We start from the raw sequence: 57,671 nt of genomic DNA on the forward strand, positions 1-57,671 counted from the left end.
TCCGACCTATCCAATTATTGATGAAGGTTTGGTAAGTGAAATATCAGATAAAGTAATTGTTCTTAAAAATAAAATTTGGGAGCCTTATCAACTGGCTTCCATTTTTTCAAAAAAGAGAACCAAGAAAATCAGTTCCGGAATTTTTCCACATCAAAAAAAGCAAACTTTTTTAGATAAGACTTTTCTTTGGGTTCGTGGTAATCTTTTTATTCCGGATGCCCGTGTATTTTGGGTGAAGCCTTCTGTATCTTACCTTGAGAAATATATTAAAGAAAACAATATAGATACAATTGTTACATCTGGACCGCCTCACAGTTTGCATTTAATTGGTCTGGAATTACAAGAAAAATTAAACGTAAAATGGTTTGCTGATTTTCGTGATCCCTGGACTACAATTGGATATCACAAAGCATTGCGTTTGTCTAGTTACGCGGCTAAAAAACATAAAAGATTAGAGCATAAAGTTCTAAATAGTGCTGATACTATTATTGTAACCAGTAAAACGACCAAAACTGAGTTTCAGGCTATTACCAATAGACCAATTTCAGTAATTACTAATGGTTACGATATTGAAAATGTTGAGAAACAAACTTTAGATGCTAAATTTACTTTAGCACATATCGGTTCTTTTTTATCAGACAGAAATCCAAAGTTTTTATGGGAGTGTCTGGTAGAATTACTTCAGGAAATACCGGATTTTAAATCACATTTAGAAATCAAATTAATTGGAGCAGTAAGCCAGGAAGTTCTTGATTCTATTAAGGAATTTGATTTGAATCCTTATTTAAATCTTCTAGGTTATGTTTCGCATCACGAAGCAATTGCACATCAAAAGAAATCGCAGGTTTTACTTTTAATCGAAATTAATTCGGAAGACACTAAAAGTATTATTCCGGGTAAATTATTCGAATATATGGTGTCAAATCGTCCAATAATTGCTATTGGTCCACAAGGTTCTGATTTTGCAGATATTATAAAAGAAACCAATACAGGAGTATTTTTTGATTATTCTGAAAAAGCGAAGTTAAAAAGTGTAATTTTGGACTTTTATAATCAATTTTTGGAAGGGAAATTACAAGCTAATGGCATTGGATTACAACAATATTCCAGAAAAAACCTTACCAAACAATTAGCACAATTGATTAATAATTAATCATATTTTGCAAAAATCTAAAATCTAAATTCAGAAATCCAAAAATGGGTATTGTTTTAAATCAGTCTTTCAAAAATACAATTATTACTTATATAGGCTTTGGAATTGGAGCTATCAATACACTTTATTTATACCCTATTTATTTAGGAGCAACCTATTATGCTCTTACTAATTACATATTGTCTGCGGCAAATGTGATCATGCCGTTGTTTGCTATTGGAATGCAAAACACTCTGGTCAAATTTTATTCGCAATATAAAACCGAAGAAGAACGAGAACAGTTTTTGTCATTTACTGCATTATTTCCTATCTTGATGTGTATTCCTCTAGGTATAATTGGTATTTTTTTCTTTGATGATATTACTGCTTTTGTTTCTAAGGAAAATCCAGTGGTTAAAGAGTTTATGCTTTTAATTCCATTTGTTGGAATATGTATGGCTTACTTTGAAATCTTTTATGCCTGGGCGAGAGTTCACATGCATTCTGTTTTTGGAAATTTTGTAAAGGAGGTTGGTTTACGCTTAGTATCTACCTTTGCGTTGATAGGTTTATATTTTAATTGGATGACTTTAATTCAATTTGTTTATTTTACGGCCGGAATTTATTTTATTGCATTTTTGATTACAATGTTTTACGCTTTTTATATCAAAAAGCCTAATTTTCAGATTACGATACCAAGTAATGTAAAAAGTGTTATGGAGTATACTTTCTATATTATTTTATCAGGAAGTGTGGCGAATTTGCTTTTAGACGGTGATAAATTGATATTGAATCAGTATATGCAAATCGAAAATATTGCATATTATTCGGTAGCGACCTATATTGCTTTGGTTATTTCAGTTCCAAGTCGTGCAATGCACCAAATTGTATACCCAATCACGGCTAAATTAATGCATGAAAATAAACATGATGAACTTAATAGTTTGTATAAAAAAACATCTATAAATCTTCAAATCGTAGGCGGATTTGTAATGTTATGCATATTCGTTAACATCAATCAATTGTATGAAATTGTTCCTGAAGATTATAGAGGAGGTATTCCTGTAGTTTTTATGATTGGTTTGTCAAAATATTTTGATCTGATTTTAGGGAATAATAATGCGATTATTTTCAATACAAAATATTACCGAACGGTGTTGTTTTTAGGATTAGGACTGGTTGTTTTGACTTTTGTTTTAAATGTCATTTTTATACCAATTTTTGGTATTATGGGTTCTGCATTTGCTACGCTATTATCTATAACTTGCTATAGTTTGGCTAAATTGCTTTTCGTCGTAAAAAAGCTTGATTTGTATCCTTTTACAAAACAAAACTTATATTCTCTGGTAATAACGACGTTTCTTTTTTTGATTTTTTACTTTTGGGAATTTCCACTTTATCCTTTAGTTGGAATTGCATTAAAATCTATTTTGGTAACAATTGTTTATGTTTATCTAAATTATAAGTTTAATATCTCTCCAGACATTAATCAGGTGCTTAATAATTTACTGAAAAAGGCAAAAATTAGAATTTAACACGATTTTATTGAGAAAGTAAGGAGTAATTAAATTTCGAAGCTATTTTGTTTTTATATTTGTTAGAAAGGATAATCAATTTATTTCTAGCATTATATGAAAAAGAAATTACTTTGTTTTTTACTATTGTTTTTTATTTTATTTTCTCCAGTAGTCTCTGCTCAAAAAGACACTTTAAAAACTGGGCAAACCACCATTCCTGATTTGAAATTAAAAGGATACCCAATAGTTCCTTTTAAAGACACACTTTTTTATGTTTATAATAAAGTGGGTTCTTTTTCTGCAGAAAACAGAGCAAATGCTATTACCGAAAAAATCAGGAAACTCTATCATGATTCTTTTTTTGAAAGTGATTCCATTGTTGTTGTTCCTTCAGATATTTCTCAGGATATCACGTATAAGGGAGACTTCATCATCATGTCTGTTTTAGATATTGATGCCAAAGTCGAAAATGAAACTGCTGCTTTTATTGCAAAACGAAATTTAACTTTAATAAAAAATGCAGTTGTTTATCAAAATGCAAATTATTCCCAACTTCCGAAGCGCCTTGGTTACACGGCTTTATTGATTTTAATAATTGGTTTGGTTTTATACTTTGTTGGTAAAATTTTTAATTGGATAAAATACCGAATTTTAAAAAAGAGCGATAAATATTTTAAAGGTTTCAATTATAATAATATCAATATCTTGTCTCCTCATAAACAGCAGTTTGTATTGATGCGATTATTTGGGGTTATTAAAATTATTACCCTTATTTTTATTGTTTATCTCTCATTACCAGTTTTATTTAGCATATTTCCGGCGACAGAGGCTTATACAACGACTTTATTACGTTGGATATTGACTCCTGCAAAATTGGCTATAATGGGCTTTGTAGACTTTTTGCCTAGTCTGATCACGATTATTGTTATTATTGTCATTTTTAGATATAGTATAAAAATTATCAAATTCTTCTTTGATGAGATAAAGAAAGAAAACATAAAAATTGATGGGTTTTATAACGATTGGGCAATGCCAACATTTAACATCATTAGATTATTAATGTACGCTTTTATGCTGGTAATTATTTTTCCCTATTTACCAGGTTCTGATTCTCCTATTTTTAAAGGGGTTTCCGTATTTGTAGGGGTTTTATTTTCACTAGGTTCCTCAAATGCCATTGCTAATATGGTAGCGGGTTTGGTAATTACGTATATGCGTCCGTTTAAAATTGGTGATTTTATTAAGATTGGCGATGTAAGTGGAGAAGTAATCGAAAAAACAGCATTGGTTACACGTATCAGGACACCTAAGTTTGAAGATATTACTATTCCGAATGCGACAGTTTTATCAAGTACTTCTACTAACTTTTCGGCCAATACAAAACATGCAACAAACGGATTATTAATTCATACTACCGTTACTATTGGTTATGATGTGCCATGGAAAGATATACATAAAGCACTAATTGATGCCGCTTTAAAGACAGACATGACAGAGAAAACACCTGAGCCTTTTGTCTTGCAAACAAGCCTGGATGATTTTTACGTGTCTTATCAAATAAATGTTTATACGAAAGAACCTACGAAACAACCAAGGATTTATTCGTCATTACATCAAAATATTCAGGACTCGTTTAATGCTGCCGGAATTGAAATCATGTCGCCGCATTATAATGCGCTACGTGACGGAAATACTACAACTATACCCGAAAACTATTTAAAACCTGACTATGAAGCCCCTTCGTTTGGTTTTAAAAAAAATGATTAATAAAATGATAAAATATTGATTTTGTGTTGTTAATGTGTTAAAATTTAACAGTTGTTCGTTTTGTAGTTTAATTTATTAAAATTAACTTTATGTTGAATTTTTGACAGCGGTTTATTTGATTACATATAAAATATCTTATAAAATGCAATAAAAATAGAATTATAAAGTTTTTATCTGAATTGTTTACCTACTAGAATTGTTAAAGTTAAAGAAGTGTTTATTAATTTTAAAAAGGAGGGCTATGAAAAAGAATCAACTGAGTCAGGAACAAAGTTTGCAAGTATTTTCTAATATGATATCCAGTAAGGTTCACAAGGGATTTACGCTAGAAGAAAGAAATGACAAATTACTTTTTGCAGTTCTTTCTAAAGGAGGAAAGGTTGTTAATCATGGTTTAAATTTTACCATTTTTTGCTTAACCTTAGGATTATGGTCATTTGCCTGGTTATATCTCACCGTACACGCATCTAAAAAGAAAAAAATATTGGTAGCTATCGATGAAGATGGTTATCCTTTTGAAGAGAAATGTTTAGTTGCTTAATAATTTAAATCACAAAATATAAATTCCAAATTCCAATAGCGATTATCCTATTGGAATTTGGAATTTTTAATTTGGATTTTTTTACTTAAAGTTTATCCTTTAAATAAATTCCGGTAACAGATTTTTTTACTTTTACAATATCTTCAGGTGTTCCAACTGCTAATAAGTGTCCTCCGTTTTCTCCGCCTTCAGGGCCAAGATCAATAATCCAGTCAGCACACTTTATTAAATCGAGATTGTGTTCTATTACAATTATTGAATGCCCTTTTTCTATTAAAGCATCAAATGAAGCTAGTAATTTTTTAATATCATGAAAATGCAATCCCGTTGTTGGTTCATCAAAAACGAATAATGCTTTATCTTTTGTAGCGCCTTTTACTAAAAAAGAAGCTAATTTAATACGTTGCGCTTCACCACCTGATAATGTTGAAGAAGATTGTCCTAATTGTACATATCCTAAACCAACATCTTGCAATGGTTGTAATTTCTGAGTGATTTTGGTTTGCTTATTTTTTTCAAAGAAAGCAATGGCATCATCAATAGTCATAGTTAGAATATCATTGATGTTTTTTTCGTCAAAATTGATCTCTAAAATCTCTTTTTTGAAACGTTTTCCTCCACAAGTTTCACAGGGTAAAGAAACATCGGCCATAAATACCATTTCGACGTTTATCGAACCTTCTCCTTTACAGGTTTCGCATCGGCCTCCATCAACATTAAAAGAAAAATGTTTGGCCTGATAACCTCTTATTTTTGATAGTTTTTCTTTTGCATACAAATCACGAATATCATCATATGCTTTGATATATGTTACCGGATTCGACCTTGAACTTCTTCCAATTGGGTTTTGATCCACATATTCAATATGTTTAATCTGTGAGAAAGAACCTTTTATTTCGGTAAACTGACCCGCTTTTTCAGCAGCATTTTCCAATTTTTTCTGCATAGCAGGAAATAAAATTTTCTTTATTAAGGTGCTTTTCCCGCTTCCTGAAACTCCGGTAACAACCGTTAAAACATCTAAAGGAAACGTGACATCTATATTTTTTAAGTTATTTTCCCTTGCACCAACAATATCAATATGGTTTTTGAATTTTCGTCTTTTCTTCGGTACAGAAATTTCTAAATCTCCATTTAAATATTTGGCAGTAAGTGATTCTGATTTCAGGATTTCGTCATAAGTTCCCTGAGCTACTAAATTCCCTCCAAAAGTTCCTGCTTCGGGACCAATGTCGATAATCATATCGGCAGCTTTCATAATATCTTCATCGTGTTCAACCACAATAACAGTATTTCCTAAGTCACGAAGAGAAAGCAATACTTTGATCAATCGTTCAGAATCTTTTGGATGCAGACCAATACTTGGTTCGTCTAAAATATACATCGAACCAACTAGACTGCTTCCAAGTGAAGTAGCTAGATTAATACGCTGTGATTCTCCTCCTGAAAGTGTTGAAGAGTTTCGGTTTAGTGTAAGATAATCCAAACCAACTTCGGTCAAAAACGATAAGCGATTGTTGATTTCAACCATCAAACGTTTTGCGATTTGCTGTTCGTATTTGTTTAATTCAAGATCTTTGAAAAACGTAACCAAATGTTTAATTGGAAGATCTACCAAATCTGAAACTGTTTTTCCGCCAATTTTTACGTAGGAAGCTTCTTCGCGTAAACGTTTTCCGCGACAAGCATGGCATTTTGTTTTTCCGCGATAGCGAGATAACATTACGCGATTTTGAATTTTGTAATTTTTCTCCTCTAATTCTCTAAAGAAATCATTTAGCCCTTGAAAATATTGATTTCCTTTCCAAATCAAATCTTTTTGATCTTCTGTTAATTGGAAATAAGGTTTATGAATAGGGAAATCGAATTTATATGCATGTTTCACCAATTCGTCTTTATACCAGCTCATGCTATCACCTCTCCAGGGATAAATAGCACTTTCAAAAACAGATAAAGAGGTATTCGGGACAACTAAATCAGCATCAATACCAATTATATTTCCATAGCCTTCACAAACCGGGCATGCACCATAGGGATTATTGAAACTGAATAAGTGAACATTTGGTTCTAAGAAAGTAATTCCGTCCAATTCAAAATTATTTGAATACGTAAATCTTTTATCTGAATTTAATTCTTGTAAGTAACAAATTCCTTTTCCTTCAAAAAAAGCAGTTTGTACGGCATCGGCTAAACGATTATAGAATTCTTCTTCCTCCTTAACAACAATTCTGTCAATAATCAAGAGAATGTCTTTATTATCTAATTTATGGATTTCTGTTGGTGTAAATTCATCTAGACGAACCATTTCGTTGTCAACTAAAATACGTGCAAAACCTTGCTGTAAAAGTACTTTTAATTTGTCTTCAAGCTGTCTTCCTTCTTCTAAATGAATAGGAGAAAGTAAAAGCCATTTGCTGTCTAATTCTAATGTTTTTACATCAGAAACAACATCGGTGACCGTATTCTTTTTAACTTCCTGTCCTGAAATTGGTGAATAAGTACGACCAATTCTGGCGAATAAAAGTTTGACATAATCGTAGATTTCAGTTGAAGTTCCAACAGTCGAACGCGCATTGGTGGTATTGACTTTTTGTTCAATAGCAATGGCAGGTGCAATACCTTTTATGTATTCTACTTTTGGTTTGTCTAAACGACCTAAAAACTGACGTGCATAGGATGATAAACTTTCAACATAACGACGCTGTCCTTCGGCATACAAAGTATCAAATGCTAAACTTGATTTCCCTGATCCTGAAAGACCTGTGATAACAACAAGTTTATTTCGGGGAATAGCGACATCTACATTTTTTAAATTATGTACCTGCGCTCCTTTAATGATAATATTATGTTTTGGGTCGAGTTTTGAAAGATCAATTTGCATAAAAAAAGTCAATTTTTACAAAAGTAATCAATTTTGAATTGAGTTTTGTTAATGAGATTGTTCCAAATTTTAACTAAATCTCTCAAGGATAGTGAGATTTTAATATTGATGCTTTTTTTGCCAAAAACTTGCTGGTTCAATATAAAATAAACTATTTTAGAACTGTTTTTATACTAAATTAATACCAATCGTAATTTTGAAAACAAAACTATCTACACTATTATTTCTGATGAGTCTTTTCCTGTTTTCGCAGGAGTTTCCGCCAATAGTAAAATATTCTTCTTCTGTTTACGGTGCAGGAAATCAAAGTTGGATGATTTCACAGGATGATCAAAACTATTTGTATTTCGCCAATAATGACGGTCTTCTGGAATATAATGGAACTACCTGGCAATTATATCCGGCTCCAAATGAGACTATCATTCGCTCCGTTAAAGTCATCGGAACAAAAATCTATACGGGTTGTTATATGAATTTTGGTTACTGGACCAGACACACTAATGGGAAATTGAAATATACGTCGCTTAGTGATACTATTAAGAATAAAATATTAGACGACGAACAGTTTTGGAATATCCTAAAGTATGATCAATGGATTTTGTTTCAGTCCTTGAATAGAATCTATATTTATGATACTAAAACGGGAAAGTTCAAAATCATTGCGCCAAAAAATGGCGTTATAAAATCGTTTGCACCAAAAAATGCAATCTATTTTCAGACAATAAAAGAAGGGTTGTTTGAAATTGAAAGTGGAAAAGCGAAATTAGTTTCAGATCATCCAATTCTTAAGAAATTTACGATTGTCAATATTTTTACTACAGATGATGGATTGCTGATTCAAACACAATTGGATGGTATTTACAAATTAGTTGGAAATACGTTAACGCGTTTTGTTACAGATGTTGATACCGAATTAAAGTCAAGTTTTGTATATAGTAGTCAATTTCTACAGGACGGAAGTTTTGCGTTAGGAACAGTTTCAAATGGAATTTTTGTTTTATCGAATAATGGGAAATTAAAATATCATATTTCACAGAGAAAAGGGTTAAGTAATAATACAGCTCTCTCACTTTTTGAAGATAAGGATCAGAATTTATGGGCCGGATTAGATAATGGAATCAATTGTATAAATATTAATTCTCCAGTACACAGTTTTACAGATGATTCTGGTGTTTTAGGGACCGTTTATGCATCAGCAACTTTTAATGGTATGTTGTATGTAGGAACGAATCAGGGATTATTTTGTAAACCAAATCAGAGCAATACTGAATTTAAATTTATAAATGGTACAAAAGGACAAGTCTGGTCGCTTTTTGTGTATGATAATACACTTTTTTGCGGACATGATTCCGGAACTTTTATCATTACAAATGAATCTGCCAGAAGTATATTTGCGGCTTCGGGAACCTGGAAGTTTGAAACTGTCCCAAAGAATAAGAATCAATTGCTTCAGGGAAATTATTATGGAATTTCTGTTTTGGAAAAAATAAACAATCAATGGGTTTTTAAAAATAAAATTGAAGGTTTTGATTATTCGTCAAGATATTTTGAACTTACAAACAATTTTGATGTTTATGTAAGTCATGAATACAAAGGAATCTTTAGATTGAAACTAGATAAGTCATTATTAAAAACACGTGGTTTTTATACTTATAAATCTCCTCAGAAAGGTAAAAATGCAAGTTTGACTAAATTCAATAATCAAATTTATTATGCATACAAGGGTGGGATTTTTAAACTAAATCCGAATACAAAACTATTTGAGAAAGACAATCTCTTAAGTTCTATCTTCGAAAAAGATGAATATACTTCAGGTAAATTAATTGTCGATAATTCGAATAAAATCTGGTTGTTTTCTAAAAATTATATCCATTATTTCTCTGCCAGCAAGTTGAGCAATCAGTTAAAGCAAAATGTCATTCCGATTCCGTCTTCTTTGACTAATTCAATGTTGGGATTTGAAAACATTACGCAAATTTCAAAATCAATTTATTTAATTGGTACGACAGATGGTTATTATACTTTAAACATAGAAGATCTGAGTTTTAAAAATTATACTGTTTATATAACTGATATCACGATTAACAAACAAAATGAAACTCTGAAAAATGTGGCAATTCAAAATCAGGGTAGTTTTCATTCTAATGCAAATAATGTCACTTTAAATTACACGGTTCCGGAGTACAATAAATATATTAATTCAGAATATCAATATTTGCTAGAAGGTTTTCAAAATGAATGGAGTGAGTGGAGTACCAAAGCTACAGTAAATTTCAAGAATTTATCTCCGGGGAAATATACCTTTAAAGTAAGAGCGCGATATGCAAATACTATTTTGCAAAATACGGCTACATATACCTTTATCGTTTTAAAACCATGGTATTTGACTAATCTGGCCTGGTTTATTTATTTTCTATTGTTTTTGGTATTAGCCTATTTTATTAATAAGGCTTATATAAATTATTACCATAAACAAAAAGAGAAATTAATTGAAGAAAATAATCTTTTGCTTGAGATTAAAGAATTAGAAAATGAACGACAATTAATGAAAGTAAGAAATGAGCAACTTTCTCAGGATGTCGATAGTAAAAATCGGGAATTGGCTGTTTCTACCATGAGTTTAAATAGTAAAAATGAATTATTGGCTTTTATTAAAGAAGATTTAAAGAAAACGAGTCAGGATGATAATAAAAACATTAAATCTGTAATTAGTACAATTAATAAAAATATAACGGAAGAAGATTCCTGGAATGTTTTTAAAGAAGCATTTGATAATGCAGATAAAGATTTTCTGAAAAGAATCAAACAGCTTCACCCTTTGTTAACTCCTAATGATCTTAGACTTTGTGCTTATCTGCGACTGAATCTTTCGTCTAAAGAAATCGCGCCATTATTTAATATATCCGTTCGAAGCGTTGAGATAAAAAGATATCGTTTGCGTAAAAAAATGGAATTGCAGCATGAAATTGGGTTGGTCGAATATATTCTCGCTGTATAGGAAGTAAAAAATCATTTCAAAAAAACTATACATTACCTCAACATTAACCTTTTGTTAGGGTTTTGATGTGTTTATGTTAAAAAAATTAACATTCTGAAATTGTAGTTAAATAGCGGTATTTTTTATGATATATTAAATTTAGTAACATTTTTTTTATGATGTATGTTTTTTGTTGAGGTTAATTTTATCGTTTTCCTAATCGGATCAGATAAATTTATCTTTCAATAAAAACTAACTAATTATGAAATCAAAATTATTACTAACCGTACTATTACTGTTTACATCTTTTGCGTTTTCGCAATCTTTTGATGTTAACGGAACTGTACAAGATGGCGCTGGTTTATCATTACCAGGCGTAAATGTAAAAGTTAAAAATTCGTCAAAAAGTACAACCACAGACTTTGACGGATCTTTTAAACTTTCTGGTGTTTCAACCGGCACCACAATTGTTTTAAGTTACATTGGTTATCGAACGCAGGAAATTGTAGTTTCAGGTCCTAAAATTACAGTCAAAATGAGTGATGATGCCAAATCATTAGAAGAAGTTGTTGTAATTGGTTATGGTAGCCAAAAAAAGAGAGAAGTTACAGGAGCTGTTTCTGTACTTGACAGTAAAACACTTGATCTTATAAAGCCTGTTAAGGTAGAGCAAGCTCTACAGGGAACTATTTCTGGTGTAGTTGTAACGGCGCAATCTGGAGCTCCTGGTGCCGGATTGGATATCCGTATCCGTGGCGTTGGTACTAATGGGCAAAATAATCCTACTGCTATTATCGATGGATATGTTGGAGATTTATCATTATTAAATCCAAACGACATTGAGACAATTACTGTTTTAAAAGATGCACAAGCAGCTATTTACGGAACAATTGGAGCAAATGGAATTATTTTGGTAACTACCAAAATGGGTAAAAAGAATTCTAAAACAAAAGTAACCTTTAATAGTTATACAGGATTTCAGGAAGCATCCAGAAAAATTCCAATGTTAGATGCTACAGAATATGCTTTACTATTAAATGAAAGTTATGCAAATGGAGGAAAAACATTGCCATACCCAAATGCTGGTGGTTTAGGTAAAGGAACAAACTGGCAAAAGGAAGTTCTTAAAACAGGAGTTCCAATTATTAGCAATGATTTGTCAATTTCAGGAGGTTCAGATAAAATTACTTATGCAGTCAGTGGTTCACATTTAGATCAGGAAGGTATTGTTGGCGAGGATAAATCTGGTTTTTTAAGAAATACTGCCAGACTTGCATTATCTGCTGATTTAAGCGATAAATTTAAGTTGAAAACAAATGTTATTTACACTTTTACAAATCGAAGAACGATTAATGAAAATGGTTTAGGCTCTGTGTTGTTTAATGCATTAAATGTACCCGCGACTCTTACCCCTTACGATGCCAATGGAGAATTTACATTAGTGCCAAGTACTACAGGCTTAGGTACAGAAATTATCAATCCTTTAGCACAGCTTGCTAATACATATAACGATGGTAATTACAAAAAACTAAATGGAAATTTTGGCTTGGATTATAAGATTTTTAAAGGTTTTGTTTTGTCAAGTTCTATTGGTTTTAATACTGGTAATGGAGAAAGCAGGTCATTTGCCAAACAAATAAGTTATGGTGGAAAAGTTTTTGACGTACAGAGAAGTTCAGTAACAGAAGGTTCATCTAATGATAATAATTATTCATTTGATATTTACGCGACATATAATACAAAAATAGGAGAAAGTCATAATATAACAGGAACTCTTGGAAATACCATTTATAGAGAATGGGGAAATAATATTTCTGCAACTGGTTTCGATGTTCTTAATAATTCGTGGGAAAACGCAAGCTTAAAACTAGCGAGAGGCTTACCGACAGCGGTAAATGTTTTTTCAGGTAATTATGATGAAAGAAGGCTTTCTTATTTTGCAAGAGTACAATATGATTATCAGGGAAAATACCTTGTTTCTGCTATGTACAGACGTGATTCTTCTACAAAATTTGGCCCGGGAAACAAGACTGCATCCTTTCTTTCTTTTACAGGTGGGTGGGTTGTATCTGATGAAGATTTCTTCGGAAAATCAGAAGCATTTAATTTCTTGAAATTTAGAGCCAGTTATGGAAGCTTAGGAAATGATCAGATCAAAAATAATGGATACAGAAGTATTTTAGATGGTGAAGCTACCTATGTATTTGATGGCAACTTATCTAACGGAACTGCAACAGGGCAAATTCCTAACCCAGATTTAAAATGGGAAGAATCCAAAAAATTTGACGTTGGTTTTGATGCAAAATTATTCAATGACAGATTTTATATCGTTGCAGATTACTTTAGTGATACCAGAAAAGATTTGTTGGTACCAGGTATACCTGTTTCCGGAATTAATGGAACGGGTGCTCCAGGTGCGAGTTCTCCAACTATGAATGCCGGTTCTGTCAAAAATTCTGGTTTTGAATTTTCAATAGATTATAAAGAGAAATTTTCTGACTCGTTTACAATGTCTGTAGGTTACAATGTAACTTTTATTAAAAATGAAGTTACCGAGGTAAATAATGGAACAGGTATAATTGATCAGGGATCTTTTGGAGTTGGTCAGCCTACAGCAGCACGCATGGAGGCCGGTCATGCATTAGGATATTTCTATGGTTATAAAACTGATGGAATTTTTCAGAATCAGGCTGAAGTTGATGCACATCCCTCACAATTAGCTTTGGGAGCAAATGCAGCTCCTGGTGATATCCGATTTGTAGATGTAAACGGAGATAACGTAATTGATTCTAAAGATAAAACAGATATTGGAGATCCTATTCCAGATGTTACAATGGGATTCAATTTGCAGTTAAATTATAAAAATCTTGATTTTGCAGCATATACTTACGCTTCAATTGGAAACGATATGGTACGTAATTATGAAAGAGTGCTTTCTGATGCCAATCGTTTAGATTATGTTTTAGACAGATGGACAGGTGAAGGAACAAGCACTACCGTTCCGAGAGTTACTACAAGTGCTACCTCAAATAATGTTTTTTCAGAGTATTTCGTTGAAGATGCCTCTTATTTTAGAATTCAAAATGTTCAATTAGGTTATACTCTTAATCCTAAAGTATCTCTAAAAGCAGGAATTACAAGACTTCGTCTTTATATGGGTGTAAATAACTTATACACTTTCACAAAATACAAAGGATTTGACCCAAGCGCTTCATTTGGTCCTGGAAATCAGGACGGAGTTTCTCAATCTCCTATTGGTGCCGGAATCGATTACGGGTTTTATCCTGTTCCAAGAACCTATTTATTGGGCTTAAACATTAATTTTTAATTTCAATTAAAATGAAAAAATATTTATTTACAACCATTATAACACTAACTCTGTTCTCGACGATAAGTATTTCTTGTTCAGATGAGTTTGTTGATCCTACACCAAAATATTCTATTGATTCTGAAAATTATTTCAATTCTAAAGAAGATTATGATAATGCATTAATTGCAGCCTATGATTTGCTTCAGTCTTCGTACGTAAATGTTCTTTTGGGCGAAATTGCCTCAGATAATACTTTATGTGGAGGAGAAAGTCCAACAGACGTAATTGGTTTTCAGCAAATCGACGATATGATTCATACTCCGGTAAACAGTAATTTAAGAGATATTTGGAACTGGATGTTTGCAGGAGTTCAGAGAGCTAATTATATACTTGAATTCCAGAATAAAACAGATTTTGAAGGAAAAACCCAACTTATTGCGGAAACACGTTTTTTAAGAGCGTATTACCAATTTGAATTAGTAAAATGGTTTGGCGGAATCCCGATGAAAGGAGATGCTCGATTTAAAGTTGGAGATGAAAAAACAGTTCCACGTTCATCAGTTGAGGATGTTTATGCCTCAATTGAGGCCGATTTAACTTTTGCGGTGGCAAATTTATCTCCAACAGCATCTCAAAAAGGAAGAGCAACTAAGGGTGCAGCACAGGCATTATTAGGAAAAGCTTATTTGTATCAAGATAAATTTGCACTGGCAGCAACAGCTCTTGATGCTGTTATTACTTCTGGAAAATATTCATTACAAACAGATTATAATGCAATGTTTGAATTGGATGGAGAAAATGGAACAGAATCTGTTTTTGAAGTACAATATACAGACGTAGAAGGTGCCGGATTTGGATGTTTGCAATGCAGTGAAGGTAATGTAGCAGTTGGTTTTAGCGGAATCCGTAATTATTCAGGACCATTATTCTCATCTGGATTTAGTTTTAATATCCCAACAAAGGAAAGTGCTGATGCTTTTGAAGTTGGCGATAAACGTAAAGATGTTGCCATACTGGATATTGTAGCCTGGGCTGCTGCAAATTCATCATTTGATGGAGGGAAAGGCGTGAGCTATGGAAAAGGAAATGAAGACACAGGTTATTTCAATAGAAAATACCTTCCAAGAAAAAGAAGCGCTAATGCGGCTGGAGATTTAAATCTTACAAATCCAAATAATTACAGAGCAATTCGCTATGCGGATGTTTTGCTAATGGCAGCTGAAGCTTATAGCCGCTCCGGTAATAATGATGCAAAAGCCAGAGAATATTTGAATCAGGTGAGAAGACGTGCTTTTGGTGACAACAATCATAATATTACAGTTTCTGGAGCAGCGTTGACCGATTTTATATGGGCTGAAAGAAGAGTGGAACTTTTTGGAGAAGGACAACGTTTCTTTGACTTGGTTAGAACAGGAAAAGCAGTTGGGAAAATCCCAGGTTTTACTGCTAATAAAAATGAATTATTTCCGCTTCCTATTGAAGAAATTCAGTTCGCAAATGGAAATTGGCAACAAAACCCTGGATATTAAATAAAAACATTATTATGAAAAAAATACATTTTATTATAAGTCTTTTCGTTATAACAATTTTCAGTGGTTGTTCAAGCGATGAAAGCAGCAATATTGATTTAGATGGTGTGAGTGCACCAACTAATATATCTGCTTTGACCACCATAGCACAAGATAATTCAGGTAAAGTCACTTTTTTACCTAAAGGAGAAGGTGTTACGCAGTACAAAGTAAATTTTGGAGATGGAAGTTCAGAATCAGAATATATGGCGCCGGGAGTTACGGTTGATCATACCTATCCGGAAGGAGTTTATCAAGCCAAAATTAAGGCTATGGGAATTAATGGAAAAATAACAGAGGTAACTCAGGAAGTAACCGTTTCGTTTTTGGCACCAACTAACTTACAAGTGACTTTGGCACATGTTGTAGGAGACAATTTATCAGCATCAGTTACAGCAAAAGCAAACTTCGAAACTTTCTTTCAAGTGTATTTTGGTGAGATTCCTGATGAAACACCAGTAGATTTCATGGAAGGAGAAACCATTAAGCATACCTATGCTAATGTTGGAGAATACAATGTAAAAGTGGTAGCATTGAGCGGGGGAGTTGCAACCGCTACTTACGAAGAAACAATTACAATATCGAATCCGGTTTTATTACCAGTTGATTTTGAATCTACAACCCTGAATTACGCTTTTACTAATTTTGGAGGAGCAAACACAGTTGTAGCTAATAATCCAGGTGTAAACGAAGAAAATCCAAGCGCAAAAGTGGCTAAGTTAAATAAAAGTGCAGGTTCAGAAGTTTGGGCCGGTTCGTTTATAGAATTAGGTGCACCAATTGATTTTTCAACATTGAAAAAAATCAAACTTAAAGCGTGGTCACCAAAAGCGGGAATTGTAGTTAAGATGAAGTTAGAGAACTTAACAAATCCTGATATTAATACAGAAGTGGATGTAACTAACACTATAGCTAACGGTTGGGAAGAATTAACTTTTGATTTCTCAGCAGTTGATAATGCTAACAATTATCAAAGACTGGTAGTGTTCTTTGATTTTGGTAATAATGGTACAGGAGCTGATTATTATTTTGATGATATAGAATTGACTGCAGGTGTGGAGACTTTAAAATTACCATTAACTTTTGAATCTTCTGTATTGACTTATGGGTTTACCAGTTTTGGAGGAGCAAATTCGGTATTAGCTGATAATCCGGATAAAGCAGGAATTAATACATCTGCAACAGTAGGAGCTTTAACAAAAGCAAGTGGTTCTGAAACCTGGGCAGGATCGTTCATTGAATTGGCAAGTCCGCTTAATTTTTCTACTTTCAAAAAGATCAAAATGAAAGTATGGTCACCTCAGGCAGGAATTATTGTAAAAATGAAGTTTGAAAACATGTCAGATAGTTCAATTAATAAAGAAGTAGATGCAACTACAACTGTAGCGAACGGATGGGAAGAACTAACTTTTGATTTCAATGGAGCAACAACGGCCAATCAATTTCAGCGAGTAGTAGTATTCTTTGACTTTGGAGTTAACGGTACTGGAAAAACCTATTATTTTGATGACATTAAACAATCCAACTAAAAAAACGAAATCATGAGTAAAAAAATAATTATAAATATAATAGCATTACTGTCATTATTCCTGACAGTAAGTTGCCAGAAAGATGATTATGCATTTGGCGATTTGTCAGCACCATCAAATCTTAAAGTAACAGCTGAAATTATTGGGAAAACTGCCGATGCTCCCGATGGAGATGGTTCAGGAATGGTAAAGCTAATTGCAACCGCAGATAATGCAGTATCTTATAAATATGTATTTAGTGACGGAACTTCAGAGAATTCTCCAAGCGGTGTCTTTACTAAGCGTTTTACAAAAACAGGAGTGAACACTTACACTGTTACCGTAATTGCATCGGGTAAAGGCGGTATAGCTACGAACACGACATTGGATGTGACGGTACTTAGTAATTTTAATGATGAAGAAGCGGTGCAGTTTTTAACAGCCGGTACCTCTAAAAAATGGTATTGGTCAGCCTCAGAACCAGCGCATTTGGGAGTAGGTCAAAATGATGGAGATGCTACCAAAAATTACTATTCAAATTATTATTCAGCGGCACCTTTTGAAAAAGCAGGATCGCCAACAAGCAGCTGTTTATATGATAACGTATTGACATTCTCTCTTGTAGACGGACAATTGAAATATGAATTAGACAATGGAGGAGCAACCTTCTTTAATGCAGCATTCAAAAATGTAGCAGGAGGAAGTGGAGATGGAGACGACTGTTTGGCTTATGATGCATCTGGAGTTAAAACGGTTTCATTAAGTCCTTCTGAATCAGTTGTGACAAAAAATCCTGATCATGCAACACAAACAAGAGGAACAATGTTAAACTTTTCTGATGGTGGATTTATGGGGTACTACATTGGTCAGAGTTCTTACGAGATCTTATCTATTACAGAAAACAGAATGGTTGTTAGAGCGGTTATGGGTGGAAATTCAAGTTTGGCATGGTATCATATTTTTACTACTACAAAACCAACTCAGACTCCACCAGCAGATTTTACGGAACTAGTTTGGTCAGATGAGTTTAATACTGATGGAGCTCCCGATGCAACAAAATGGAACTATGATTTAGGAAGAGGTGACAATGGTTGGGGAAATAATGAAAAACAGAATTACACCAACTCAGCTACAAATGTAATTATACAAGGTGGAAACCTTAAAATTACAGCTAAAAAAGAAGCATCTGGCGGTGCTGAATATTCTTCGGCGAGATTAAAAACAGATGCTAAATTTGCTTTTACCTACGGAAAAGTGGAGGTTAGGGCTAAACTTCCAATTGGTGGAGGAACGTGGCCGGCAATCTGGATGCTGGGGCAGAATTATGCTACTAAGCCTTGGCCAGCCTGCGGAGAAATTGATATTATGGAACATGTTGGTAATAACCAAAATGTTATTTTGAGTACACTTCATTATCCTGGACATTCAGGAGGAGAAGGGAATACAGGTTCTAAAACAATTCCAAATGTTTCAACTGAATTTCATGTTTATAAGGCAATTTGGAGTCCGGCATCAGTTACAACATTTGTAGATGATGTGCAGATTCATTCTGTTCCTAATGATGGTTCTTTACCTTTTAATAGCGACTTTTTCTTAATTTTAAATGTAGCAATGGGAGGTAATTTGGGTGGTAATATTGATGCGGCTTTCACGCAGTCTTCTATGGAGATTGATTACGTTAGAGTATATCAATAGATTATAGATTAATTAGTAATAATGAAATGAGAAGGTCAGTTTTAGGCTGACCTTCTTAATTTTTGTAATTTTAAAATGATACTATGAAAAAAATAATGGTATTGCTATTGATTAGCAGTTTCTGTTTAGCACAAGAAGTAAAAAGAAAACTGGTGTGGGAAGAAAATTTCAATAATAAAGATTTAAACGAAAAAGACTGGAATTTCGAAATTGGCGATGGCTGCCCCAATCTTTGTGGTTTTGGTAATAACGAAAGACAAATTTATACCAAAACAAACCACGAATTTAAAGATGGAAATTTAGTAATAGAGGCTAAAAAAGAAGATAATAAATATACTTCTACCAAAATTACCACAAAAGGTAAAAAAGAGTTTCTGTACGGCCGAATTGAAGCAAGAGCAAAATTACCAGTTGGTCACGGTTTGTGGCCGGCATTCTGGATGTTGGGTGCTAATATAGATGAGGTTCATTGGCCAAAAACAGGTGAAATAGATATTTTGGAATATATTGGCAGAGATCCGGGCATGGTGTATACAACCTTGCATACACAAGACAGTCATGGAAATACAATTAATACCAAAAGAACTCCTTTTCCTAATATTGAAGAAGGATACCATGTATACGCAATCGAATGGTCAAAAGATAAAATTGATTTCTTTGTAGATAAAACTGTAGTCTATACTTTTAATCCTTCTGTGAAAAATGAAAATACCTGGCCTTTTGATAAGCCTTTTTATATCATCGTTAATTTAGCAATAGGAGGTAATTTTGGAGGTCCTGAAGTAGATGATAAAGTGTTACCGCAAAAGTTTTATGTAGATTATGTACGTGTATATCAGTAGCAAATAAAAGATGAAAAAGTTGGATATAAATAGCTTAAGTGTTTAATTGTAAGTTATTTATATCTATTTTTTTATAACGTCGCTATTTGTAAAAACTAATGTTTTAACGCACTTTATCGATAAAGTTTAACTTTTGTTTATTTTTTTTACTATATTTCTATTAATTATTCTCGCTTTTATTTGCTTTTTAAAATAATTATTTGTTAAATTTGGTCACGATATTAACATAAACTAAAAAAAGATCCGCCTATACAATAAAATTACTTTTTAGAAAAATTACTCCAAATTATAAAAACTAAAAAAGTAGTATTATGGCTGATCTGCATATTCCAGACGCTCTATTAGTAAAGAATTATATCGAAGGCAATGAAACTGCTCTTTCGATATTAATTAAAAGGCACGAGTCTAAAATATATGGATTTATATATTCAAAGATTGCTGATAGAGATATTTCAAATGATATTTTTCAAGACACTTTTATTAAGGTAATTAAAACCTTAAAAAGCAATTCATATAATGAAGAAGGTAAATTTTTGCCTTGGGTTATGCGTATTTCACACAATTTAATTGTAGACCACTTTCGTAAAACTAAAAAAATGCCAATGTACAGAGAAACTGAAGAGTTTTCTATTTTTTCTGTTATGTCTGACGATTCATTGACTATTGAAAGTAAAATGATTGTTGATCAGGTCGAAGTTGACTTGAAAAGATTAATCGAAGAACTTCCTGAAGATCAAAAGGAGGTTTTGGTAATGCGTATGTATCAGGACATGAGTTTTAAGGAAATCTCTGAACTTACAGATGTTAGTATCAATACAGCATTAGGAAGAATGCGGTATGCTTTAATGAATTTGAGAAAAATAATTGATAAACATCAAATTATTTTAACCAACTAATACTATTTTGAAAATTAGCTCGTTATACTTTATATAAACATATTTATAGTATGGCGAAAATTTACTCTAAGAAGGAATTAGCTTCTAAAAATCTAAAACCTAAGAAAGAAGTTGTTTCTTTCTTACTAAGCTATTCACAAGCATTGACAGTCGTGAAAGTTAAAGATAAAAGTTTTGAGATTATAGCTAATTAAACAGCCCACTATTTTAGTCGGATGTTTATTTTCAAAACCAACGAACTTTTGGTTGGAAAAACTCACTATTTGCAAATAAATGCGGATAGTGAGTTTTTTTGTTTTTATGTAAAATGAAAGTAAGATAATTAGTTCTTTTTTGTTTTAGATGATATAAAAACACCTCTTTTTGTCTGATTTTTCTCGTGCTTTAGTTAAAATGTTATATTTAGGTTAAAATTTATTTGTTTATTCGGTATTTAGTTTTATTTTAGTTAAAAAAGTTGCTTTTAATACGGCTTATTTAACTAATTGAAGAATTTTTCGTATTAAAACAATTAAATGATTGGATAATTAATAATGATGTCAAAAATAAATGTTTAACCAATAACCAATAATCTATGAAGAAAAATTACACTACATTATTTTGTTTGTTTGTTGTAAGCTTATAGTGTTTGTATAGAGAAAAATTGAGCATAATGAGCATAAAAAATTTACGCTGAACCTATTTTACCAAACATTTTGTTCTGCATAAATAGCTTAAATACACCGAAGCATCTAACAACCAAACCGAACCTAAATGAAAAAAAACCTACAGATATTATCATTTTTTTTATTGATAAATATTGGAGCATTTGCTCAACAAGACCAGATCAAAGAGGCACAGTCTCTGTATGATAAAGGAAAAAGCCAGGAAGCACTGGTAATTTTAAATAAGACCGAATATCTTATACTAAATGCATCTGATGAAGCAAAATCAGATTATTATTTTTTAAAGGGAAATGTATTAAAAGATTTAGCTGCAAAAAATATAGATGCAGCGAATAGCTTTACGTTGGCCTCTCAGGCATATCAGGATGTATTTTTGTACGAAAATGAATCCGGAAAATTCAAATTTACTATTAAAGCAAATGCTGCATTAAAAGAAATGAAATCGAGTCTTGTCAATGGTGCAATGGCCGATTTTAATAGTGGTAAATTCAAAGAAAGTGCAGAGAAAAGCTATAAAGTATATTTGTTTGATAAGAAAGATACTTTAAATCTTTGTAATGCCGCATCTTCGTCCATAAACGCAAAAGATTATGACTCGGCAATTAAGTATTATGAAACCTTAAAAAAAATTAACTATTCAGGAAAAGGAGTTTTGTATTACGCCACAAATAAGAAAACAAAAGAAGAAGATGTTTTTGTTTCGCCAAAAGCCAGAGAGTCAGCTATTCAACAAGGATTTTACGAAAAACCAAGAACAGAATCAGTTCCTTCAAAAAAAATCGAGATAAATAATAATCTGGCTTATGCTTATCTGGAGAAAAAAGATTACACTAAAGCAGAAATGATTTATAATTATGTTTTAGAGCTTGATCCAAATTATATTGATGCCTATATTAATATGGCTTATTTGAAGCTACAAGTAAAAAAAGACCTGGCTGATGAAATAGCGTCCTTAGGAACATCGGCAGCAGAAATGCAGCAATATGATAAGTTAAACGCTAAAAAGGATGATATAACGCGTAGTGCAATACCGTACCTTAAAAAAGCCCTTACTTTAGAGCCTAAAAATACAGATGCAACAAAATCACTTTTGGGTATTTACAGATCGCTAGATATGACAACTGAATACAATGCTTTAAAAGGAAGCATGTAATAAATAAAAGAAGCTGCTAAATTATTTTTTAGCAGCTTCTTCTATAACTGATTTTTTACCAACAGTTCTTGTAATAATATCTTTTTCCAAACTCCAGCCTCGAGCAGGCGAATATTCTCTCCCGTACCAAATAATCTGAAGATGTAAATCGTTCCATATTTCTCTCGGGAATAATCTTTTTGCGTCTTTCTCTGTCTGAACCACGTTTTTTCCATTCGAAAGATTCCAGCGATACATCAACCTGTGAATATGAGTGTCTACCGGAAAGGCAGGAACACCAAAAGCCTGAGACATTACAACACTGGCAGTTTTATGTCCAACAGCTGGCAGTTCTTCAAGGGCTTCAAAACTTTGCGGAACTTCTCCATTATGTTTGTCAATTAATATTTGTGATAAGCCATGAATTCCTTTCGATTTCATTGGAGATAAACCACAAGGACGAATAATTTCTTTAATTTCTTCAATCGTCATTTTAACCATATCATACGGATTATCAGCCTTCGCAAAAAGCAATGGCGTAATCTGATTTACGCGCACATCTGTACATTGAGCCGATAATAAAACTGCGATTAATAAAGTATAGGGATCTTTATGATCAAGTGGAACAGGGATAGTAGGGTAGAGTTCTTTTAACGTATTTATAACAAATTGTACGCGGGCTTCTTTATTCATTTCCGTATTTTTAATCTCGTAAAAATAGTATAATTTTAATGATGTGCCTAATCCAGCTTTCTGCTTCAACTCCTCATTGTGTTAGTAACATTTTTAAGCAATAAAAAGAGCTTCCGTTGGTCGCTTTTTTATCGCAAAAATGTAAACTACCACAACTCCGGGGTTTCCACGTCAATCTGGGGCAAAAAACATATAAAGTATAAGTTATGAATTATAAGTTAGTAGTAGAGATATTGAGCCAAATCCAAAAACTAAAATCTTTATTCTATACTCTATATTCTTTACTCTAAAAAAAAACTAAAATCAAAAATAGCAACATGATAACATTACAAAAAGGCGATAAAGCACCAGACTTTTCGGGAGTTGATCAGGACGGAAAAACCCATAAACTAGCAGATTATATCGGAAAAAAATTAGTTGTTTTCTTTTATCCAAAAGCAAGCACGCCTGGCTGTACAGCTGAAGCTTGCGATCTAAGAGATAATTTTGAGCGTTTTAAAGCTAATAATTATGAACTTCTTGGTGTTAGTGCAGATAGTCAAAAAGCACAATTAAAATTCAAAGACAAATACGAATTTCCTTTTCCATTATTGGCAGACGAAGGCAAATCAGTGATCAACGCTTTCGGTGTTTGGGGACCAAAGAAATTCATGGGAAGAGAATATGACGGAATCAACAGAACCACTTTCGTAATCGATGAAAAAGGAATTATCGAAGAAGTAATCGAAAAAGTAAAAACAAAAGAACATGCTTCGCAGATTTTGAAATAAAATTTTTGTTTCAGGTTTCAGGTTTCAGGTTTCAGGTTTCAGGTTTCAGGTTTCAGGTTTCAGGTTAAGATTGTTAAACCACCCAAGGGAAACTTGAAACTTGAAACCTGAAACTTGAAACAAAAAAACTTGAAACAAAAAAAATCCCCAAAAGAGAAACTTTTTTTTGGGGATTTTTTTTAAGTATTTTGTTCTAATTCCTTTTCCGGATGATATCCAAAAAGGTGATGCTCCTTTATAATTTCGGCAACTCCGGAAGGAAGCATTGGTTCCCAGCCCGTTTTTCCCTGACTGATCATTTTCAAAACTTCTCTCGAGAATACATTTAATATGTTTGGATCGTAATCTTTAATGTCAACTACTTTTCCGTTGAATTTAAAGAACTTATATAATTCTTTCATTCTCGGATGTACTTTTAGGTTATCAGAAGTAATAATTTCACCATTTTCTCCCAACATCGGATATAAGAATACTTTCATATCACGGTAGAATAATTTTCCGAAAGCTTCCAGTATCCCTCCACTTAAATGACGGTAGTATTTCTCATCAAAAATATCTACTAAGTTGTTTACACCCATTGCTAATCCCATTCTGGCTTTGGTATAGTTTGAGAAGTACTCGACAACTTTATAATATTCCTGGAAGTTCGAAATCATTACAGTTTGACCAAGTGAACAAAGTAATTCGGCCCTGTCCATGAAATCACGTTCATCAATTTCACCATCAGAACGTAAATTCGAAAGTGTAATTTCAAAAACAACTAAGGTATTATCTTTCTCAACCTTGTTTTCCTCCAGAAACATTGTTAATGATTTCTGATACATATCAAGATTTACATTCGTAACCGGACGGAAACTTCCTCTAAAGGCAAGAAGGTTTTTCTTGTATAAAACTGCGGCTGGTAGTACGTTTTTTCCATCAGGGTTAAACATTACGGCATCTGTCATTCCGTTTTTAACCAATTGTAAGCTCATTAAACGATTATCAACATCTGCAAAACGTGGTCCTGAGAAGTTAATAGTGTCGATTTCAAGCTGGTCTTTATCTAAGTGATCGTATAAATAACGAAGTAATCGTTTAGGATCGTTGTATTTGTAAAAAGCACCGTAAATTAAGTTAACTCCTAAAATTCCGAGTGTTTCTTGTTGTAGTCGGGCATCAGTTTCTTTAAAACGAATGTGAAGAATAATTTCGTTATAAGCTTCGTCTGGTTCGATTTGGTATCGGATTCCAACCCAGCCGTGACCTTTAAATTGTTTGGCGAAATCAATAGTAGCAACTGTATTGGCATAACTAAAGAAAAGTTTGTTTGGATGTTTTTCTCTACTTAAACGCTCTTCAATAAGTTCACCTTCAAAGGTTAGCATTTTTTTGAGTCGGTTTTCAGTAACATACCTTCCGTCGCCTTCAATTCCGTAAACGGCATCACTAAAATCTTTGTCATAGGCAGACATTGCTTTTGCAATAGTTCCCGATGAACCTCCGGATCTGAAAAAATGCCTCACAGTTTCCTGTCCCGCGCCAATCTCAGCAAATGTTCCGTAAATATTCTCGTTTAAATTAATGCGTAACGCTTTGTCTTTTATAGAAGGAATCTGTTCGATGACCTTGTCACCTTTGAGTTTTATTTCTGTACCCATTTTATTTTAAATAGATTTGTTACAAAGTTAGCAAATTAGGCTTCTAATGAAAGAGAAATAATCCTATTTTTGTAAAAAAAATAAGTTCAATTGAAGGTATATTTTTTAGGCACTGGTACTTCTCAAGGTATCCCGATTATTGGGGTTGATCATCCCGTTTGTAAAAGCACTGATGCTAAGGATAAAAGGCTTCGCGTTTCTATTTGGATAACGTGGAATGAGCACTCTTATGTCATTGATTGTGGCCCTGATTTCAGGCAGCAAATGCTTTCATGCGGCTGTCGAAAACTCGATGCTATTCTTTTTACGCACGAACATGCAGATCATACCGCCGGTTTAGATGACATTCGTCCGTTTAATTTCCGTCAGGGAGAAATCCCGGTTTACGGACACGAACGTGTAATTGACAATCTAAAACGTCGTTTTGACTATGTTTTCGAAACTGTAAACAAATATCCGGGAGCGCCAAGCGTTAAAACTATTGAAGTTGAAAACAATAAACCGTTTGCTGTTGGTGATAAAATGGCGATACCAGTAAACGTAATGCACGGTGATTTACAGGTTTTCGGCTATCGTATCGATGATTTCGCGTATTTAACCGATGTGAAAACAATCGAAGATGCTGAAATCGAAAAATTAAAAAATCTGAAAGTTTTGGTTGTGAATGCTTTGCGTGTAGAACCTCACGATACACATTTCAATTTGAAGGAAGCACTTGATTTTATAAATTTGGTCAAGCCGGAAAAAGCTTATTTAACGCACATTAGCCACGTTTTAGGATTTCACGAAGAAGTGCAAAAACAACTTCCTGAAAACGTCTTCCTGGCTTATGATAACTTAGAAATTACAATTTAATATAATACACAAAATGAAAAAATCCTTAATGCTTTACCTTTTTATCCTTGCGATATTAATGAATATTTTTACTTATATGTTCTACAGCCGAGAAGTAAAATTTGGACAAGAACGATATGATAAAACAACTAAGAAGCTTAGAGATAGTATAAATTTAGTGTCAGGAAAATTGGCCGAAGCAGATTATTTTTCTTTAGAACACAATGAAAATGCTCAGAATTATTTTGACAACAGTGCTTCTGGTGGAAAAGTAATTTTATATGAAAAATTAATTCCGGTTGTGACCGAAAAATTATTGGATCTAAATTCAAACCCAAATGGAAATCCTTATACAGGTCAGGATAAAATTGGTCCGAACAAATTTATCATCAATAAAATAAAGATTCTAAACCACAGATGGATTATTGCAGATTACAGTAATGGAGAATTATGGGGAGAAGTCTTGTTAAAATATTTTGTTGATAACGATGATAATATTACTTTTGAGGTTAATCAAAGCTGGTTGTATCAAAAATAGTATTTAGAATGCTATTTTTTACTACCACTTTTTAAAAAATAGGATTTATGAAAAAGATATTTTTATTTTCGATTATTGTTGGTCTTTCGTTTTCTTGTGCCAAAAAAGTTTCTGAAGAAAAGAAGCCTTCACAAGAAACTACAAAAGTTGTAAAAGAAGAAACTAACTCACCGGCTGTAGTTGGAGGTGATTCAGATTCTCATGGTTGTAAAGCTTCTGCGGGTTATACTTGGTCCGTTCTTAAAAAGGAATGCATTCGAATTTTCGAAAACAGCACTAAATTATCTCATGCGGAAGACGGAAAAACCTATACGACAGTTGCCTACGTAATCTTCGACGGAAATAAAGCCGAGCTTTTCTTAGATACTCAAAAAGAATCTATTATTCTGGAAAGAAAATCAGAAGGCGATTCCTGGATAAAAGATGATTATCAATTAATTCCCTGGAAAGGCTATATTTTGAAAAAAGGAAAGAAGATTCTTTATACAGGGGAGTAATGAGTTTTCAGTCACAGTTTTTTTGAATGTAATTTTCTATTCGTGATAAAATAAATTGATCTTGTTCAGATGGTTTAATGTTTTTATGAAATTGAATGAATTCAAATAATTTTCTTATTTCTACAAAATCCCATTCAAAATATTTATCGATTGTAAAATCTAAATTTTCAGCACTTACTTTTAATTCACAATCAAATCCTGCTCTTGAACTTGTGTTTTTAAGATGTACTTCAATTTTATCAATTGTGGTTTCAAGATATTTTTCTTCATTGAAATGTAAATATAGAATTTTTACATTTTGGGAATCGGATTCAAAGTCAACAAGAAAATACCTATTTTGATATGTTTTATATAATAGAGGTAAACCAAAAAACAAACTTATTAGTAACACTAATGTGAAATTGAATTCTGAGACAGAATCTGATTTAAAGAGAGTTAATATAATAACAAATAAAAATAACAGAAAAAAAAGCGATGCAAAATATTTAACTCTTTTATTAAAAGTAGTAGGGAAATGCTCAATTTTAATATCGTTTTCCATATAGAATTAAAAACTACAAAGCCAGCCAATTCTTAAAGTCAAAGAAATTCTGAGGCGCAACTCCATGCCCAACAGGATATTCTTTATAAGTAATCGGAATATTTAAATTTTCTAAAGCTGCTGGCGTTTTCCTTGCCCAATCTACTGGGATAACCTGATCTACAGTTCCGTGTGAAGCAAATATTTTAAGATTCTTGAAGTCATTTTTCTCGAAGCCTTCCTTAATAATTTCATTATTAAAATATCCACTCATAGCAACAACTCTCTGCACTTTTTCAGGATAAGAAAGAGCAACAGAATAGCTCAAAATGGAACCTTGACTGAAACCAATCAATGTAACATCATTAGCATCAATTGGATAATTAGCAACTAATTCGTCAATGAATTTAGCAATTAAATCGCGTGAAGTTTTGGCTTGTTCGTTATCTGAAAATTTATTCTGATCAGCATCAAAATTAATCGCATACCAGGCATAAGCTCCATATTGTAAATCGTAAGGCGCTCTTGCTGAAATAATATAGTAATTATCAGGAAGTTCTGTCGCAAACGAAAATAAATCAGCTTCGTTGCTTCCGTATCCGTGTAATAAGATTAAAACAGGATTTTTGTCTAATATAACTTTTGGTTCTTGTATTTTATATTCTAAAGATAGATTCATTTTTTAAAATGGTGAAATGTGAAATGTGAATTGTTGTTGAAATTTGGAATTTTATTATCCTATTGATTTAAACCATTTTTGAAAAAGATTTCCAACTAACGGAATTGGTCTTGTCTGTCCCTGAATAGCACTGAAAATCCCGTAAGTCCATAAAATAGAAATACAGATCCACATTGGGAAAGTAATCATAAAGCTGTCAAAGTTGCTGATAATAGCTCCGAAAGAAATAAAAGTCAAAGACAATCCTAAAGCCTGACGAATATGAAAAGATGCAAAACTATTTTTATTTTCAGAGTTCATCGACATGGCAATTAAAACACCAATGATCAAAATGTAACTGGTAATGGCGATTGATTTTCCCTCTTGTATTGAATTATTCATTTTAATTATTTTGTGGTAACAAGTTTGTTTTGATTTAAAATTCCATAAACCGAACCTTTAATTTCAGTTCCTAAAAAGGCAGAATTTTTAGATTTTGAAAGGATATTTTCTTTCGTGAAAGTTGATTTCCCTTCAGGTGTAAAGAAAGTGAAGTTGGCTTTAGAACCTTCAGTAATAGAATTGTTTTCAATTCCGAAAACCGCTTTTCCTAAGGTTAGTTTTTCAATAACCGTTTCTAAAGGTAAAATAGTTAATAAAGCTCCAAAAGCACTTTCTAGTCCAATTGTTCCGTTTTTAGCGGTATCAAATTCCATTTTTTTGAACTCAATATCAATCGGATTGTGATCTGAAGTTATCATATCAATTGTTCCGTCTAAAACTGCGTTTACAAGAGCAGTTCTGTCGGCTTCAGTTCGCAATGGTGGAGTTACTTTATATCTCGTATCAAAACCTTCTAGTTTTTCATCAGTCAGAATTAAATGATGTACAGATACGCTACAAGTAATCTGCAATCCTTTGGCTTTCGCCTCTTTAATTAATTCAACTGATTTTGCAGTAGAAATTGTCGGAATATGAAGTTTTCCTCCGGAATATTCTAGTAAAAATAAGTTTCGGGCCACTTGCAATTCTTCGGCTAAATTCGGAATTCCTTTTAAACCTAATTTTGTCGAAACAATTCCTTCATTGGCAACACCGTTTCCTTTGATGTTAGCATCTTGTGAATAAGCAATTACTAATCCATCAAAATCCTGAACATATTGTAAAGCAATTTTTAGAAGATTGGCGTTATCGAGACTTTTATTATAATCTCCAAAAGCGATTGCTCCTGCTTTTTTCATGTCAAACAATTCAGCCATATCTTTTCCTTCGCTGGCTTTGGTTAAAGCTCCAATGGGGAAAAGTTCTGTGGCAAAACCATTTGCTTTGTTTTTTACAAAATTCACTTGTGATTGATTGTCGATAACAGGGAAGGAGTTAGGTTGTAAAGCTACGCCTGTAAATCCGCTTTTTGCAGCAACATTTAAGCCATTTGCAATTGTTTCTCTGTCTTCATAACCGGGTTCTCCAAAGGAAACACTGCTGTCAAACCAACCTTGAGAAAGATGCAAATTATCAAATTTCACTTCGGTTGAATCTTCAATATCAAGAATTGAAGTTCCAATTTTTTCTATTAAACCATCTGCAATTAAAAGATCAACAGTCTGGTTATGAAACGGACTTTTTGAATCGATAATTTTGGCGCTTCTGATGATTATTTTCATATGTAGATAAATTTATTTTGTACTTAAATCGTAAATTGATTTTTGTAAAAAGTAAGATGCTCTAAAAGAAATCTAAGCTTTACTTTACAAATTTGATGATTGCCATTTCTAATGCTAAAAATAACAGTGCAAAGATAACAAACCATTTCCAAATTTGGCTGTCAGTTCGTTCAGTTTGTAAGGTGTTAAATATGGTCGAAATTGTATCAGCAGTTTTAAAATCTGAAACTATGTTTGTATTTACCTGACTCAAATCACTTTCGCTTCTTTTATAATTGAAACTCAGGTTTTCAACAGATTGTTTTCTGTCAAAAATGCTATAATTTCCAGCAGTTTCCGGAAAATCATTGAACGTTAATTTTACTTTATTATTCAGTATTTGTTGAATCGGAATAAAAAAATCTTCATTTCCTTTTACTTCCAAAATGGCATCTTTTGTCAATAAAACATCCACAAAATAAGGTTGATTATTGCCAATTGTAAGAGCATTTACGCCTGTTTTTTGATTGTTTTGTCCCATTTTATAGAATAAGGGAACAATTAAAGGTGATTGCTGAAAGTTTGAATTTTCGTAATTTATCGGTGCTGAAAAAACAGTAATACCTGAAACCGGATTTTGAATAGCCGTCACAAATACACTTTGATCTTCATAAGATAAAACTGCAGGATACGGACTTGAAACAGCAAACGAGTTATTTGTTTTTGGATATTGAAAGTTCGTGATTTTGTTCTCAAAAACACCAGAAAATAAAGGATGATCAAAGTTGATCTTGGTAATTAACTTGCTTTTGGCTTCAAGATTTCTAAATTGAACTTTTCCAAAATTTCCAAGAAAAGAATTAAGATTTGAAACCGAAGTTTTTTCAGAAGGAATGACAACCAAATTTCCGCCTTTAGTAACAAAAGCTTTCAAAGTGGTTTGCAAAGCCTGCGGAACTTCAGCTAATTCATTCAGAATAATAGTATTTTGTTCTTCAAGACTATTATAATCTAAACTGCTGATAGAGTAATTGTGGTAGTTAAATTCCGCTGAAGTATAGATTCGTGATAGGAAATTACTTTTTTCAGGCTCTCCAATGCTGATCACATTTGTTTTTTTAGCTTTTGAAATACTAAAATAAAGTTTGTTATCATACGTAAGGCCATTATCTTCAATGCTTACATAACCATGAAAAGCTTCTTTTGGAATCGTAAAATGAATCTCTTTTTTCTTCTTATCAAAATTAATAATGGTTTTGGCAATCAGTTTGTTTTGATTGTATAATGCCATCGAAATGGGCTTAAAATCATCACCATAAGCTGACAAAGTTATTCCAATTTCATAAAAATTTTCTAAAGTCTGGTTGATAAAAACGCTGTCAATAGCAACATTGTTTTTTTGTTCGGCTTCTGGAATGATAAAATAAGGCTTCTCTTCAGAATCGATATTTTTTACATCTTTTTCGGCTAAGCCAACAGCATCCGTAATAATAACAATGTCTTTTTTATGTGCTGATTTATGCGCTTTGATTTTTGCCATTATCGAAGAAAGTTCGAAAGCTGTGGCACTGTATTTTAAATTCTGTAAAGCACTTTTTGAAGATTTTATATCCGTATTCCAGAAATTTTCGGTGTTGGTCAATAATGAAAATTGTGTGTTTTCAGGTGTGTTTTCAAGCAATTCCTGAACGGCACGTTTTAATAATTCCCCTTTTTTGCCTTTGGCTTGCATGCTGAAAGAATTGTCGAGAACAATATACATTTCGTTTGTGGCATTTTTGCTGTCTTTGGCTTCAAAAAAGGGTTGAGCAAAGGCAATAATAACACAAGTTAATAATAGCAATCGGGTTGCCAGTAATAATCTTTTTTTGATTTTAGAGCTTTTACGAGTCTGAACGGCAAGTTCTTTTAAAAATTTGACGTTGGTGAAATAAGAAGTTTTAAAACGTCGTAATTGAAATAAATGCACCAAAATTGGAACAATCAATAAAAACAGAAAGTATAGAATTTCGGGGTGTTTAAAATGCATTCTGGCTTCGATTTATTTCACTACTTTTTGTAGATACTGGTCAAAAATACAAATTTTTGATCAAACCTTATAAGTAATATAAGAGATTATAAACAAAGATTACTATGTGCCAAAATTTAAATGAACTTATGTTACTTATATGGTTTAAACAACTAAAATTGAATTGTAATAATGTAACTTTTGATAATTCATTTGTAACGAAAAATGTAATTTCTAATGATATTATTGAGTATTTTAGCATATTAAAAAAACCACAAAAAACTATGAAAGGATTATATATGCTGCTTTTTTCAGCGTTAGCTTTTACTACTCAGGCTCAGAGTAAATTTAATTTATTGATAGGCACCTACACAAATACTTGCCAGAGCAAGGGGATTTATGTTTATGAATTCGATGCGGCTTCAGGTGAATTTAAATTTAAAAATTCTTCAGAAAATGTTATCAGTCCGAGTTATTTATCAGTTTCAGCAGATAACAAATTTATATATGCTGTAAACGAAAATGGAGATCAAAGTGCTGTTAGTGCTTTTGGATATAATGCGAAATCAGGAAAAGTTACTTTTTTAAATACAAATAAAGCTTTAGGAGCTGACCCTTGTCATTTGATAAATGACGATAAAAATGTCATTGTAGCCAATTATTCAGGCGGTAATATTGTCGTTTTTAAGAAAAAAGCAGATGGAAGCATTAGTGAAGTACGACAAGTGATTCAGCACGAAGGAAAAGGACCTAATGCAGCACGTCAGGAAAAAGCGCATGTACATATGGTTATGTTTTCTCCAGATAAAAAATTCGTTCTGTCTAATGATTTAGGTTTAGATAAAGTGTTTATCTACAAATACAATCCGAGTTCTAAAAACGAAATGCTGACATTAAAAGGAAGCGTTGATGTAAAACCAGGAAGTGGACCAAGGCATTTGACATTTAGTAAAGATGGTAAATTTGTATATCTTATTCAGGAATTAGATGCGACGCTTACGACTTTTAGTTATGATAAAAGCGGAAACTTAAAAAAGATTGCAGAAACAAGTATTCTCGCAAAAGATTTCAAAGGCGGAACCGGTGCAGCAGCGATCAAAATTTCACCTGATGGGAAGTTTTTATATGTAACCGATAGAGTAGATGCGAACAATATTTCAGTTTATAAAATTCTAAAAAATGGAGCTATTGAGTTAGTTGAACAACAAAGTACTTTAGGAAAAGGCCCAAGAGATTTTGCAATTGATCCAACAGGAAATTATCTTTTAGTAGGGCATCAATACACTAGTAATATTGTAATATTCAAAAGAGATAAAACTAGCGGAAAACTTACTGATACAGGAAAAAGAATAGAATTGTGCTCTCCGGTTGGACTTGTGTTTACGAAAATATAATTTGAATAAGTTCAAAGCAACAAAGGCTCAAAGGTACAAAGGTTTTTAAATTCTGTACTTTTGAGCCTTTTTTTATACTTTGTCGCTTTGTTCCTTTGAACCTTTGCTCCTATAAAAAATCTATTTATCCTTATCTTTTCTCTTTTTATCTCTCGTTTTCAACATATTTCGATTGACAGATCCGTGCGTTTTCTTTTTAGTCTTAGAAGGTCCTCCAAGGTTAACTTTTTTATTCTTTTTATCTTTTTCATGAAAAGCACCATCACCTTTAAGTGTTTGTTTTTTCATTAAAAACTTAATTGGTTGTCTGTCTTTTTCTGGCTCAATTAGTTTTGATGAAATTTCAACTTCTTCTGGGAATTCTGCTACTTCTAATTCCTGATTCATTAAAACTTCCACTTCTACTTTAAATTCTTCTTCACGTGGCGTGATAAAACTGATTGCAGTTCCTGTAGCATCTGCACGACCTGTACGACCAATTCTGTGCATATACAATTCAGGGAATTCAGGAAGTTCAAAGTTAATTACGTGAGAGATATTCGAAATATCCAAACCTCTCGCCATAATATCAGTAGTAATCAATCCACGAAGATTTCCTTCCTGGAATTCAGCCATCGTACTCAAACGGTAATTTTGAGATTTGTTAGAGTGAATCACTCCAAACTGACCTTCAAAATCTTCTTCGATACGCGTGTGAAGCATGTCTGAAATCTTCTTATTATTAACAAAAACCAAAACACGTTCCATGCTTTCATTTGTTTCTAATAAGTGCTTCAGTAAGTTTACTTTAGTATTGAAGTTCGGAACATTATAAGTGATCTGAGTAATATTTTCAAGCGGAGTTCCTGAAGCAGCAAGGGTAACTTCTTCCGGAAAATCAAAAAAGTCATTCAAAACAGCATCAACTTCATCAGTCATGGTTGCTGAAAATAAGATGTTTTGACGTTTGGTTTTCATCATTGCCAAAAGCGCTGTCAATTGTGTACGGAAACCTAAATTCAGCATTTCATCAAACTCATCAATAACTAATTTTTGAGTTTCATCAAAACGAACAACAGCATCCAAAGCTAAATCCATCATTCTACCTGGCGTTCCAACTAAAACGTCAACACCTTCATAAACCGCTTTTTTTTGTGTATTGATGTTTACACCACCAAAAATACCAAGCGTTTTAACCGACATGTATTTGGTTAATTTCTCGATTTCATCTACCACCTGAACTACTAATTCACGGGTTGGAACGAGAATTACAATTTTAGGCGTATTCGTTGGTGTAAATTTGTATAATTTTAAAAGAGGCAATAAATAAGCAAATGTTTTACCGGTACCGGTCTGTGCAATTCCCATCATATCTCGGCCAGACATAATCACAGAAAAGGATTTTTCCTGAATAGGAGTAGGAGTAACAAATCCTAGTTCGTCGATTGCTTTTTGTAGTGATTTTGGAAGATTGAATTTTTCGAAAGTGCTCATTTGCATTAAATTTTGTGCAAAGATAGCTATAAATAGCTGAAAAATTGATGTTTCTTAGAAATTACAACAGATTGGGGCATTCGTATTTCTCAAAATTAGACTTTAAATTGCTATAAAAATCGTTTTATTCGCAATAAAAGCTCGTTTGGATTAAATGGTTTTGCAATAAAATCATCAACACCCAATTCAAAAGCTTCTTCTACTGTACTTTCTTCTTCACCTAAAGAAGAAAGTGCTATCACGCGAATATTTTTGAAATTTTGTTTGATTGTGCTAATAATTTGCAATCCCGATTTAAGCGGAATAATTATAGTAGTAATAACCAAATCGGGCATAATGATAGGAATTCGTTCTAATGCACTGATGCCATCTTTTGCAATACTTATTTTATACCCTTCTTTTTTTAAAATAAATTTTAGAATTTCGATAGTCATTTCATCATTATCGATAATCAGAATTTTTTTTTCGTTACTATTCATGTTGGCTTTTATTTTTTATATAATTCTATTTCATCCATCATTAGCATAGGTTTTTTGTTTTTTCGTTTTCTCCAGCTAGGTATTTCTGTTTGGGGTTTTATAACTATTTTGATTTTTATAAAACTACTAAATTTTTGGTTTATTATTTCCCATGATTTTGTTGTAATTTGGTCATTTTCAGTTAAATTATCACAAGTTTTTTCTTCTAAAAGTTTCCATTTTTGATTTTCATATCCATAAATCAATATTTTTTTTGGTGTAAAAATCCAATGCCTCTGATCATCGAGAAAATTTAATTTCAACGCATTAAAGTCTAGTTTTTTTGTTTCAATTTCAAGAGAAGGTTCAGTTCCATACCATCCAATCCAGTTGATATTGAAGTCTTTATATCCTTTGTTGCCATCAACCAAGCCAACACTTCCTTTTCCTTTAAAATCATCTGATGGCGGTATTATAAAACTTACTTTTAAATCTTCGCCTAAATGCGTTGTCGTGTTTTTGCAAATTTCCAACCATTCTTTGTAATAGTTATCTGGTGAAAGGCCGCCTTCACTTAATTCGTAAATTCCAAATTCATTACAGGATTTTGTAAATTTTAAAACTCTTTCTGTTAAGCCTTTTTTAACTTCTTTTTCTCCTTTGTCATTTACGACAAACATTCCATGTTGGTTTTTTCCGTAGAATTTAGATTGTTCAAAATAAACAAATTCCAGTGCTAAACGTAATTTTTTAATTCTGATATTTAGTGTTTTATCGTCTTCAACTGCACTAGACGCTTTTTCCAATAATTGATCATACTGATCCATCGCTTCGGGAGTCAAAAAAGTATTTCTGGCTTGTACAGGTCCTGAATAAATATCTAAATAGGCATTGTTTTTATTTTGATTTTCAGTTAAAAGATTCAAATAATTTCCAACAAATGGTGCGGCTTTTCCATAAAAACCTCTTAGAAAATCAGCAGTTACAGCTTTAATATCAATATCAGTGTCCCAAAGTAATTTGGCTAAAAGATATTGTCTTAATTCTGAAAAGTCTCCTGGAACATCAGCGTATCCCTGTACAAAAACACCCTCTACTTTATTTTTTTTGAAGAGTTTATAATTGCTCTGAAAAGGTTCAAAATTGGGAAAAGGCGACATGTAATTAGAAAACTGAACCGTATAATCCCAAAGGAATAAATGTGGAGATGTAGCACTCCAGTTTTCAAGCATTTTCACAAATGAAGCCGAATTTTGAGCAGTAATTGCTTTTCCGCGATTTAATTCAATCGGACAAAAAATAGTGTAAATGTTAGGTTCTATTTTTAAATTTACTGGCGGCTTTAGAGTATGTAAATAGGCGAGTGTGGTGATTTTTGTTTTTGGAAAATGTTTGGCAATTTTATTCAAAAAATAATAAAAAGATCCCTGAGGGCCACCGTATTTCTCATTCAACTTTTTGCACTCTGTACATTCACAATAAACTACATCATCATTCTGGCTTACCGAATAAAATTGGGCATTGGGTGTATCGGCAATAATTTTGGTCATTTTTTTCTCAACCAGATCCACAACCGTGTCATTTGTCATACACAAAGATTCTCCATTTCTTTTTCCTTCGTATAAAGCAAAAAGTTTAGGATTGCTTTTGAAATATTCTTTTGGCGGAACTAAAACATTAAAAGAATGACCCCAAATGCCAAAATCATCAACCTGCCAATCGAGTTTGTGCCATTCTCTAAAATCTTCATCATAACTATCGGGATAAAAAAGGGCTCTGTAATCGAATGCTGGCTGATAGGTTTGCTTACTATTTTTTAAAAATGTTAACTGTTCGACTTTTGGAATATAGGTTTCTGTAGCAGTAAATTTTCTAAACTCCCAAATTTCAAGTAATGTATAAACCGCGTATCGAAGATATTTTGGATTTTGTGCTATTAAATAGATCGATTTTGAATCACTTTTGATTATAAATTCATTTGGTTTTAGTTTTTCCTGATCCGAAATTTCTAAAATTATTTCAGATAAATCTTCTTCTTTTTTGTTTTCAGAAATATTGTCAAAAGGTTTGTCAAAAGCTTTATCAAGATATTTTTTTAAAAGTAAAGCAGCACTCTGACTATCTTCAGATTTTGAGATTATACTGTTTTTATTCGATATACTAATTTCAGACTGTGCCATCATAGTAAAGCTTAATAGGAAAAAAAAGAGTTGGGGAGCATAGCGGTTGTGCTTTTTTTTCATAATATTTAAAATTTATATTGCATTAAAAATGCAAAATCAAGTTCTGTTTGGAATTCATTTGCCACATATTCCTGTTCGTTTGCTGTAATGAGAAGACCAAAAATGTAGTGACTTTTAATCAATTTAGAAAAACCTGCACTTACCCGATAAGAACTTGCAGACATTCTCACTTCATACTGCGCAGCTCTTGTTCTGTCGTCTAGTGAAGTACCGTAACCGGCAATTAGTGTTATGTAATCATATTTTGTTTTATAATAATATCTGGAAGTAATATTAATTGAAGTGCCATCTTCTTGAATGAACGATCTTAAGTTAACCCAAAAAGAGCCAAAATACTTTCCTAAACCAATATTTAGCGCCTTTAAATTACTATTATCCTGCATTAAAATATATCGCGCTCCTAAATCAGCTTCCCAACCTTTACTAAAATTATGATAGTACGAATAACCTAATCGAAATTCAGGAAAGGCGCTGTCCTGACTATAGGCAACATCAATATAATGGTAATTATTTTTTTTGGCAAAAAGATAAGATTCAGCTTCCGCCTGAAATCCGCTTGACATAACTAAACTTGAAGAACGTCTTTTTGCATAATTTAATTTTGCACTTACGCTGCCCCAGATTCGCTGCCTCATATAATCTACACTGGCTAAGTACCAGGGGCCAACTCCATCCCGGTTAATTGTAGTTTCATTATAATAGACTCCAACCCGTTCAAAATTTGTTTTTGAATACAAAAGATAAAGACGCTGTCCGATATCGGGATCATTCGGGAATTTGGCTTTGATGGATTTTAGATATTTTGCTTCATTTTTAGTATCGTTTTGCAAAGAATATATTGCAATTCTTCTGATACGAAAAGGTTTGCTGTCTGGAAATAACTCAATTGCTTTTTCGGTTGTAATAAGACCTTCTTCGTATTTTTGTTCTTCAATATCTAGATTAATGAGATAAAGAAAGGCGTCTTCATAAACTGGATTTTTATCAATAACATAATTATAATAATATCGGGCACTGTCTTTTGATTTGATCAAATCATAATTTCGTCCCAACACTAAATGAAAATCAAGATAATCCGGAGCTAGTTTTTTCCCTAACAATGCTCTCTTAATATTTAACTTATAATCAGGATGATTGGTCTTCATATTTTTTAGGATAACAGTCAAAAGACTATCCGTGTCAACTTTTTTTTGTGCGTTTATATTTTGATAAGAAAATAAAAGCAGGCAAAAAAGTGATGTAGTTATTGATATGAGTTTATTACTTTTCATCTTTCAAATTATTTTTTAACTGGTTTTTCATAACCTTTACGAACCATCACACCCCATTTTTGTTCTTTTTGAGAAAAGAAATACCAATATCCTTTTAACGAGGCGTAGACATTGACAGGATGATAAACAAAAGGTTCAATAACTGCCATTCCAACCAGCGTAATTAGCTCTTTATAATTCGCATAGCTCTTGTATAATATTTCGTCAATCAAAATAGAAATTATCGTTATCGAGAGATAAAAGAGATAAACAATAGTACTGATTATTAAAAGATAGTGAAAATCTACCAGACCAAAGGCGAGACTTACAATTAAAGTGATAATGCCTAAAAACTCTATAATTGGAACTAAAAATTCAAAGCTGAAAAAAAAAGGCAGAACCAGAAAAGCCGTTCTTCCATATTTTGGATTTAAAAACATTTTTCGATGTAAATAGAGTGTTTGTATTAATCCTCTTGCCCAGCGGATGCGTTGTCTCAAAAATACTTGCCTTGTACTCGGAACTTCTGTCCAGCAAAGTGATTCAGGTATATATTGAATCAAAAATTTTTCATTTGCATCATGCATATATTTTCTCATACGCGTAACAAGTTCCATATCTTCTCCCAACGATTTGTGCCAGTAACCGCCTGCTTTTATAACAATATCTTTGTCAAACATACCTAATCCGCCAGAAACTAGAAGAAGTCCGTTTATTTGGCTCCAGGCCATTCGGCCAAATAAAAAGGATCGTACATATTCTAGTTCCTGAAAACGCGGATACCATTCTTTAGGGTAATGTACTTTAAATAAAAAACCTTCTTTAATATCACACGAATTTGAAATTCTGATTCCTGCCCCAGTTGCAATAACTCTGGTTTCATTTTCCATGAACGGCTTTGCTAATTTTAGAATAGTATTGCTTTTTAAAATGCAATCAACATCAGTACATAAAAACAAAGGATATTGTGAAGAATTTATTCCTGCATTAGATGCGTCGGCTTTGCTTTTACCATTTAGTTTATCAACTACCATTAGTTTTGAGTAGGCAGGATTTTTTGATTTATAATGACCTCTTACAGGCTGCGTTAGTATTTTTTCCTGATAATAAAAGTCAATTTTAACCAAATCAAATTCAGTTATCAATTTTTCGAGCGTATCATCGGTGCTTCCGTCATTCACAATTATGATTTCAAATTTTGGATATGTTAATGAAAGCAATGATTTGACATTGTATACAATGTTTACGCCTTCATTAAAGGCTGGTGCAACAACTGACACACCTAAAATATGATTAGAACGAAGTAGTACCTCTTCGTCAAGATATTTTTGATATTTTAAATGTTTTATGATTGCCCAATAGGATAAGATTGATAAAAAAATATAAAATAAAATATAGCCAAGTGAAAAGGAGGCTATAAAAATATCATAACAACGAATAAGATAATGTAAAAGATTATGCATCATAGTTCTAATTTTCTGTTATGATTAATCATTTTCTGGGTGTCTGAATCTTTCTTTCCTAAGGCATTTAAGGCCTCACTATCTAAACTATCTAAAGAACACACCATTTTTAATTTTAGGTCTTTTACTTCCTGTTTCGGAATTTCAATCTTCAGGAAATCAATTGTTTTTTTAGATCCGATTTCAGCCAAAGCCTCCAACATTTCCAGTTGAATTTCGATAGGTTCATTATAAAATAATGCCAGTATTTCGTCTTCCGCTTCTATTAAAAACAGGTCCTGAATTGCGGTTATAGCATCAATTTTCAAAGCCTTATCTTCGTGATGGAGTAATTTTATTATTTCGGCTGCTTTATTTCTGTAATTATAAAAAACCATTGTCATTACAGCCAATTTTAAAATTGTTGGGTTTTTAGCCTGAATCCAGAGGTCTAATTGCTTGGGCTGCGGTATTTTCTCTGAATGCAGTACATCCATAACTTTTATGGTGGTGATGATGGAATTTTTAATTCGAAGCTTGTCAACTGCTTGCCAATCACCTTTTGATAAAGCCAAATAAGCAATATTTGCATTGGATCTGATGATTTTATTACGGTGAAATAAATAATTTTTTAAAATTGAAATTCCGGGTTTGTAGCCTAAAGCCTGAAAATGGTAAATCCCTTCACATTTTTTATATTTTCTGAAGTCCCGAATTAAACTAGCAGAATAATGGTTTAGGTCAAGTTCTTTATAAATTAAAAGAATATTTTTAGCTGTTTTTCCTTTTAAATTACTTTTCATTCTAATCATGTCACAAATCAGCATTTCTTTGCACCATGTTTTATGAATTGGAATTTCAGATTTGAATTTTGCGATTTTATATTTTAATGTATTTTTATCAGGTTTTGATAAGGTAATCTCGGTTAAAAATATTTCTGATTTTCGAATAATTTGATGTCTATAAGGCAAGTTGTATTGATAATAGATTCTTTTTAGGAGTAAAATAACTATTAGCGATAGGCTGAGAATAAAAAAGAATGGAATAACGAAATGTTTTATAATTTCTATAAGCTTTTCCATAAAATTAGCTTTATATCGTAATATTACGAAAAAAAAGCGAGAAACCCGAATAAAAAAGGTTGATTTTCAAGCTAAAAGCCTTCGAAAACACCTAGTCCAAAAAGGGCAAAATCATATTTTACCGGATCTTTTGAATCCATTTCACGAAGCTTAAAATCTAATTCGGCTAGAGCTTTTCCATCATTCTGTTTTCGCGAGAGGATGCCTAATTTGCGGGCTACATTTCCGGAATGAACATCAAGCGGACAAGATAATGAAGCGGGAGAAATGGTTTTCCAAATGCCTAAATCGACGCCTTTTGTATCCTGACGAACCATCCAGCGTAAATACATGTTGATTCTTTTTGCTGCCGAATTGTTTAGCGGATCAGAAATGTGTTTTTGTGTTCGGGGTAAATGATCAATTTCGAAGAAGATTTTTTTGAATTCATGAATGCTTTTCTGCAAACTATTTTCTTCCTGATTTTTTGCAAATACCGCTTCTAAACCATTATAGTTTTTATAAATATGTTGTAATCCTTTTATGAAACCTCCGAAATCCTTTCCGTTGAAAGTACGATGTACAAAATTTTCCAATCGCGACAAATCTTCATCAGAATGCGACATTACAAAGTCATAAGGTGTATTCCCCATCAATTCCATCATTTGATGTGAATTTTTGATGATCATTTTACGATTTCCCCAAGCAATAGTCGCACTCAAAAATCCGGCAATTTCAATATCTTCTTTTTGAGTAAATAAATGCGGAATTTGTACAGGATCGCTCTCAATAAAATCCTGATTATTGTATTGAATGACTTTTTCGTCGAGAAATTCTTTGAGTTCTTTTTGATTCATTTGAAATGAAAGTTCTTAGTATTCAAGTGCCCTAGCCCTGATGGGAGGGAAAATCCTTTTGTGCTGCTCCCGATAGCTATCGGGCGACACAAAAGATTTGGAAGGACAGCAGGAATAGCTCCTAATTACTAATCTGCCCGTCTACCATTATCAATTTTCTATCGGCCATATTAGCCAATTCTTCGTTGTGTGTTACGATGACAAATGTTTGTCCGAATTCATCACGAAGCTGGAAAAATAACTGATGTAAATTTTCTGCAGAATGTGTGTCTAAATTTCCCGAAGGTTCATCGGCAAAAATAACATCAGGCTTATTGATTAATGCTCTTGCTACAGCAACACGTTGTTGTTCACCGCCTGAAAGTTCATTTGGTTTATGATTGATTCGATGTGATAACCCTAAAAAAGTCAATATTTTTTTAGCTTCAGACTCAGTTTCAGATGGTTTTTTGCCCGCAATATAAGCTGGAATACACACATTTTCTAAAGCTGTAAATTCTGGTAAAAGCTGATGAAACTGAAAAATGAAACCTAAATTTAAATTTCTGAATTTAGATAATGTTTTATCATTCAATCCTAAAATATTTTCACCATTAATAGTTAATGTAGTTTCGGTTTCAGATTTTGACGGTTTATCTAAAGTTCCTAAGATCTGTAATAAAGTTGTTTTTCCGGCACCAGAAGCGCCAACTATCGAAACAATTTCACCCTTTTTAATATGCAGATCAACTCCTTTTAAAACTTCAAGCTGATCGTAGAATTTATGTATATTTTTTGCGTGTATCATTTTTGAAACTGTTTCTACAAAGAAACAAAGATTCTGATTAGAATCAAATTCCAATCCCGAAGTTTAAGGATAAATTCCAAATTCTAATTTGCAAAATAAAATTGGCTTGAAAATTGAATGAGTGGTAATTAAAGAAAAAAATGGGCATTAGAAATAAATTACTTTGCTAATTTCTTTTTAAATTCGAATAATCTCTAATTGAATTGAAAATGCAAGATTTACAAGCAATAAACGAAGAAGATAAAATGAGGAAACTCCTTTTAGGTTTGCTTTTGGATGGAATTGGTATGATTTCTTTCAGTATTCCTTTAATTGGTGAGTTTTCAGATGTGATATGGGCACCAATCGCTGCCTTTGTCATGACAAGAATGTATAAAGGGAGAGTAGGGAAAGTAGCCAGTATTTTGACATTTGTTGAAGAAATAATTCCGTTTACGGATATAATTCCATCCTTTACCCTTACGTGGATTTATACCTATTACTTTCAGAAAAGCAGTAAGGAAATTTAGTTTTTGAAAAGGAATCCAAGGCCCATATTTTTAAGCATTTTCTTTTCGAAGTTCCAAAAGAAGCGAAATTGACCAAAAAGTGTTCCAATAGCGACCAATAAAACCTGATAAATAGGGAATATAATCAACAAACGAATTAAAGTAAACCAACCACCAAAATCTTCTTTGGTGATGCCTAGCCATACGCAAAAAGGTTTAGACAACCACGCAGATGCCGATCCTGTGATGGCAAAAACGATAAGTATAATTATGGCTTGTACATTTGAGGTAATGCCCCAACGTTTCTTTAATTTATCCATGCTTTATTTAAAACGATTACAAATATAACAACATTATCTTATCGGAACATACCCGCCAAGCTTTTGTTTGTAAGTATTTTGAAAATAAATCATATAGTTATAAATCAAGTAATTTACTTCGTAACCATAATGAATGTCAGGTCGATAATCGATTGACATTTCATATAAATTAGGATTGTAGCGTTGTGGTTGTGTTGCGCGATTATTCCATTCTGTCACATAAATATAATTTTTGTTTTCAAGATAGGATAAAGAATGATAATTTCTAGGGTATGCCCGCGAAGCCAACCATGTACTAAAACCATTATCTATGATAATTACTTCATACTCTAAAGAATCATTTGCAATTCGAACAGTATCATTTACTCCCGGATTGGGTTTAGATGAAGTCGACGCAACCGTATTCTTTTTTGAAGCTGTAGAACATGCAACTATAGTAAAAATTACGATTAATATGTAAATTATCTTTTTCATGATCCGCTTTTTGAAGCTTAAATTTACGAATAAATTTTGGAAAAGGTACTAAGGGGCTGAGATACTAAGTTGCTAAGGTTTTTTAAAACATAAAAAAAGCTGTTAGAAACAGCTTTTTTTTATTTGTAAAGTTGATAAAGCTCAGAACCTTAGTGTCTCAGCCCCTTAGAACCTTTATTTACTTCCAAAGATTTTTCCAATAAAACCAGCTATACCGCCTTTAGTTTTAGCAACAACCATAACATCAGCTACATCCAATTTTCCATCGGCGTTTTGATCTAAACCAAATTGAGTTCCGTATTTAGAAATAGTATCCATTATGTTAGAAGCTTGTCCGCTATTTCCGGAAATTGAGCTGATTATGTCTGAAATATTAAAACTGCTATCATTTGGGTCTTTTGCTTTATTTACCAGGGAGCTTAGAATTTGTGGAATCATGCTTGCTGCAACTCCTGAAGAAGCTTCGCTGCTTAATCCAAATTTTTCACCAAGGTTTCCACTCACTTGTTGTGTTAATTGTTGTACAACCGGGTTAGAACTGTCGATAGAAGATGTTCCGTTAAATAAACCTGCCAATTGTTCTGCACCGCCTTCTGAAGCAATCTTTTGCAATCCAGCGAATATCGAATTACTAGTCTCACCAATTACGGCTTCATTATGCTCATTTGGGACAGCAGTGTTGTTTACAACAGCATCGCCTCCGTATTGTTGTACTAATTGTGTTAATTGTTCAAACATGATTTAAAGAATTTAGATTAGATTTAAACTCAAATTTAATCAAAAAAAGAAAGGGATTTATTAAACGATGTTAATAAATCCCTTCTAAATAATTTAATTATAATTAATTAGCTCAACAAAGAAATAATTTGCGATGCTAATTCAGTTCCAATTCTGTCTTGTGCTTCTCCGGTTGCTGCTCCAATATGAGGAGTTAAAGAAATTTTAGTGTGCATTAAAATGGCCATTTCTGGTTTTGGTTCGCTTTCAAAAACGTCCAGACCTGCAAAAGCAACTTTCCCTGAATCTAAAGCTTTTACTAAAGCAACTTCGTCAATAACACCACCACGAGCACAGTTTACGATTCCAACACCGTCTTTCATAATTGCTAATTCTTTCTCACCAATGATGTAACCATCCTGAGCAGGAACGTGCAATGTAATGAAATCAGCTTCTTTGAATAAAGATTCCAATGATTGAGAAACGATTGTTGTAGTAATAGATTGACCGTCAAAGAATTCTACTTTTACATCAACTTGCGGAATAAAACTATCAGCAGCGATAACTTTCATACCTAAACCAAGTGCCATCTTTGCAGTAGCTTGCCCGATACGACCGATACCAACGATACCAAGCGTTTTTCCTCTTAATTCAGTTCCGTTTGCATAAGCTTTTTTCAAACCATCAAAGTTCGAATCTCCTTCAAGAGGCATATTTCTGTTAGAATCATGTAAAAAACGAACACCGGAAAACAAGTGTCCAAATACCAATTCAGCAACAGATTCTGATGATGAAGCTGGTGTGTTAATTACGTGGATTCCTTTGCTTTTAGCATAATCAACATCGATATTATCCATACCAACACCACCACGGCCAATAATTTTAAGACCAGGACAAGCGTCAATAATATCTTTACGAACTTTAGTCGCACTACGCACTAAAACTACGTCTACATTGTTTTCATTCACAAAATTAGCTACTTGTTCCTGAGCTACTTTTGTAGTTATAACTTCAAATCCACCTTTTTCTAAAGCCAGAATTCCACTTTTTGAAATTCCATCATTCGCTAATACTTTCATTTTAGTTTATGTGTTTATTTGGTTAATCGTTTAATCAGTTAAGATTAGAAGATTAAGATATATATAATTTTTTCTTTTTTGATAAAGGAGCTAATCCCGCTATCCGTTCCAATCTTTTATGTTTTGAAAAAAAACATAAAAGGATTTCCACTTCTATCGGGGCTAGGGTTTCAGTATTCAATTCACATTTTCGATAAACTGATCCCGATAGCTATCGGGAGCGACTGCGACTGAAAACTATACTTTAGACTCCAACGCTTTCATTACATCAACTAAAACCTGAACACTTTCGATAGGCATAGCGTTGTAAATAGAGGCTCTGTAACCACCAACAGAACGGTGTCCCGGGATTCCTGAAATTCCAGCTTCCTTCCATGCAGCATCAAAAATTGCCGTATGGTCAGCGTTGTTCAATAAGAAAGTAACGTTCATTTTAGAACGATCTTCAACAGCTGCAGCACCTTTGAATAATGGGTTTCTGTCGATTTCAGCATAAAGTAAATCAGCTTTTGCGTCGTTTAATTTTTCAACAGCAGCGATTCCACCTTTTTCTTTAATCCATTGTAAAGTCAGTAAAGAAACGTAAACAGCAAAAACAGGAGGAGTATTATACATACTTTCACCTTTAATGTGTTTAGCATAATCTAACATACTTGGAATTTCTTTTCCGTTTTTACCTAGAATATCTTCTTTGATTACTACTAAAGTAGTTCCTGCAGGACCCATATTTTTTTGAGCTCCAGCATAGATTAAATCAAATTTAGAGAAATCTAATTCACGTGAAAAAATATCAGAACTCATATCGCAAACAACAGGAATGTTAGTTGCAGGGAATTCTTTCATTTGAGTTCCAAAAATAGTATTGTTACTTGTGCAGTGAAAATAATCTGCATCACTTGGTATTGCGTATCCTTTTGGAATGTGGTTGTAATTTTCTTCTTTTGAAGAAGCTACAACAACAGTTTCTCCAAAATATTTGGCTTCTTTTATTGCGGCAGTTGCCCATGTACCTGAATCTAAATAAGCTGCTTTTCCGTTTTCTTTCATCAAGTTGTACGGAGCCATTAAGAATGCTGTACTTGCACCACCTTGTAAAAATAAGGCCTGATATCCTTTTCCCTGAAGTCCTAATAACTCTAAAGCAAGTGATCGTGCCTCTTCCATAACAGCAACGAACTCTTTACTTCGGTGCGAAATTTCAAGGATAGATAATCCTGTATCATTAAAGTTTAAAACTGCTTTTGATGCTTTCTCAAAAACTTCCTGAGGTAAAATACTTGGACCTGCGCTGTAGTTGTGTTTTTTCATGGTTCTTGTTAATAGTCGAAAATTTTAAAGATGCAAATTTCGGCAATAGGAGCTGAAAAAGCGATAAATTATTCGAAATAATTAAACATATTTTTACTTTGTTGTTAACAAAAACGTTATAGTATCTACGTTATCTGCGTAATCCCACAATTGCGGATTTTGCGTTTGGCCAAACGGAATGCTATTTTCGATTAAATCGTTGCTAACGATGCATTGAATTTGTTCAGAATCAGCCTCTAGGCGAGTCTGTAAATCTTCGATATTTTCATAAAATTCATAAAAAACACTCGAAATAGGCGAGGCGTAGCTTGAATCTTCTTTTATGGTCAAAAATCCATTATCCAATAATTTGAAATTACTCATCAAAAAAACGGCTTTGTTGTAGTCGTAATTATTAGCATATTTTTCATAATGAATAACATCCTGATATTTGAAAATAGCTTCAAAAAAGGCATCAAAAGAATAACCCTTTGGGACAAAAATCTTGGAAACATTACGGCATCCTAATCCGAAATAACGGAAAATATCTTCGCCTAAAGCTTCTAATTCTTCTTTAGATTCTTTTCCGTTTAAAACAGCAGCCGAATTTCTGTTTTTACGAATGATCGAGGGTTTATCTTTGAAATAATATTCGAAATATCGAGATGTATTGTTGCTTCCAGTGGCAATTACGGCATCAAAGTTTTCCAGTTTGCCTTCCACGAAAGTGATTCTTTCTTTTAAATTTTCATCAACAGCAATAAGATATTTAGCTAAAAACGGCAATAAATGCTGGTCGTTTGATGATGTTTTAATCAAAGCCTTGTTACCAGTCATTAAAACCGATAAAAAATCATGAAAACCTACTAACGGAATATTTCCGGCTAAAATCAGCGCCACATTTTTTTCGTTTTCATTGTTTTGAGAAAACTCGGTCCGGTAATTTGAAATCCATTTATTAAGATTTTCTTCGGTCAAAGCGTCTGCCCACGATTTTATTGCAAAATACACTTGATCAGGTGTGTACCATCCATTATGAGATTGTGATAAATAGATCAGCTTTTCGAAATCATCAAAAAATAAATCGTTATGTAGAACATCCGATTTTCGAGTTGTATCGTTTTCAGAAAATTGTTTCAGAAATTTTCCTAATTCAACAAAAACACTTTTTTTTGTTTCTAATGTCATAATGTTTGTTTATGAATAGTTTTGATTGTAATTTTGCACAAAAATAAGCTATATTAAGTTATAAGACAAAGCAGAATAAAATCTTCGTATTATTATTTCTGAACTTGTAACTTTTAACTCGTAACTAAGAAAAAAATGGCAATAATTATAACTGACGAATGCATCAATTGTGGGGCTTGTGAACCAGAGTGCCCAAATACAGCAATATATGAAGGTGCTGATGATTGGAGATACAAAGATGGAACTAGTCTTAAAGGGAAAGTGATTTTACCAGATGGAACTGAAGTGGATGCAGAAGATGCTCAAACTCCAATTTCTGATGAAGTATATTACATCGTTCCGGGAAAATGTACTGAATGTAAAGGTTTCCATGACGAACCTCAATGTGCTGCAGTATGTCCTGTAGATTGTTGTGTGCCAGATGATAATCACGTAGAAGATGAAGAAACCTTGTTGAATAGACAAGCGTTTTTACACGGATAATAACGATTCTTAATCAAAATTTAGATATTAAAAATCCTGAGTACTACACTCAGGATTTTTTTTTATTTATTAATATAAGTTTTTTTGTTTTTTTTGAGGTAGTTTACTGTTACTTAATTATTTATTTTGTTAATTTGATGATAATATTTTAACAATTGCCTATGAGAGGATTACTACTATTATTAATTATTTTCGTTAACACTACTGCTTTTTCTCAAAAAGCGGAGTATTCTATTGTTGTAAAAGATATTGAAACACAACTACCTATAGAAAACGCAATCGTGTTTATCATGAAAACGAAACAAACATTAATAAGTAATCAGGACGGGAAGGTAACTTTCGAATTGAACGGCGCCTCTAGTCTTCAGGTTTCGGAGACCAACTATGAAACAGTGACACTTCGTTGGGGACCTTTAAAACCAGATCTATTTGTAGTTTATCTTAAAAATAACAACAATAAACTAGAGGAAATTGTTGTTTCAAAAGAAAAGCCAGAAAAAAATCTTCAAAAAATTGTTTCGAATTCAAGGGAAAAACTAGCTAGTGCTTATAGATTAAAAGTCTATGTAAGGGAGTTTTTTATGTTGGATAATAAATACTCTTATTATAATGACGGGTTGGTAAATTTTCAATTCGAAGGAAACCAAAAGAAAGCAACTACAACTTTATTAGTAGAACAAAATAGATCTTACGGATTGTTGGAAACAGATGTTAGTGCCGATTTAATGGGATATAATTTGAATAATATCATGGAGAATTATTCGAATTTGAAGTATTTTGACCCGGTTTTAGATTCAAAAACAAAGAAAGAATACGAGTTCACAACAAAAGGACATCCAAATAATAAGTATTATATAATGTCAATCACGCCTTTGGATAAGTCTAAAAAAGCGTTAGATACTTTTGAGATTATTTACGATCCGGTAAAAAAGTTAATTGTAGAATTCAGCATTGTTATCGCACCTGGAAATCTCGCTCAAATTGAAGAACAGACAAAAGCGGGTTCTAAGAATGTAACCAGATCACAAGTTAAGGTAACTTATAGAATTGATGGTGAAGATTATTATTTACTAACTGCAAATGAGGAAATTGGTTATGATTTGATTTTAAAAAATCAAGCCAAAAAAAATATTCAGGTTCGGAATAATTTTATCACAACCAATTTCAACAGACAAAATTTTACTTATAAAGAAAGTGATGTCTTTAAAGAGAAAACCCTTTTTAATAAACAGAATAAAATTCTAACCAAGTATTGGGATATATCTGGATTTACTGCTACTGAAGAAGAAAAAGGAATTATAGATTCATTAGAATTTAAATTGTAGTGTTAATAAAGAACAAAAAAAATCCTGAGTATTGAACTCAGGATTTTTTCTTTTTATAGTTTATTTCGAAACACATAGAAGAATAGACTTGCGATCTAAAAGAACGCCTTACACTTTTAAATCATAGAATAGAACTATGCGAAAAAGTTCTTACCTATACTAATTCGATAAAAGAGAGAAGATCTACGTTTCTATGTGTTTTAAAATTTTGATTAGAAATTAAATCCAAGTCTCGCGTAGTAATAAGCTCCGCTGAAACCCATTTGAACAGCGTCCCAATATCCTCCGGCTTCGGTATTACCTTGTTCGTCTTGTTTAGTAGGGTATACGTTGAATAAGTTATTGCTGCCAATGCTTAATTTTAGATTTTTGTTAAGTCTGTAACCTAAAGTTAAATCGGTTACTAATCTTGGATTGTAAACATCATCTTCATCATTATAGTCAACCAAAACTACTTTGCTGAAACGGGTAAAAGCCAAGCCTCCATCAAATTTATTTTTTGAGTAAGTCAAATTTAAACCAAATTTGCTATCTGGAGCCGAAGCCAATAAAAATGCTTTTTCACGTTTGCCGAAGAAAGTATCAGCATCTAAATTACCATTTTTTACTTCATCGATTTTCATATCGTTAATGTTTCCAACCAAAGTTGCTCCAATATTTCCAAAATCGTATGTTTTTTTCCATGAGAAAACTAAATCTAAACCGTGTGTACTAGTGTCAACTCCGTTAGCAAAAAATTGAGCTTCAGAAACACCAAGATTTAAACTGCTCGCATCAAAATATCCTGTAAGAACGATACGATCTTTTACTTTAATGTAATAGCCATCAACAGTTGCTGTGAAATCTCCAAAAGTACCAGTTAAACCCAAGGAAGCATTTACTGCTTTTTCTTCGTTTAATTTTTCAATTCCAAAAGCTCTTGTTACAGGACTATCGTTTGGAGCTAAAAGTACTTCTGTTGCACCACTTGCATTAAAGTTGGTGAAGCGTAAATTATAATAAATTTGAGCCAATGAAGGTGCACGGAAGCCAGTACTGATAGATCCTCTGGCATTGATATGATCACTAAGTTTTACTCTTGAAGCTAATTTTCCGTTTAAAGTACTTCCAAAATCACTATAGTTTTCAAAACGAACCGCTCCACTTACCATAAAACCTTCAGTAACATCTAACTCTGCGTCAGTATATAAAGAGAAGTTGGTACGGCTTTCATTTACCTCATTTGCAGGGCTATATCCAGGAAAACCCTGTGAACTTCCTGGTCTTGGTTCTCCAGAAATAGGATCTATAGGTGCACTTTGAGTTGTTGGGTCAGTAATTGGTTGTCCATTAGTGTCATAAGTAGTGTAAGAACCTTCTTCACCAGCAAAAATTTTAAATTGCTCTACTCTAAACTCTGTTCCAAAAGCAATATTAAAACCGCTCATCACATCAGCATAGTTTTTTGAAACATCAAAATTGGTTGTGTTTTGAAGCAAACTGTGTCCTCCAGCATCAAATTCTGTTGGAGAATTTTCTTCAAGAGAAGCATTTAAAGTTCCTTTAATGTCGTATTGAAATTTATTTTGCCCTAAAGTGTTACTGAAATCCAATTTCCATCCGCCAGAAGTTTCTGTTCTAATTCCGGCTGCAATCGAGTTGTCATTTATTTTTGATGTAATTCTTGGTGTATAACCACCTGGGTAAATTTCTTCTACAACTCGTTCGCCATCATTTCTTGTAAAGGCATAAGCATCAGTATTTCTAAAGTTACTGCCTCCAAAAGCATAAAATTCTGTTTTATCAGAAATCGGAATTGCAATATTGGCAAATAAATTCACACCCTGAATTTCTGCATCACCAAAACCTTTTCTAAAATCATAACTAGGTCTTAAAGTTTTGTTTTTGTTTAAAAACTCACCAGTAACATTTACATAACCGCCTTTACTTCCAATTGATGTACCGTAATTAGCTGCTATTTTTACAGAACCCCCGTCAAAATCCTGATCTTTTCCGTAAGAATTTCCGTTACCATCCTGATCTAATCTGAATCCTTTTGTATTTGGAGTTCCTGGTAAGAAATCGCCTTTTGCATTGGTATTGAAAACGCCATAAGTTACAGAACCTGTAAGTTCATTTACGTTGTCATTGGTTACAATATTAATAACTCCTGCAATAGCATCTGAACCGTATTGTGCGGCTGCTCCATCTCTCAAAATTTCGATTCTTTTAATAGAAGCAGCAGGAATTGCATTTAAATCTGTTCCTGTATTTCCACGTCCACGTGTTCCAAACAAATTGATTAGAGAAGATTGATGTCTTCTTTTTCCGTTAATCAAAACCAGAGTCTGGTCAGGCCCCATACCTCTTAATGAAGCAGGATCAACGTGATCGGCTCCATCAGAACCAGATTGTTTGTTGGCGTTGAACGATGGCGCAACATATTGTAAAAGTTCGTTGATTTCTAATTTTCCACTTTGTGTTGTAACATCTTTTACATTTATGACATCAATTGGAACAGCAGAATTTACAACAGTTCTTTTAGCATTTCTGGAACCCACAACGACAACATCATTTAAAATCTGTCCGCCGCTTTCGTCTAAAGTAACTTCAATTTTGCCACCTGAAGTTGATTTTTCAACGCTTGAATAACCAACATAAGTAAAAATTAAAGTTGCACCCTCTTTTACTTTTATAGTAAAACCGCCTTCATAATCAGTAGAAACTCCGTTTGTTGTTCCTTTCTCAACAATATTAACCCCAGGTAATGGTGTGCCAGTTTTGTCTTTAACGACTCCTGTAACTTCTTTTTGGGCGAAAATAAACGCCGTATTTAATAGAAATAATAATAATACAATCTTTTTCATGGTTTTGGTTAAGTTTGGTTTATTGTTTTGTTTGTTATTTGCTAAAAGTAATATTTTTTAACAAAAACTTAATAAAAAGTTTAATTTTTTTTAAGAGGATGTATTAAAATACATTAATCGTCATTTTTACTTCACTTACGAGCTATTAAATCTTATATTTGCAAAATTTTAAAGCCAAAAAATATCATTTTGGCAGAAACAAAAAAGTAGACATAAAATTATAAACCATTAAAAGTGACTTCTATACTAGTAAGGTAGAAGTACTGATGGAAAAAACCTGAGTAACTCAGGAGCAAATAAAAATAAACAGAAACAACAGATGAAAGCAGGAATTGTAGGATTACCAAATGTTGGAAAATCAACATTATTTAATTGTTTATCTAATGCAAAAGCGCAAAGTGCCAACTTTCCGTTTTGTACAATCGAACCTAATATTGGTGTTGTAAACGTTCCGGATCCAAGAATCAATAAATTAGAAGAATTGGTAAAACCAGAGCGCGTACAAATGGCAACAGTTGATATCGTTGATATCGCAGGTTTGGTAAAAGGTGCAAGTAAAGGTGAAGGTCTTGGAAACCAGTTTTTAGGAAACATTAGAGAGTGTAACGCTATTATTCACGTTTTACGTTGTTTTGACAATGATAATATCGTTCACGTTGACGGAAATGTAAATCCAATTCGTGACAAAGAAACGATCGATATCGAATTACAGCTAAAAGATTTAGAAACGGTTGAAAAACGTTTAGAGAAAGTAAATCGTGCTGCTAAAACAGGAAATAAAGAAGCGCAAACTGAAAAAGCACTTTTAGACAGAATCAGAGAGGCATTATTACAAGCTAAATCGGCTCGTACTATTACTCCTCAAGGAAATGACGAAGAAGTTTTAATGGAATCTTTTCAATTAATTACTGCAAAACCAGTATTGTATGTTTGTAATGTTGACGAAAATTCAGCTGTAAACGGAAATAAATATGTGGATCAGGTTCGTGAATTAGTAAAAGACGAAGATGCTGAAGTAATTATTCTTTCAGTAGGAGCAGAAGCTGATATTACAGAATTAGAAAGCTACGAAGAGCGTCAGGTTTTCCTTGAAGATATGGGATTAACTGAGCCAGGAGCATCAGTTTTAATTCGTGCCGCTTATAAATTATTGAAACAACAAACGTATTTTACTGCTGGTGTAAAAGAAGTTCGTGCCTGGACCATTAACATTGGAGCAACTGCGCCTCAGGCTGCCGGAGTTATCCATACTGATTTCGAAAAAGGCTTCATCCGTGCAGAAGTAATCTCATACGAAGATTACGTTCAATACGGTTCTGAAGCAAAAGCAAAAGAAGCTGGAAAATTCAAAGTGGAAGGAAAGGAATATATTGTTAAAGATGGTGATGTAATGCACTTCCGTTTTAACGTATAATTTTTATTAGAACATAGAATAAAGAATAAAGAGAATAGACTTGAACTGCTGGAGAAATTCAGCAGTTTTTTTTATGTTTAAAATTTAATTCTTTCAATTCATTGTACAAAGTATGTCATTTCGACGAAGGAGAAATCCCCGCAAGTAACTCCGCAACGAGAGCCCAATCTTTGTCGAGCTTCTCGCGGGGATTTCTCCTTCGTCGAAATTGACAAAAAATGCGAATAAATCTAAATTTTTTAAAAAAAATAAAGAGTAAAAAATCCGTGCAAATTCTGCGTTTTCGCTTTAGCGAATCCGTATCATCCGCGTTCTGTTTTGGCATTCCAGTCTACTTTTAAAATTTAAAGTTTATTTTTTGGCCCAAAAATTGGTTACAACAAAATAACCTAATTTATTAATCCAAAAACAACCAACCAAAATGCTTAAAAAATCTTTCAAATTTCTCGGCTGGACAATCCTCGGAATTATTACTTTTCTCGTTTTATATTTAATCTCGATGTATCTGATTTCGAAAATTACGGTCAATGCAGATATTGCAAAAGTGGATGAAAAAGAAGCAATTCCGATTTACATTCTTTCCAACGGTGTTCATACTGATATTGTAGTTCCGGTTGCAAATGAAATAAAAGATTGGCGAAAAGAAATACAATTCAGCCAGACACAGTCTAAAGATTCATTGGCAACATTAGTGGCTTTTGGATGGGGCGACAAGGGTTTTTATCTGCATACACCAGAATGGTCAGATCTTAAAGCCAGTACAGCTTTAAAAGCAATCTTTGGAGTAAGTTCATCAGCAATGCATACGTCATTCTACAAAGGACTTGCAGAAAACGAAAATTGCAAACGCATTTTTATTTCAAAAGAAAACTATCAAAAGTTAGTTGAATATATTTCAGACAGTTTCAGCAATCCCACTAATCCGGAATGGATTAAAGGGTACAGTTACGGAAAAAAAGATGCTTTTTACGAGGCAAAAGGAAGTTATACTTTATTTTATACTTGCAATACCTGGGCAAATAGCGCTTTAAAAGCTGCTAACCAGAAAGCAAGCTTGTGGACGGTTTATGATAAAGGGATTTTTTGTCATTATCAATAAGAACGGCTATGAAAAAGATATTTATAATTCTGATTGTAATAATGATATCAAATTCCTGTAAAAAAGCAGAAGCAGCAGCCGAACCTTATGGAAGTTTTTCATTTTATTTTGAGAGCCCTCAGCCTATTAATGATTCTGAATTGAATATTTTTCCTTCTAAATTTAAAGGATTGTATATGACTCAAGATTCTATTTTTTTAAGAATTGATGATGACAGAATTTTAAGGGAATGTTTTTATAAATTTAAGGTTCACAGAAAAAAAATGGATTCTTTAAAATCTGAATATAATCTTGTTGATGGAAAATTAATTACCAAGGACACTAAAGAGAAATTTGATATAAAAGTAGTCGGTGATTCTATAGAATTGTCTCAAAAAAATACGGACGTATTATATAGATTATCATATAATCAAAAGGCAAAACGTATTGACGGAAATTTGGTTATAAGTACAAGGGATTCTATTTTTTGGGAGACTGAAATAGTTTCATTAGAAAACAATGTTCTTACATTTAAGAGCATATATCAACCAGAAGACTTGCTGAAATTAGACTCTGTTACGGCCATAAAAGGGAAAATGTTAGATTCGCTTTCCTATTTGATGAAGCCAACAAGAAAAGAGTTCAAAAGTATATTAAAAATTAAAAACTTGGGCGTAGATCGCGAATATACAAAAGTTTCAAAAATGAAAGTGAGTAAAAACAACATGGTAAAAATATAAGATTTGCTCAAAAAGCAACAATTCAAAATTTTTGACTAATTCTTAAATTTGAGGGAATATCAAAAATATAGTAAATGAGAATTAAAAACATATTCGCCAAGTCTTGGTTTCTTCTAAAAAATACCTTTTTAGAATTTAACGATGATAATGCTATTAAGCTAAGTGCTGCATTGGCTTATTATACCATATTTGCGCTACCGCCTTTATTAATTATTATCATTACAATTTGTGGTTTCTTTTTTGGAGAAGAAGCTGTTACAGGGGAATTGTACGGGCAAATTAATGGCTTGGTAGGCAACGGCGCGGCGAGTCAGATTCAGGAGGCTATAAAAAATGTGCAATTATCAGGCGATAATGTTTTTGCAACCGTCTTCGGAGTCGTTATGCTATTAATTGGTGCATCTGGAGTTTTTGCTGAAATACAAAGCTCTATAAATTTTATTTGGGGCTTACGTGCAAAACCAGATAAAGGTGTTAAGAAGTTCATTCAAAACCGTTTAATGTCATTTTCTATGATTGCTTCGGTGGGATTTTTAATGCTGGTCAGTCTTTTTATAAGTACAACTTTAGACTTACTTAGTTCGCGTTTAAAAGTATATTTTCCGGAGAGTACGGTTTATTTGTTTTATGTGGTCAATATAGTTATTGTGTTAGCGAGTATAACAACTCTTTTTGCTATTATTTTTAGAACATTACCTGATGGAAAGATAAGATGGAAAGATGCTTTTATAGGTTCAGGAGTTACAGCTGTTCTTTTTATGATTGGTAAGTTTGCCATCGGTTTTTATTTAGGAAGCTCTACAGTTGCGTCAGTTTATGGGGCGGCAGGTTCTGTTATAATAATTCTGGTTTGGGTATATTATTCGGCAATAATTCTGTATTTTGGAGCAGAATTTACTAAAGTATATGCAAAATCTTATGGAGGTAAAATTTATCCAAATGAGTATTCTGTAGAAATTGCTAAAGAGATTTATGAAATCGACAAACCAAAAAAAGAACCAATAGAAGAAACATTACAAAAAGAGAAACCATGAA

49 protein-coding genes (2 of these 49 only partly in view) are annotated in these 57,671 nt (G+C 32.7%); 26 read left to right on the top strand and 23 right to left on the bottom strand.

Features of this window, described 5'->3' with window-relative positions:
- The 4 genes from IRZ99_RS00755 to IRZ99_RS00770 form a co-directional block, all read left to right on the top strand.
- Positions 1-1,153 carry the 3' portion of a glycosyltransferase family 4 protein gene (locus IRZ99_RS00755; protein ID WP_194655459.1) on the top strand. 134 nt of this gene lie to the left of the window's left edge, so the window shows 1,153 of its 1,287 coding nt (coding positions 135-1,287); its start codon lies off the left edge, out of view; its stop codon occupies positions 1,151-1,153.
- 44 nt (positions 1,154-1,197) lie between these two features.
- On the top strand, positions 1,198-2,667 hold the full coding sequence (locus tag IRZ99_RS00760) for an oligosaccharide flippase family protein (protein ID WP_194655460.1): 1,470 nt from the start codon (positions 1,198-1,200) through the stop codon (positions 2,665-2,667).
- A gap of 96 nt (positions 2,668-2,763) precedes the next feature.
- Complete coding sequence (locus IRZ99_RS00765) at positions 2,764-4,416, top strand: mechanosensitive ion channel family protein (RefSeq protein WP_194655461.1); 1,653 nt, start codon at positions 2,764-2,766, stop codon at positions 4,414-4,416.
- Positions 4,417-4,657: 241 nt separating this feature from the next.
- Positions 4,658-4,957, top strand: a complete 300-nt coding sequence (locus tag IRZ99_RS00770) for a hypothetical protein (RefSeq protein ID WP_194655462.1) — start codon at positions 4,658-4,660, stop codon at positions 4,955-4,957.
- A gap of 85 nt (positions 4,958-5,042) precedes the next feature.
- Here IRZ99_RS00770 and uvrA read toward each other — a convergent pair whose 3' ends face one another.
- Entirely contained in the window at positions 5,043-7,838 is a 2,796-nt protein-coding gene (uvrA, locus tag IRZ99_RS00775; protein WP_194655463.1) for an excinuclease ABC subunit UvrA, read from the bottom strand.
- Between the two features lie 196 nt (positions 7,839-8,034).
- Here uvrA and IRZ99_RS00780 point away from each other — a divergent pair, with 196 nt between their 5' ends.
- The 9 genes from IRZ99_RS00780 to IRZ99_RS00820 all read left to right on the top strand — a co-directional run bounded on the left by IRZ99_RS00780 (position 8,035) and on the right by IRZ99_RS00820 (position 22,452).
- Positions 8,035-10,836: a triple tyrosine motif-containing protein gene (locus IRZ99_RS00780; RefSeq protein ID WP_305069322.1), complete on the top strand. Its 2,802-nt coding sequence runs from the start codon at positions 8,035-8,037 to the stop codon at positions 10,834-10,836.
- Positions 10,837-11,077: 241 nt separating this feature from the next.
- Positions 11,078-14,143 carry a TonB-dependent receptor gene (locus IRZ99_RS00785; RefSeq protein ID WP_194655464.1) on the top strand — a complete coding sequence of 1,022 codons (3,066 nt, stop codon included), beginning with the start codon at positions 11,078-11,080 and terminating at the stop codon, positions 14,141-14,143.
- 11 nt (positions 14,144-14,154) lie between these two features.
- Positions 14,155-15,654, top strand: coding sequence for a RagB/SusD family nutrient uptake outer membrane protein (locus IRZ99_RS00790; RefSeq protein ID WP_194655465.1), 1,500 nt, complete (start codon positions 14,155-14,157; stop codon positions 15,652-15,654).
- 14 nt (positions 15,655-15,668) lie between these two features.
- On the top strand, positions 15,669-17,222 hold the full coding sequence (locus IRZ99_RS00795; RefSeq protein ID WP_194655466.1) for a hypothetical protein: 1,554 nt from the start codon (positions 15,669-15,671) through the stop codon (positions 17,220-17,222).
- A 12-nt stretch (positions 17,223-17,234) separates the two neighbouring features.
- On the top strand, positions 17,235-18,896 hold the full coding sequence (locus IRZ99_RS00800) for a family 16 glycosylhydrolase (RefSeq protein WP_194655467.1): 1,662 nt from the start codon (positions 17,235-17,237) through the stop codon (positions 18,894-18,896).
- Positions 18,897-18,979: 83 nt separating this feature from the next.
- Positions 18,980-19,738, top strand: coding sequence for a family 16 glycosylhydrolase (locus tag IRZ99_RS00805; RefSeq protein ID WP_194655468.1), 759 nt, complete (start codon positions 18,980-18,982; stop codon positions 19,736-19,738).
- Positions 19,739-20,049: 311 nt separating this feature from the next.
- Positions 20,050-20,634, top strand: a complete 585-nt coding sequence (locus IRZ99_RS00810) for an RNA polymerase sigma factor (protein WP_074656934.1) — start codon at positions 20,050-20,052, stop codon at positions 20,632-20,634.
- A 50-nt stretch (positions 20,635-20,684) separates the two neighbouring features.
- Positions 20,685-20,828: a hypothetical protein gene (locus IRZ99_RS00815; protein ID WP_194655469.1), complete on the top strand. Its 144-nt coding sequence runs from the start codon at positions 20,685-20,687 to the stop codon at positions 20,826-20,828.
- 559 nt (positions 20,829-21,387) lie between these two features.
- Positions 21,388-22,452, top strand: coding sequence for a hypothetical protein (locus tag IRZ99_RS00820; protein WP_194655470.1), 1,065 nt, complete (start codon positions 21,388-21,390; stop codon positions 22,450-22,452).
- A gap of 21 nt (positions 22,453-22,473) precedes the next feature.
- Here IRZ99_RS00820 and nth read toward each other — a convergent pair whose 3' ends face one another.
- Positions 22,474-23,124, bottom strand: a complete 651-nt coding sequence (nth, locus tag IRZ99_RS00825; protein WP_194655471.1) for an endonuclease III — start codon at positions 23,122-23,124, stop codon at positions 22,474-22,476.
- Positions 23,125-23,441: 317 nt separating this feature from the next.
- Here nth and bcp point away from each other — a divergent pair, with 317 nt between their 5' ends.
- Entirely contained in the window at positions 23,442-23,894 is a 453-nt protein-coding gene (bcp, locus tag IRZ99_RS00830) for a thioredoxin-dependent thiol peroxidase (protein WP_194655472.1), read from the top strand.
- Positions 23,895-24,073: 179 nt separating this feature from the next.
- Here the strand turns inward: bcp and IRZ99_RS00835 are convergent, their stop codons facing one another.
- Complete coding sequence (locus IRZ99_RS00835) at positions 24,074-25,534, bottom strand: TonB-dependent receptor (protein WP_194655473.1); 1,461 nt, start codon at positions 25,532-25,534, stop codon at positions 24,074-24,076.
- A 90-nt stretch (positions 25,535-25,624) separates the two neighbouring features.
- On the opposite strand from IRZ99_RS00835, the gene IRZ99_RS00840 reads away from it, so the two are divergent.
- From IRZ99_RS00840 to IRZ99_RS00850, 3 genes are read left to right on the top strand one after another with little or no spacing between them, the layout of a single operon-like run.
- Positions 25,625-26,389 carry an MBL fold metallo-hydrolase gene (locus IRZ99_RS00840; protein WP_194655474.1) on the top strand — a complete coding sequence of 255 codons (765 nt, stop codon included), beginning with the start codon at positions 25,625-25,627 and terminating at the stop codon, positions 26,387-26,389.
- 13 nt (positions 26,390-26,402) lie between these two features.
- The gene (locus IRZ99_RS00845; protein WP_194655475.1) at positions 26,403-26,906 is read left to right on the top strand and encodes a hypothetical protein; all 504 of its coding nucleotides are present in this window, start codon (positions 26,403-26,405) and stop codon (positions 26,904-26,906) included.
- Positions 26,907-26,953: 47 nt separating this feature from the next.
- A complete protein-coding gene (locus IRZ99_RS00850) occupies positions 26,954-27,403 on the top strand; it encodes a hypothetical protein (protein WP_228518984.1) in 450 nt (149 codons plus the stop codon).
- A gap of 7 nt (positions 27,404-27,410) precedes the next feature.
- On the opposite strand, the gene IRZ99_RS00855 is transcribed toward IRZ99_RS00850, so the two are convergent.
- From IRZ99_RS00855 to IRZ99_RS00875, 5 genes are all read right to left on the bottom strand, one after another.
- Positions 27,411-27,944: a hypothetical protein gene (locus IRZ99_RS00855; protein ID WP_194655476.1), complete on the bottom strand. Its 534-nt coding sequence runs from the start codon at positions 27,942-27,944 to the stop codon at positions 27,411-27,413.
- A gap of 13 nt (positions 27,945-27,957) precedes the next feature.
- A complete protein-coding gene (locus tag IRZ99_RS00860) occupies positions 27,958-28,602 on the bottom strand; it encodes an alpha/beta hydrolase (RefSeq protein WP_194655477.1) in 645 nt (214 codons plus the stop codon).
- A gap of 54 nt (positions 28,603-28,656) precedes the next feature.
- Entirely contained in the window at positions 28,657-28,983 is a 327-nt protein-coding gene (locus IRZ99_RS00865) for a hypothetical protein (RefSeq protein ID WP_056186039.1), read from the bottom strand.
- Between the two features lie 5 nt (positions 28,984-28,988).
- A complete protein-coding gene (locus IRZ99_RS00870) occupies positions 28,989-30,245 on the bottom strand; it encodes a dihydroorotase family protein (RefSeq protein ID WP_194655478.1) in 1,257 nt (418 codons plus the stop codon).
- Between the two features lie 79 nt (positions 30,246-30,324).
- A complete protein-coding gene (locus IRZ99_RS00875) occupies positions 30,325-32,253 on the bottom strand; it encodes a BatA and WFA domain-containing protein (RefSeq protein WP_194655479.1) in 1,929 nt (642 codons plus the stop codon).
- A gap of 263 nt (positions 32,254-32,516) precedes the next feature.
- Between IRZ99_RS00875 and IRZ99_RS00880 the strand changes: the two genes are divergently transcribed.
- The gene (locus tag IRZ99_RS00880) at positions 32,517-33,626 is read left to right on the top strand and encodes a lactonase family protein (RefSeq protein ID WP_194656122.1); all 1,110 of its coding nucleotides are present in this window, start codon (positions 32,517-32,519) and stop codon (positions 33,624-33,626) included.
- 120 nt (positions 33,627-33,746) lie between these two features.
- Here IRZ99_RS00880 and IRZ99_RS00885 read toward each other — a convergent pair whose 3' ends face one another.
- The 8 genes from IRZ99_RS00885 to IRZ99_RS00920 form a co-directional block, all read right to left on the bottom strand.
- A complete protein-coding gene (locus tag IRZ99_RS00885) occupies positions 33,747-35,099 on the bottom strand; it encodes a DEAD/DEAH box helicase (RefSeq protein WP_194655480.1) in 1,353 nt (450 codons plus the stop codon).
- A gap of 110 nt (positions 35,100-35,209) precedes the next feature.
- Positions 35,210-35,578 (bottom strand): response regulator transcription factor, encoded by a 369-nt coding sequence (locus tag IRZ99_RS00890; RefSeq protein ID WP_194655481.1) that lies wholly within the window; start codon positions 35,576-35,578, stop codon positions 35,210-35,212.
- 8 nt (positions 35,579-35,586) lie between these two features.
- Complete coding sequence (locus tag IRZ99_RS00895) at positions 35,587-37,800, bottom strand: DUF4838 domain-containing protein (protein WP_228518985.1); 2,214 nt, start codon at positions 37,798-37,800, stop codon at positions 35,587-35,589.
- A 5-nt stretch (positions 37,801-37,805) separates the two neighbouring features.
- On the bottom strand, positions 37,806-38,945 hold the full coding sequence (locus IRZ99_RS00900; RefSeq protein ID WP_194655482.1) for a YaiO family outer membrane beta-barrel protein: 1,140 nt from the start codon (positions 38,943-38,945) through the stop codon (positions 37,806-37,808).
- Positions 38,946-39,079: 134 nt separating this feature from the next.
- Positions 39,080-40,516, bottom strand: coding sequence for a glycosyltransferase family 2 protein (locus tag IRZ99_RS00905; protein ID WP_194655483.1), 1,437 nt, complete (start codon positions 40,514-40,516; stop codon positions 39,080-39,082).
- Positions 40,513-41,574, bottom strand: a complete 1,062-nt coding sequence (locus tag IRZ99_RS00910; protein ID WP_194655484.1) for a HEAT repeat domain-containing protein — start codon at positions 41,572-41,574, stop codon at positions 40,513-40,515. Before IRZ99_RS00910 ends, IRZ99_RS00905 begins: the two co-directional genes overlap by 4 nt.
- A gap of 71 nt (positions 41,575-41,645) precedes the next feature.
- The gene (locus IRZ99_RS00915) at positions 41,646-42,410 is read right to left on the bottom strand and encodes a TIGR02757 family protein (RefSeq protein ID WP_194655485.1); all 765 of its coding nucleotides are present in this window, start codon (positions 42,408-42,410) and stop codon (positions 41,646-41,648) included.
- Positions 42,411-42,531: 121 nt separating this feature from the next.
- Complete coding sequence (locus IRZ99_RS00920; RefSeq protein WP_194655486.1) at positions 42,532-43,197, bottom strand: ABC transporter ATP-binding protein; 666 nt, start codon at positions 43,195-43,197, stop codon at positions 42,532-42,534.
- A 209-nt stretch (positions 43,198-43,406) separates the two neighbouring features.
- Here IRZ99_RS00920 and IRZ99_RS00925 point away from each other — a divergent pair, with 209 nt between their 5' ends.
- Positions 43,407-43,706 carry a hypothetical protein gene (locus IRZ99_RS00925; protein ID WP_194655487.1) on the top strand — a complete coding sequence of 100 codons (300 nt, stop codon included), beginning with the start codon at positions 43,407-43,409 and terminating at the stop codon, positions 43,704-43,706.
- On the opposite strand, the gene IRZ99_RS00930 is transcribed toward IRZ99_RS00925, so the two are convergent.
- From IRZ99_RS00930 to IRZ99_RS00955, 6 genes are all read right to left on the bottom strand, one after another.
- Positions 43,703-44,005 carry a DUF6787 family protein gene (locus IRZ99_RS00930; RefSeq protein ID WP_194655488.1) on the bottom strand — a complete coding sequence of 101 codons (303 nt, stop codon included), beginning with the start codon at positions 44,003-44,005 and terminating at the stop codon, positions 43,703-43,705. The two genes, IRZ99_RS00925 and IRZ99_RS00930, sit on opposite strands and share 4 nt — an antisense overlap.
- A gap of 33 nt (positions 44,006-44,038) precedes the next feature.
- Entirely contained in the window at positions 44,039-44,479 is a 441-nt protein-coding gene (locus IRZ99_RS00935) for a DUF6146 family protein (protein WP_194655489.1), read from the bottom strand.
- 174 nt (positions 44,480-44,653) lie between these two features.
- Positions 44,654-45,217: a hypothetical protein gene (locus IRZ99_RS00940; RefSeq protein WP_194655490.1), complete on the bottom strand. Its 564-nt coding sequence runs from the start codon at positions 45,215-45,217 to the stop codon at positions 44,654-44,656.
- A gap of 107 nt (positions 45,218-45,324) precedes the next feature.
- Entirely contained in the window at positions 45,325-46,275 is a 951-nt protein-coding gene (locus tag IRZ99_RS00945; protein ID WP_074656980.1) for a D-2-hydroxyacid dehydrogenase, read from the bottom strand.
- Positions 46,276-46,512: 237 nt separating this feature from the next.
- Positions 46,513-47,583, bottom strand: coding sequence for a 3-phosphoserine/phosphohydroxythreonine transaminase (serC, locus tag IRZ99_RS00950; protein ID WP_194655491.1), 1,071 nt, complete (start codon positions 47,581-47,583; stop codon positions 46,513-46,515).
- A gap of 93 nt (positions 47,584-47,676) precedes the next feature.
- Complete coding sequence (locus IRZ99_RS00955) at positions 47,677-48,750, bottom strand: acyl-CoA reductase (protein ID WP_194655492.1); 1,074 nt, start codon at positions 48,748-48,750, stop codon at positions 47,677-47,679.
- Between the two features lie 135 nt (positions 48,751-48,885).
- Here IRZ99_RS00955 and IRZ99_RS00960 point away from each other — a divergent pair, with 135 nt between their 5' ends.
- Together IRZ99_RS00960 and IRZ99_RS00965 are read left to right on the top strand one after the other, a co-directional pair.
- A complete protein-coding gene (locus IRZ99_RS00960) occupies positions 48,886-49,233 on the top strand; it encodes a 4Fe-4S dicluster domain-containing protein (protein ID WP_072971397.1) in 348 nt (115 codons plus the stop codon).
- A gap of 161 nt (positions 49,234-49,394) precedes the next feature.
- Complete coding sequence (locus IRZ99_RS00965) at positions 49,395-50,558, top strand: hypothetical protein (protein ID WP_194655493.1); 1,164 nt, start codon at positions 49,395-49,397, stop codon at positions 50,556-50,558.
- Positions 50,559-50,770: 212 nt separating this feature from the next.
- On the opposite strand, the gene IRZ99_RS00970 is transcribed toward IRZ99_RS00965, so the two are convergent.
- Positions 50,771-53,404, bottom strand: coding sequence for a TonB-dependent receptor (locus tag IRZ99_RS00970; protein ID WP_194655494.1), 2,634 nt, complete (start codon positions 53,402-53,404; stop codon positions 50,771-50,773).
- A 319-nt stretch (positions 53,405-53,723) separates the two neighbouring features.
- Here IRZ99_RS00970 and ychF point away from each other — a divergent pair, with 319 nt between their 5' ends.
- The 5 genes from ychF to IRZ99_RS00995 form a co-directional block, all read left to right on the top strand.
- Complete coding sequence (ychF, locus tag IRZ99_RS00975) at positions 53,724-54,818, top strand: redox-regulated ATPase YchF (protein WP_026982091.1); 1,095 nt, start codon at positions 53,724-53,726, stop codon at positions 54,816-54,818.
- Positions 54,819-55,239: 421 nt separating this feature from the next.
- Positions 55,240-55,917 carry a TIGR02117 family protein gene (locus tag IRZ99_RS00980; RefSeq protein ID WP_194655495.1) on the top strand — a complete coding sequence of 226 codons (678 nt, stop codon included), beginning with the start codon at positions 55,240-55,242 and terminating at the stop codon, positions 55,915-55,917.
- Between the two features lie 8 nt (positions 55,918-55,925).
- Positions 55,926-56,636: a hypothetical protein gene (locus IRZ99_RS00985; protein WP_194655496.1), complete on the top strand. Its 711-nt coding sequence runs from the start codon at positions 55,926-55,928 to the stop codon at positions 56,634-56,636.
- Between the two features lie 74 nt (positions 56,637-56,710).
- Positions 56,711-57,670 carry a YihY/virulence factor BrkB family protein gene (locus IRZ99_RS00990; RefSeq protein ID WP_194655497.1) on the top strand — a complete coding sequence of 320 codons (960 nt, stop codon included), beginning with the start codon at positions 56,711-56,713 and terminating at the stop codon, positions 57,668-57,670.
- On the top strand, positions 57,667-57,671 hold the start of the coding sequence (locus IRZ99_RS00995; protein ID WP_194655498.1) for an NADPH-dependent FMN reductase. The gene runs 520 nt beyond the window's last position; only the first 5 of its 525 coding nucleotides appear in the window; the start codon lies at positions 57,667-57,669; the stop codon falls past the right edge of the window. The genes IRZ99_RS00990 and IRZ99_RS00995 overlap by 4 nt, the downstream gene beginning before the upstream one ends.

The organism is Flavobacterium sp. LC2016-12, assembly GCF_015351595.1.
In the GTDB taxonomy this organism is placed as follows: domain Bacteria; phylum Bacteroidota; class Bacteroidia; order Flavobacteriales; family Flavobacteriaceae; genus Flavobacterium.

What these genes read in the sequence shown, in the direction of transcription:
- IRZ99_RS00760 (WP_194655460.1), top strand. Translation starts at nt 1,198, where the DNA reads ATGGGTATTGTTTTAAATCAGTCTTTCAAAAATACAATTATTACTTAT.
- IRZ99_RS00765 (WP_194655461.1), top strand. Translation starts at nt 2,764, where the DNA reads ATGAAAAAGAAATTACTTTGTTTTTTACTATTGTTTTTTATTTTATTT.
- IRZ99_RS00770 (WP_194655462.1), top strand. Translation starts at nt 4,658, where the DNA reads ATGAAAAAGAATCAACTGAGTCAGGAACAAAGTTTGCAAGTATTTTCT.
- uvrA (WP_194655463.1), bottom strand. Translation starts at nt 7,838, where the DNA reads ATGCAAATTGATCTTTCAAAACTCGACCCAAAACATAATATTATCATT.
- IRZ99_RS00785 (WP_194655464.1), top strand. Translation starts at nt 11,078, where the DNA reads ATGAAATCAAAATTATTACTAACCGTACTATTACTGTTTACATCTTTT.
- IRZ99_RS00790 (WP_194655465.1), top strand. Translation starts at nt 14,155, where the DNA reads ATGAAAAAATATTTATTTACAACCATTATAACACTAACTCTGTTCTCG.
- IRZ99_RS00795 (WP_194655466.1), top strand. Translation starts at nt 15,669, where the DNA reads ATGAAAAAAATACATTTTATTATAAGTCTTTTCGTTATAACAATTTTC.
- IRZ99_RS00800 (WP_194655467.1), top strand. Translation starts at nt 17,235, where the DNA reads ATGAGTAAAAAAATAATTATAAATATAATAGCATTACTGTCATTATTC.
- IRZ99_RS00805 (WP_194655468.1), top strand. Translation starts at nt 18,980, where the DNA reads ATGAAAAAAATAATGGTATTGCTATTGATTAGCAGTTTCTGTTTAGCA.
- IRZ99_RS00810 (WP_074656934.1), top strand. Translation starts at nt 20,050, where the DNA reads ATGGCTGATCTGCATATTCCAGACGCTCTATTAGTAAAGAATTATATC.
- IRZ99_RS00815 (WP_194655469.1), top strand. Translation starts at nt 20,685, where the DNA reads ATGGCGAAAATTTACTCTAAGAAGGAATTAGCTTCTAAAAATCTAAAA.
- IRZ99_RS00820 (WP_194655470.1), top strand. Translation starts at nt 21,388, where the DNA reads ATGAAAAAAAACCTACAGATATTATCATTTTTTTTATTGATAAATATT.
- nth (WP_194655471.1), bottom strand. Translation starts at nt 23,124, where the DNA reads ATGAATAAAGAAGCCCGCGTACAATTTGTTATAAATACGTTAAAAGAA.
- bcp (WP_194655472.1), top strand. Translation starts at nt 23,442, where the DNA reads ATGATAACATTACAAAAAGGCGATAAAGCACCAGACTTTTCGGGAGTT.
- IRZ99_RS00835 (WP_194655473.1), bottom strand. Translation starts at nt 25,534, where the DNA reads ATGGGTACAGAAATAAAACTCAAAGGTGACAAGGTCATCGAACAGATT.
- IRZ99_RS00845 (WP_194655475.1), top strand. Translation starts at nt 26,403, where the DNA reads ATGAAAAAATCCTTAATGCTTTACCTTTTTATCCTTGCGATATTAATG.
- IRZ99_RS00850 (WP_228518984.1), top strand. Translation starts at nt 26,954, where the DNA reads ATGAAAAAGATATTTTTATTTTCGATTATTGTTGGTCTTTCGTTTTCT.
- IRZ99_RS00855 (WP_194655476.1), bottom strand. Translation starts at nt 27,944, where the DNA reads ATGGAAAACGATATTAAAATTGAGCATTTCCCTACTACTTTTAATAAA.
- IRZ99_RS00860 (WP_194655477.1), bottom strand. Translation starts at nt 28,602, where the DNA reads ATGAATCTATCTTTAGAATATAAAATACAAGAACCAAAAGTTATATTA.
- IRZ99_RS00865 (WP_056186039.1), bottom strand. Translation starts at nt 28,983, where the DNA reads ATGAATAATTCAATACAAGAGGGAAAATCAATCGCCATTACCAGTTAC.
- IRZ99_RS00870 (WP_194655478.1), bottom strand. Translation starts at nt 30,245, where the DNA reads ATGAAAATAATCATCAGAAGCGCCAAAATTATCGATTCAAAAAGTCCG.
- IRZ99_RS00875 (WP_194655479.1), bottom strand. Translation starts at nt 32,253, where the DNA reads ATGCATTTTAAACACCCCGAAATTCTATACTTTCTGTTTTTATTGATT.
- IRZ99_RS00880 (WP_194656122.1), top strand. Translation starts at nt 32,517, where the DNA reads ATGAAAGGATTATATATGCTGCTTTTTTCAGCGTTAGCTTTTACTACT.
- IRZ99_RS00885 (WP_194655480.1), bottom strand. Translation starts at nt 35,099, where the DNA reads ATGAGCACTTTCGAAAAATTCAATCTTCCAAAATCACTACAAAAAGCA.
- IRZ99_RS00890 (WP_194655481.1), bottom strand. Translation starts at nt 35,578, where the DNA reads ATGAATAGTAACGAAAAAAAAATTCTGATTATCGATAATGATGAAATG.
- IRZ99_RS00895 (WP_228518985.1), bottom strand. Translation starts at nt 37,800, where the DNA reads ATGAAAAAAAAGCACAACCGCTATGCTCCCCAACTCTTTTTTTTCCTA.
- IRZ99_RS00900 (WP_194655482.1), bottom strand. Translation starts at nt 38,945, where the DNA reads ATGAAGACCAATCATCCTGATTATAAGTTAAATATTAAGAGAGCATTG.
- IRZ99_RS00905 (WP_194655483.1), bottom strand. Translation starts at nt 40,516, where the DNA reads ATGATGCATAATCTTTTACATTATCTTATTCGTTGTTATGATATTTTT.
- IRZ99_RS00910 (WP_194655484.1), bottom strand. Translation starts at nt 41,574, where the DNA reads ATGGAAAAGCTTATAGAAATTATAAAACATTTCGTTATTCCATTCTTT.
- IRZ99_RS00915 (WP_194655485.1), bottom strand. Translation starts at nt 42,410, where the DNA reads ATGAATCAAAAAGAACTCAAAGAATTTCTCGACGAAAAAGTCATTCAA.
- IRZ99_RS00920 (WP_194655486.1), bottom strand. Translation starts at nt 43,197, where the DNA reads ATGATACACGCAAAAAATATACATAAATTCTACGATCAGCTTGAAGTT.
- IRZ99_RS00925 (WP_194655487.1), top strand. Translation starts at nt 43,407, where the DNA reads ATGCAAGATTTACAAGCAATAAACGAAGAAGATAAAATGAGGAAACTC.
- IRZ99_RS00930 (WP_194655488.1), bottom strand. Translation starts at nt 44,005, where the DNA reads ATGGATAAATTAAAGAAACGTTGGGGCATTACCTCAAATGTACAAGCC.
- IRZ99_RS00935 (WP_194655489.1), bottom strand. Translation starts at nt 44,479, where the DNA reads ATGAAAAAGATAATTTACATATTAATCGTAATTTTTACTATAGTTGCA.
- IRZ99_RS00940 (WP_194655490.1), bottom strand. Translation starts at nt 45,217, where the DNA reads ATGTTTGAACAATTAACACAATTAGTACAACAATACGGAGGCGATGCT.
- IRZ99_RS00945 (WP_074656980.1), bottom strand. Translation starts at nt 46,275, where the DNA reads ATGAAAGTATTAGCGAATGATGGAATTTCAAAAAGTGGAATTCTGGCT.
- serC (WP_194655491.1), bottom strand. Translation starts at nt 47,583, where the DNA reads ATGAAAAAACACAACTACAGCGCAGGTCCAAGTATTTTACCTCAGGAA.
- IRZ99_RS00955 (WP_194655492.1), bottom strand. Translation starts at nt 48,750, where the DNA reads ATGACATTAGAAACAAAAAAAAGTGTTTTTGTTGAATTAGGAAAATTT.
- IRZ99_RS00960 (WP_072971397.1), top strand. Translation starts at nt 48,886, where the DNA reads ATGGCAATAATTATAACTGACGAATGCATCAATTGTGGGGCTTGTGAA.
- IRZ99_RS00965 (WP_194655493.1), top strand. Translation starts at nt 49,395, where the DNA reads ATGAGAGGATTACTACTATTATTAATTATTTTCGTTAACACTACTGCT.
- IRZ99_RS00970 (WP_194655494.1), bottom strand. Translation starts at nt 53,404, where the DNA reads ATGAAAAAGATTGTATTATTATTATTTCTATTAAATACGGCGTTTATT.
- ychF (WP_026982091.1), top strand. Translation starts at nt 53,724, where the DNA reads ATGAAAGCAGGAATTGTAGGATTACCAAATGTTGGAAAATCAACATTA.
- IRZ99_RS00980 (WP_194655495.1), top strand. Translation starts at nt 55,240, where the DNA reads ATGCTTAAAAAATCTTTCAAATTTCTCGGCTGGACAATCCTCGGAATT.
- IRZ99_RS00985 (WP_194655496.1), top strand. Translation starts at nt 55,926, where the DNA reads ATGAAAAAGATATTTATAATTCTGATTGTAATAATGATATCAAATTCC.
- IRZ99_RS00990 (WP_194655497.1), top strand. Translation starts at nt 56,711, where the DNA reads ATGAGAATTAAAAACATATTCGCCAAGTCTTGGTTTCTTCTAAAAAAT.